Genomic DNA, 57,671 nt, shown 5'->3' with positions numbered 1-57,671 from the left:
TGCCACAGGCTGCTCATAGTGCTGCGGTTCATACTCAGGTTGCGGCGGCTGGTAAGGCTGCTGCCACGGTTCCTGCTGCACAGGAATATAGCTTTCAGGTTCAGGCGCGATAACGGGCTCCGGCGTATGAACACCGGGCGCGGTCTGCCACGCAACGTTTGGCTGCTGAATAACGGATTCTGGTGGTGGAACCGGCGCGGAGGGCATCACGGCTTCGACAGGCGCGGCATACGCCTGCGCGGCCGTCGTGGCGGCTGCGGCTGCCGCAACCGGTGCGGTGACCGTATGGCCGTTCAGCAGCGGATCGTATTCGTCAAATTCACCCGGGGTAGCACGGCTGCCGGAGAACAGCACATCATCAGGATCGACAGCGGCACCCGCGGCACGGTACTCAACCTGCTCGTCTTCATCCATACGTTTACCGGAGAAGAGCGCGGCATCCGTTTTGCGTCCAAGCGGGTTGGCAAATTTTTCCGCGACGCGCTGGCGACGCGCCAGGGCACCGCGCAGAATACGGGCACGACGAGATTCACGACGCGGTACCGGGGCCTCGTCTTCCTCTTCGTACTCCTCCTCTTCATAGTCGTCATCATCGACCCACGTATCGTCGCGACGGGTCCGGTTGCTGGCGAACGTCAGGATCGTGAGAATAAAGCTGCCGATTTTTTCGGCAATGCTCACCCATGACCAGCCGGTAAACAGCGTCAATCCTGCCGCCCAGATGCACAGCAGCGCCAGCGTGCCACCGCTGCTGTGCAGCATGGGCTGTAACGCAGAACTGAGCAGGCTACCAATGACCCCGCCGGAGGCGAAGTACCAGATGTCATCGGCGTTAATCGCCGCCAGCCCGCAGGAGGTGAGGATCAATGCCAGCGCGCCAATCAGGCGCAGGGAAACCGCAAAATAGTCGATGTAATCATCGTTCTGACGATGACGCCATGCAAACCAGCATCCGCCGATGATAATGACGGGAATGGTGTAGGCCATCACACCGAATATGAAAAAGAGCGTGTCCGCAAGCCAGGCACCGGGTACACCACCTAGATTATGGATAGGTTCATGCCATGCGGTTTGTGACCAGCTGGGATCGGAAGGGTTGAAACTGAGTAAGGCTGCCATCAGCCAGACGGCAAAAAGGGCAATAACAATCAGCAAAGCCTCGAGGAGACGACGTCCGCTGCTTAGCTTCGATAGTGTGACTTCTTTGTCTTCAGTGTATTCCTGGCTCAAGAAAGGCTCTCCAGGTATCAGGCATATCCTGCCTGTTTGCTAAAACGGACAACAGCGCCGGGACTCCCCGGCACTGTTGCTGTATGGATTAACAGGAGTGTAATCAAACTACGCTGATTTTGCACCTGTTCCGTGTTAGCGCGTCTTAATAACCAGACGATTGCTCTGTTTGACCTCTTCCATCACCACATAAGTACGGGTGTCGTTCACGCCTGGCAGACGCAGCAGGGTTTCCCCCAGCAGCTTACGGTAGGCGGACATATCAGGCACACGGGTTTTCAACAGGTAGTCGAAATCACCGGACACCAGGTGACACTCTTGAATTTCTTCAAGTTTTTGTACAGCGGCGTTAAATTGCTCAAACACATCCGGTGCACCACGATTCAGAGTAATCTCAACAAATACCAGAAGTGAGGCATCCAGATAATGCGGGTTCAGCAGAGCCGTATAGCCCTGAATAAAACCCTGTCTTTCCAGTCGGCGCACACGCTCAAGGCACGGCGTCGGGGAAAGACCCACACGTTTTGAAAGCTCGACGTTGGAAATACGCCCATCCTTTTGCAATTCATTAAGAATGTTACGATCGATACGGTCGAGATCTTTGCCAGGGCGCTTCTTGCTATCTACCATTATTATTGTCTCTCTGTATTCCTTCCCTACTCCTGCCTGGACCCTGTGCACATCACTGTTCAGAGCCTGTACCCGTTAGTCATCACATCGCCTGGTTATGTATTTGACGCGATGCGGATTCGGGTTCTATTGGTAAGAAGACCGTTGCCCGAAGGCCGTCACCGACATCACGTATGGCGTCTGTCCACGCCATGCGTAGATTTCACTGACACGGTAAAAATGGCATTTACGTGCATGCCTATGCGGCATACGGTTAACGCGGTTTTTTTTCTTCCTTGAATGTTTTCGCAAAAGCGCAGGGGATTGTCAAAGCAAAACATCGATTTTTAGTACAAGATGCCGGATATTCATTACGGAGGGGTATTAATCCTCATTTTACTGCCTTATAAACGCGCGATTTTCAGAAGCAGACGTGATAACACTGCGTCATATCCATCGAGCGTAGCTATTGCATATATCGAAAGCAAAACTCCAGTGCTCTTTTTTTACGGCAACAAATTCCCTACAATCCAGCCCATTGCCTGCCAACAACAATGGGGATCTCATGGGCACGACCAAACACAGTAAGTTGCTAATCCTTGGTTCCGGACCTGCGGGATATACCGCGGCGGTCTATGCTGCACGCGCTAACCTGCAACCGGTACTGATCACCGGTATGGAAAAAGGCGGTCAGCTGACCACCACCACAGAAGTGGAAAACTGGCCGGGCGACCCGAACGACCTGACCGGGCCGCTGCTGATGGAGCGCATGCACGAGCATGCCGCGAAATTCGAAACTGAAATCCTGTTCGACCATATAAACAAGGTCGATCTTCAGAACCGTCCGTTCCGCCTGACGGGTGACAGCGGCGAGTACACCTGTGACGCGCTGATTATCGCCACCGGCGCCTCTGCCCGCTACCTCGGCCTGCCGTCTGAAGAAGCGTTTAAAGGCCGCGGCGTCTCTGCCTGCGCAACCTGCGACGGTTTCTTCTATCGCAACCAGAAAGTCGCGGTTATCGGCGGCGGCAACACCGCGGTGGAAGAAGCGCTCTACCTGGCAAACATCGCCTCTGAAGTGCACCTGATCCACCGTCGTGACACTTTCCGCGCCGAGAAGATCCTGATCAAACGTCTGATGGATAAAGTGGCGAGCGGCAACATCGTGCTGCACACCAATCGCACCCTGGAAGAAGTAACGGGCGATCAGATGGGCGTTGCCGGACTGCGCATTCGTGACACCCAGAACACCGATAACGTCGAAACGCTGGACGTGGCTGGCCTGTTTGTGGCAATCGGTCACAGCCCGAATACCGCCATCTTCGAAGGTCAGCTGGAACTGGAAAACGGCTACATCAAGGTGCAGTCTGGTATTCACGGTAATGCAACTCAAACCAGCGTCCCTGGCGTGTTCGCTGCTGGTGACGTGATGGACCATATTTACCGTCAGGCGATCACCTCTGCGGGCACCGGCTGTATGGCCGCGCTGGACGCAGAACGCTATCTTGATGGACTGGCTGAACAAGGTAAATAATCTTTACAAGTCAGTAACAAACGTAAATAAAGGCGGCCACAGGTCGCCTTTATTTTTGCTCGCGTGTAACATGCAGATGTCTAATTTCTTATAACGTCACCTGCAAAATACGCAATGGAAAAAACCCGTCAACAAGAGTTAACACGCTGGCTGAAACAGCAAAGCGTTATTTCCCGCCGCTGGCTTACAATCTCCCGTGTTCTGGGGTTTGTCAGTGGTCTGTTGATTGTTGCCCAGGCATGGCTGCTGGCCCGCATTCTTAACCACATGATCATGGAGAACATTCCGCGCGAAGCGCTCCTGATGCCTTTTATCGTCCTGGTCCTGATTTTTATCCTGCGCGCATGGGTGGTGTGGCTGCGCGAGCGCGTCGGTTTCCATGCCGGACAGCATATCCGCTACGAGATCCGCCGTCAGGTGCTCGATCGTCTGCAGGAAGCCGGGCCCGCGTGGATCCAGGGTAAACCGGCCGGAAGCTGGGCGACGTTGATCCTTGAACAGATTGACGATATGCACGACTACTACGCACGCTATCTGCCACAGATGGCGCTCGCCGTCTTCGTTCCGCTGCTGATTGTGATCGCCATCTTCCCGGTGAACTGGATGGCTGCGCTGATCCTGATGGGCACCGCGCCGCTGATTCCCCTCTTTATGGCGCTGGTCGGAATGGGTGCTGCGGATGCCAACCGCCGTAACTTCCTGGCACTGGGGCGCTTAAGCGGCCATTTCCTGGACCGTCTTCGCGGCATGGAAACATTGCGCATTTTTGGTCGTGGTGAAGCGGAAACCGAAAACATTCGTCGGGCATCGCAGGACTTCCGTCAGCGCACCATGGAGGTGTTACGCCTGGCATTCCTGTCGTCCGGCGTACTGGAGTTCTTTACCTCGCTGTCTATTGCCCTCGTGGCGGTCTACTTTGGCTTCTCCTATCTGGGCGCGCTGGATTTCGGTCATTACGGCACGGCAGTGACCCTTTCCGCCGGTTTCCTGGCGCTGATCCTGGCCCCGGAATTTTTCCAGCCGCTTCGCGACCTGGGGACGTTCTATCACGCCAAAGCGCAGGCAGTTGGCGCAGCTGACAGCCTGAAAACATTCCTGGAGACGCCGCTGGCGCATCCGGATCGGGGTGACGTGACGCTGAACAGCAAAGAGCCGGTAACCCTCGACGCGAGCGATTTCTGCATCCTCTCGCCGGAAGGGAAAGTGCTGGCAGGCCCGCTGAACTTCACCCTGCCGGCCGGAAAGCGCGTGGTGCTGGTTGGCACCAGCGGTTCCGGGAAAAGTTCTCTGCTGAATGCGTTATCCGGTTTTATGGCCTACACCGGTTCACTGCGGATCAACAAAACCGAACTGCGTCATCTCGATCCTGACGCCTGGCGTCAACAGCTCAGTTGGGTGGGGCAAAACCCGCAACTGCCTGCCTCTACGCTGCGTGAAAACGTTCTGCTGGCGCGCCCGGATGCGCGTGAAGATGAACTGCAATCGGTTCTCGACCGCGCCTGGGTCAGCGAGTTTCTGCCGATGCTCCCGCAAGGTATAGATACCGTGGTCGGCGACCAGTCTGCCGGGCTGTCGGTTGGACAGGCGCAGCGCGTGGCCGTTGCCCGCGCTCTGCTTAACCCGTGCCAGCTGATGCTGCTGGATGAACCCGCAGCCAGTCTGGACGCACACAGTGAGCAGCGCGTCATGGCGGCGCTGAACGCCGCCTCCTTGCAACAAACCACGCTGATGGTTACCCATCAGCTGGAAGGGATTGCTGACTGGGACGAGATCTGGGTGATGGAAAACGGACGTATTGTTGAACAAGGCGATTACGCCTCACTCGTTGCCGCGCAGGGGCCGTTTGCCGCCCTGCTGGCAAACCGTCAGGAGGACATCTGATGCGTGCACTGCTGCCTTATCTTGCGCTCTATAAACGCCATAAATGGATGCTGACGCTGGGGATTGTGCTGGCCATTGTGACGCTGCTCGCCAGTATCGGCCTGCTCACGCTTTCCGGCTGGTTCCTGTCGGCCTCGGCCGTGGCGGGGTTTGCCGGATTGTACAGCTTCAACTATATGCTTCCGGCGGCAGGTGTTCGCGGCACCGCCATTACCCGCACGGCTGGACGCTATTTCGAGCGCTTAGTCAGCCACGACGCCACGTTCCGCGTCCTGCAGCATCTGCGTATTTACACCTTCAGCAAACTGCTGCCCCTCTCCCCTGCCGGGCTGGCGCGTTTTCGTCAGGGTGAATTACTGAACCGTGTCGTTGCGGATGTCGATACGCTGGATCACCTTTACCTGCGCGTGATCTCCCCGATCGTGGGCGCGTTTGTGGTGATTGTGGTGGTCACGCTGGGGCTGGCTGTTCTGGATGTTCCCGTTGCGCTAACGCTCGGCGGGATCATGCTGTTAACGCTCATTATTCTGCCGCCGCTGTTTTACCGCGCCGGAAAATCCACGGGGGAAAACCTGACGCGTCTGCGCGGCGATTACCGCCAGCAGCTGACCTCCTGGCTTCAGGGGCAGGCAGAGCTGACCATTTTTGGCGCCAGCAAGCGCTATCGCGCCCGGATGGAAAGTACGGAGCTGAACTGGCACGAAGCCCAGCGCCGTCAGTCGGAACTGACGGCCTTCTCTCAGGCGCTGATGATGTTGATCGGCGGCGTGGCGGTGATTGCCATGCTGTGGCTGGCTTCCGGCGGAGTTGGCGGTAATCCTCAGCCAGGTCCGCTTATTGCCCTCTTCGTTTTCTGCGCACTGGCCGCTTTTGAAGCGCTGGCACCGGTAACGGGCGCTTTCCAGCATCTTGGTCAGGTGATCGCCTCTGCCCTGCGCATCACCCAGATTGCCGAGCAGGAGCCTGAGGTAACGTTCAGCGCAGCGCAGACCGCGGTGCCTGAGCAGGTGACGCTGACGCTTGATGACGTGACCTTCGCCTATGACAAACAGGCGCAGAATGCGCTGGAAGGTATCACTCTGTCAGTTGATGCGGGGCAGCGGATTGCGATCCTTGGCCGCACCGGCTGCGGTAAATCGACGCTGCTACAGTTGTTGACCCGCGCCTGGGATCCGCAGCGCGGCCAGATTCGCTTCAATAATACGTTGCTGACAGATTTCAGCGAGCAGGCGCTACGTAAGACCGTCAGCGTCGTTCCACAGCGTGTGCATCTGTTTAGCGCCACCCTGCGCGATAACCTGTTACTGGCCGCGCCGGAGGCTTCGGACGACGCGCTTCGCGACACGCTGGAACAGGTCGGGCTGCAAAAACTGCTTGAGGACGACGGGCTGAACAGCTGGCTGGGTGAAGGTGGTCGTCAGCTCTCCGGTGGAGAACTGCGCCGTCTGGCGATTGCGCGTGCGCTGCTGCATGATGCACCGCTGATGCTGCTCGACGAACCGACTGAAGGACTGGATGCGACGACTGAGAGTCAAATCCTTGATTTACTGACGAATGTGATGGCAGGGAAAACCGTGCTGATGGTCACACACCGCCTGCGTGGACTGGCAAGTTTTGATCGGATAATTGTGATGGACAACGGACACATTATTGAGCAAGGTAGTCACGCAGAGCTGTTGACGAAACAGGGTCGCTACTACCAGTTTAAACAGCGTCTGTAGACTATATTTGTAGCGTCCTCACTCGCGTACTGGAGTTTTGCTGTCATGCGCCTGGTCCAGCTTTCTCGTCATAACATTGCGTTCCCGTCGCCGGAGGGAGCGCTACGTGAGCCCAATGGGCTGCTGGCCCTGGGTGGGGATCTCAGCCCTGCACGGCTCTTGATGGCTTACCAGCGCGGCATCTTCCCGTGGTTTTCGCCCGGCGACCCGATTTTATGGTGGTCGCCCGATCCGCGCGCCGTGCTGTGGCCAGCGCAGTTTCACCTCAGCCGCAGCATGAAGCGTTTCCATGCCAAATCTCCATACCGCGTCACCCTCAATCACGCGTTTGGTCAGGTCATTGAAGGCTGTGCGCAAGACCGCCATGAAGGGACGTGGATAACCCGCGATATTATTACCGCCTACCACCAGCTTCATGAGCTTGGCTACGCTCACTCCATCGAAGTATGGGAAGACGGCATACTCGTCGGCGGCATGTACGGCGTGGCGCAAGGAACGCTGTTTTGCGGCGAGTCGATGTTCTCTCGCGCGGTGAACGCCTCGAAAACCGCGCTGCTCATTTTCTGCCAGGAATTCGCGCAACGCGGCGGAAACCTGATCGATTGTCAGGTCCTCAATGAGCATACGGCCTCCCTCGGCGCCATTGAGATCCCGCGACGCCAGTACATCGAACATCTGGATGCCAGCCGCCAGCAGAAGCTCCCGCGCGACTTCTGGATACCGAGAACGCTCTTTATGCCCAATGCCTAAATGTTTTCCGCATATTTTTTGTGAGGGTGTTATAATTATGCCGCAGAGTAGCTTCTGCCTGTTGCCCCGCCGCCGTTTGGGACCTTCGCTTCAGATAACGTCCTGACGTTTATCCTGTTGTATCCCCTTTACGAATGCGCTTTCCGTTCGGTTGTACCGTGACGCTTGGGCAATGCGCCGAAACTGTTTTGCTGCGTTTTAAACGCGCAATTCTTTACTTAATTGATGAATTTCGGCATTATCTTGCCGGTTCAAAACTTGGTAGTGATACCCCAGAGGATTAGATGGCCAAAGAAGACAATATTGAAATGCAGGGTACCGTACTTGATACGTTGCCTAACACCATGTTTCGCGTAGAGCTGGAAAACGGTCACGTGGTAACTGCGCACATCTCCGGTAAAATGCGCAAAAACTATATCCGCATTTTAACGGGCGACAAAGTGACTGTTGAACTGACCCCGTACGACCTGAGCAAAGGCCGCATTGTCTTCCGTAGTCGCTAATTGTTTTCGCCTGTAATGGCAGATGAATATTTAAAAGGTCGGGATCATCCCGGCCTTTTTTATTTATGGCTCTAGTGTTGCTGTACCGGAAGATGTATTGTCATCCACGGCTGTACAGTAGTGATTAAATCCACCGCCATAGAATGAACCATATCATGCAGTAATCCCGTCAGGTGCGGCAACATATCGCGGTCAAAATGCGATACCAGCAGCACATGGTTTAATGCCCGGCAGTAGTCGCATTTCGTTTCTGTATCTTCCAGCAGCCACTCTTTTTGTCGCGGTTCTTCCGCTTCGTGCTCAAATTCCACCACCTGAAAGTCACGCATTGATTCTGTGAGGCCGGTTTTCATTTCTTCCAGGTATGCACCAAGGCAACGGCACACGGGCTGCGTCTGCGGGAGTGATTTGCAGTCGAGGAGGATTTCGGTGAGTAGTTTGCAGCGCTCAGCAAGGGTTGGAAGATCGGGATTGAGGGAGAGTTCGGTGTAGAGTTGGGTGAAGCCATTAATATCAGTCATATGTGATCCTTTATGCACGCAAGATTGTCTGTGCACACGCTTTCAGGACGCCAATCCCGACACCTGATTTTGCAGGTGCGCCGCCATTTTATTACTGTGGATTCATCCAGCAACAGACATCGAAAGAAACTGGAAAGCGCCTCGCAAAATTCCTCTGCTGCCTGTTGCCCTCACCCCGGCCCTCTCCCACAGGGAGAGGGAGAAAAGCGGGCATAAAAAAGCCGGGTTAAAAAACCCGGCTTTTAAACTCAAAAAACTCAGTGAGCCGCTTCCGGCTTGTGCTTCGCCGCACTCTGGAAGTCGTACGTCAGCTCGTTCTTCGCCTGATCCAGCGCCACGGTCACCTGACCGCCGTCCACCAGCGAGCCAAACAGCAGCTCGTTCGCCAGCGGTTTCTTCAGGTTGTCCTGAATCACACGCGCCATCGGACGGGCCCCCATCGCACGGTCGTAGCCTTTTTCAGCCAGCCAGTTGCGGGCCTCCTGGCTCACTTCCAGCGATACGCCTTTCTGGTCAAGCTGTACCTGCAACTCGACGATGAACTTATCCACCACCTGATGGATCACCTCGGTAGACAGGTGATCGAACCAGATAATGTTGTCCAGACGGTTACGGAACTCCGGCGTAAAGATCTTCTTGATCTCTTCCATCGCATCGGTGCTGTTGTCCTGATGGATCAGGCCGATGGATTTACGCTCGGTTTCACGCACACCGGCGTTGGTGGTCATCACCAGCACCACGTTGCGGAAGTCCGCCTTGCGCCCGTTGTTGTCGGTCAGCGTCCCGTTGTCCATCACCTGCAGCAGGATGTTGAACACATCCGGGTGCGCTTTCTCGATTTCATCGAGCAGCAGTACCGCGTGCGGATGCTTGATCACCGCGTCGGTGAGCAGGCCGCCCTGGTCAAAGCCGACGTAGCCCGGAGGCGCACCAATCAAACGGCTGACGGTGTGGCGCTCCATATACTCGGACATATCAAAGCGCAGCAGCTCAATGCCCAGCGCTTTGGAGAGCTGAACCGTCACCTCGGTTTTCCCGACGCCGGTTGGGCCAGCGAACAGGAAGGACCCGACAGGCTTGTGCTCATGCCCCAGCCCGGCGCGGGCCATCTTGATCGCTTCGGTTAAGGCCTCAATGGCTTTATCCTGACCAAAGACCAGCATTTTCAGGCGATTGCCGAGGGTGCGCAGCGTGTCGCGGTCACTCTGAGAGACGCTCTTCTCAGGAATACGCGCGATGCGGGCCACCACGGACTCAATGTCCGCCACGTTAACCGTTTTCTTACGCTTGCTGGCCGGCATCAGGCGCGCTCGCGCCCCTGCCTCATCAATCACGTCAATTGCCTTATCCGGCAGATGACGATCGTTGATGTATTTCACCGCCAGCTCCACCGCCGCACGGACCGCTTTCGCGGTGTAACGCACGTCGTGGTGCGCTTCATACTTCGGCTTCAGACCGTTGATAATCTGCACCGTTTCCTCAACGGACGGTTCGGTCACGTCAATTTTCTGGAAGCGGCGCGCCAGCGCACGGTCTTTTTCGAAGATGTTGCTGAACTCCTGGTAGGTCGTGGAGCCAATCACGCGGATCTTGCCGCTGGAGAGCAGCGGTTTGATCAGGTTAGCGGCATCCACCTGGCCACCGGACGCCGCACCTGCGCCGATGATGGTGTGGATCTCATCGATAAACAGAATGCTGTTGGTGTCCTGCTCCAGCTGTTTTAACAGCGCCTTGAAGCGTTTTTCAAAATCGCCGCGGTATTTGGTGCCCGCCAGCAGCGAGCCAATATCCAGCGAGTAGATGGTGCAATCGGCAATCACTTCCGGCACGTCGCCCTGCACAATGCGCCAGGCCAGACCTTCGGCAATCGCGGTTTTACCCACGCCTGACTCACCCACCAGCAGCGGGTTGTTTTTGCGGCGACGGCACAGCACCTGGATCGCGCGCTCCAGCTCTTTATCGCGACCAATCAGCGGGTCGATACCGCCAACGCGAGCAAGCTGGTTAAGATTGGTGGTGAAGTTTTCCATACGATCCTCCCCGCCTGCTTGCTCTTCATTGTTATTGACCTGATTGCTGGAATCCGATGCCTGGTTAGGCTCGTCTTTGCGCGTTCCGTGAGAAATAAAGTTCACCACGTCGAGTCGGCTGACTTCGTGTTTGCGCAGCAGGTAGGCCGCCTGTGACTCCTGCTCGCTGAAGATGGCGACCAGGACGTTTGCGCCAGTCACTTCGCTACGTCCGGAAGACTGGACGTGGAATACCGCGCGCTGCAGCACGCGCTGGAAGCTGAGCGTCGGCTGCGTGTCGCGCTCCTCTTCACTGGCTGGCAGCACCGGTGTGGTTTGTTCGATGAAGGCTTCGAGTTCCTGACGTAGCGCCACCAGATCCACGGAGCAGGCTTCCAGCGCTTCGCGGGCAGATGGGTTGCTAAGCAGTGCGAGCAGTAAATGCTCGACGGTCATAAACTCATGTCGGTGCTCACGCGCTCTGGCGAAAGCCATGTTTAAACTGAGTTCCAGTTCTTGATTGAGCATAGGCACCTCCCCCAATTTTATGCCTTATCAGGCCTTTTCCAGCGTACACAGCAACGGATGCTCGTTCTCCCTCGCATAGTCGTTCACCATCGCCACTTTGGTTTCCGCCACTTCTGCCGTAAAGATGCCGCAGATGGCTTTGCCTCGATAATGAACGGTAAGCATCAGTTGCGTTGCACGTTCTACATCATAAGAAAAGAACTTTTGTAGCACGTCAATAACAAATTCCATCGGCGTGTAATCATCGTTCATTAACATAACTTTATACATAGATGGCGGTTTTAGCGCGTCACGCACTTTATCTTCCGCCAGCTGGTCAAAATCCAGCCAGTCGTTGGTCTTACCCATTTTGCATAACCACTTTGAATCTACCTCAGATGTTAGATAACAATCATCTATTACTGTCATCCGCGATGTCTGTCACAAACCGTTGCAATAGCGTTAACTGCTTCAAACTTTGGTTGATTATTGTCCCATCTCCAGCGCCAAACGCTTGACGACGTCTTTCGTTTCTCTAAATTGTACAAGCGTGAGATGGCGAGGTTTTGAACAGCCCCCACTCCACCACCGGTTCATTCCATCTTAACTTATAAGATTTACGAAGGATGTCGAAGCATGGAAATGGGTACTGTTAAGTGGTTCAACAACGCCAAAGGGTTTGGCTTCATCTGCCCCGAAGGCGGCGGCGAGGATATCTTCGCTCACTATTCCACCATTCAGATGGATGGTTACAGAACGCTCAAAGCCGGGCAGTCCGTCCGGTTCGATGTACACCAGGGACCAAAAGGCAATCATGCAAGCCTTATCGTACCCATTGAAGCAGAGACGGTTGCATAGCGCTCTGTTTTATTGTGTACATCCCGCAGTCAAAATGCCAGCCCGATCGGCTGGCATTTTTATTTTCGGGTTATTCCCGAGCCAGCGCATCCACCGGATCCAGCCGCGCCGCGTTGCGGGCGGGGAGCCAGCCAAACAAAATGCCGGTAAAGGTCGAACATAAAAATGCGGTAATAATGGCGACCGGCGAGAAACCAATCTCCCACCCGGGTAAAAAGAGCTGGAGCGCGAACGCAATCATCATCGAGAGCGCAATCCCCATCGCCCCGCCGACCAGGCACACCAGCACAGCCTCAATCAGAAACTGTTGCAGCACGTCGCTGGCTCTGGCCCCGACCGCCATGCGGATGCCAATCTCCCGGGTACGTTCCGTGACCGACACCAGCATGATATTCATCACCCCGATGCCGCCGACGACCAGCGAGATCACCGCCACCAGCGTGAGGAACAGCTGAAGAGTACGTGTGGTCTTTTCCGCCGTTTTCAAGAGGCCGTCCATGTTCCAGGTGAAGAAATCCTTCTTCCCGTGGCGCAACGTGAGCAACCGCTCAAGCTGCTGTTCGGCCAGCGCGCTGTCGTAGCCCTCCTTCACGCGCACGGTGATGGAGTTGAGCCATGACTGCCCCATGATCCGCCCGGAAATCGTTGTGTAGGGCAACCAGACGCGCAGGATCTTGCTGCTACCAAACATCGACTGTTTCTCTTCCGCCACACCAATGACCGTGGCAGGCATGTTGCCGACCAGGATCACTTCACCGACGACACTGGCTTTATTAGGGAAGAGTTGCCTGCGCGAGTTCGCGTCCAGCACCACCACCTGCGCCCTGCCCGCCAGCTGTTCGGCATTAAAGGTCGCCCCTTCGCTGAAGGTCATGCCGTAGACGTTGAAGTAGTCCCCGCTGACGCCGTTGGCGCTGGCGGCAACGTCAACATTCCCTACCCGCAGACGCAGGTTTTGCGAAACGGCTGGCGTGGCGGAGTTTACCCACGGCTGCTTCTGAATCGCTGCCAGATCGTCATACTTTAGCGCCTGCTGATACTGCGGTTCGTCGTCGCCAAAGTCCTTGCCGGGATAGACATCAATGGTATTGGTACCAATGGCGCGAATATCGGCCAGCACCAGCTGCTTGGCGGCGTCGCCCACCACCACAATCGAGACCACCGAAGCAATACCGATGATAATCCCGAGCATGGTCAGCAGGGTGCGCATTTTGTTGGCCGCCATCGCCAGCCAGGCCATGTTCAGCGCTTCACGAAAGCCGCTGGAAAATTGTCCCCAGCCGGTTGAGGCTGGCAGCGCTTCTTTCGGGGCTGCCGCTCTGGACGCACGCGGCGGCGGGTTGCTGACCAGCTCGCCGTCGTGGATCTCAATAATGCGTTCCGCCTGCGCCGCCACCTGCGGATCGTGGGTAACGATGATCACCGTGTGCCCCTGATCGCGAAGCTGGTGGAGGATCGCCATCACCTCTTCACCGGAATGGCTGTCGAGCGCCCCGGTGGGTTCATCCGCGAGGATCACCTGCCCGCCATTCATCAGCGCGCGGGCAATACTCACGCGCTGCTGCTGGCCACCGGACAGCTGCGACGGCTGGTACTCCACGCGTTCAGCCAGCCCGAGACGCGTTAACAGCGTCTTCGCACGCTCAAGACGTTTCTTCCGCTCCACGCCTGCATAGACGGCGGGCACTTCGACGTTTTGCGCCGCGTTCAGGTGTGAGAGCAGGTGGTAACGCTGGAAGATAAAACCAAAATGTTCCCGGCGCAGCTTCGCCAGCGCGTCGCCGTCGAGCGTGGAGACATCCGTCCCGGCCACGCGATAGGTCCCGCTGGTGGGTTTATCCAGGCAGCCGAGAATGTTCATTAGCGTCGATTTACCGGAGCCTGACGCGCCGACAATCGCCACCATCTCGCCCGCTTCCACGCGCAGGGAGATGCCTTTCAGCACCTCCACCGGACCGTCGCCCGACGGATAGCTGCGACGGATATCCTTCAGCTCAAGCAGCGCGGTCATTTCGCGGCTCCGGGCAGGCTTTCACTGACAACCACCTCCTCACCCTCTTCCAGCCCTTTCACCACCACCACATCGGTATCATTACGCGCGCCAATCACCACTTCGCGATCGCGCGTCTCGCCGTTGCGCAGCACTTTCACTTTATAGCGATTGTCCCCGGCGGATTCGCCCAGCGCGGAGAGCGGAATGGTGAGCACGTTCTTCACGCCGGTCAGCTGGATATGCACCTGGGCAGTCATATCCAGACGCAGCACGCCCTGTGGGTTTGGCACCTCAAAACGGGCGTAGTAAAAGATAGCGTCGTTAACCTTTTCCGGCGTCGGCAGAATGTCTTTCAGCACGCCTTCATAGCGCGTCTGCGGGTCGCCAAGCACGGTAAACCAGGCGTTCTGCCCTGGTTTCAGATGGATCACATCCGCCTCGGAAACCTGCGCTTTGACCAGCATAGTGCTCATATCCGCCAGCGTCAGAATGTTAGGCGCCTGCTGGGCGGCAATTACCGTCTGCCCCTGCAGCGTGGTGATCTGGGTGACTTCACCGGCCATCGGCGCAACGATTTGCGTGTAGTCGAGGTTGGTTTTCGCCGTGTCCAGCGAGGCCTGATTACGTTTGATTTGTGCGTCGATGGTGCCAATCTGCGCCTGCTTGACCGCCAGCTCCGTCGTGGCAGTATCTAAATCCTGCTTCGAAATGGCCTGGGTTTTTGCCAGCGCCTGCTGACGGGTCAGCGTGACCTGGGCCAGATTACGTTCAGCCTGCGCCTGAGCACGCTGGGCGCGCAGCTCCATCAGCGTGGCTTCCACCTCGCGGATCTGGTTCTCGGCCTGTTCAGGATCGATAACACCCAGCAGCTGGCCTTTTTTTACCTTATCACCGATCTCTACCGACAGCGTTTTCAGCTGGCCGCTGACCTGAGCGCCGACGTCAACCTTGCGCAATGCATCAAGCTTGCCCGTCGCCAGGACGTTTTGCTGCAGTTCGCCGGGGCGAACGATCAGTGTCCGGTACTGCGGCACCGGTGCGTTAAGCACCTGCCATAACCAGAATCCACCGACTAAAATCACGACCGCCAGCAGCAGAAATAGCGTTCTGCGTTTTCCCTTGAGGTTCATAAATATTCCAAATAAATGTTCTGGCAATAATAAATGTTGATTCTATCTAAACGACTCCTTAACGAAACCCCTGTTCTCCGAAATCGTCCTAATTTGTTGACGAGATGTTGATATTCCTCTTGTTGAAATAGCGATATTCCAAAAGATTCAGGATTTATCATGTCTTCCATCGTCGATACGCCTTATTCCACCCTGACGCAGCCTGCCTCCGGCTGGCAGCTTTTCAAAAACCTGGCTTTGGGTAAGCTTACCCCAGGACTGGCATGGCAGAATCCGGCTTATCGGCGCAAGTTCGTATTACGGTCGCTTGCGGCTCCCGTCACCACCTCTCGCCTGTTGACGCGCCTGGCAAAGCAGCCGCGTCTGATGCAGATATTACAAGCTCAGCCGGGGCTGCCCTGCCGGATGCACCGCCCGTGGCTGACGGTGAATATGGAACGTCAGCACGCGCTGGAGTCTCTAAGCTGGCACTATCAGACCATGAGCCGCCAGCTTCCGGCGACGCTGCTGCAGGGCTATCTTTCGAAGCAGGGTGCCACGCTGCTGACCTTAACCGGTAAAGATGAACAGCACTTTACCGTTCGCCTGTGTGCTGATGCGTTTATGGATAAAGAGGGAGAAGCCACCCTCGTCTTCTGTGACGATCAAAATACAGTCCTGGCGGAGATAACCTTCACGCTCTGCCCGCTTGCCGGAAAATCGACGCTGTTCATTGGCGGTTTGCAGGGCGCAAAAGCGCATGTTCCCCATGAGCGGATCCAGAAAGCGACGAAGGCCTGCCATGGGCTGTTCCCGAAACGTCTGCTGGTTGAAACCGCCATGACGCTCGGCGCCGCTTTCCCGGTCGAACAGATTGTCGCTGTCAGTAACGACACCCATATTTATCGCAGCTGGCGTTACCGCAAGAAAAAAGAGGGAAAACTGCTGGCTGATTATGACAGCTTCTGGCTCTCCCTCGGCGGTGAAAAGCAGGATAGCGGTAACTTTATGCTGCCGCTTGTCATGCCGCGTAAACCGATGGAAGAGATCGCGAGCAAAAAACGTTCCGAATATCGCCGTCGCTACGAACTGCTGGACTGCCTGATTCAGCAGGTGAATCAGGCGACCCGGGATTAATCCGCCCTCCCGCGTGCCAGCCACAGCACGCGGGAGAACATCTTCCTCAGCAGAGTGGGCACCGCCTCCACGCCCCGCCTTCCCGCTTCCGTCGCCACTTCAATGGCGAGATCCGGTTTTGACGAACGGTGTATCGCTTTGGCGATCACGCGGCGCATGTTCATCGGAACATCGACCGGCACCATCGCAATGCGGTGGAACACATCGTCAAACCCCTGACGATACATAAAGTGCTCCATGTCCATCGCAGGGAGCATGGTTAAGTGGTCGCGCTCTTCTTCCCGTTCATTATTCAGCAGGCTACGCACGGTCGAGGCATACTTTTTACCCGCCTCGTCACCGTCCACCAGCACATGCCATTCAATACCCATCCGGCGGGCAAATTTTATCAGCGGTTTTAATCCCGACTGGGCAAACTCGATCACCTTAATGCCTTCCGCATCAAAATGGTGCCCACACTGACGCGCCAGTTCGTTGATGACCCAGGTCTCCGTTTCCCCTTCCACCAGCAGCCAACAGCGGGCAAAAAGTGACGACGCGCGATTAAAACGAATATGAAACGCGATGCGCCGCCCGTCTTCGGCATTTAAACCGCCAGGCCCGAGACGGTACGCGGAGACCCGCGAAGACTCGCGCACCAGACGGCAGATATGCTCAACCGGCGTCATGGATAATAGCTCACCAGAATTGGTGGTCGTAATACGCTGGAGCGGCAGCAAATTCAGCAGATGCCACGCCACCGAGAGCATGATGGGGTGAAGCCGCGTTTCAGGATCTTCCACCAGCAGCAACGGGCGGGCATCCCGGTCAAGACGCACGGTGCCTTTAGCCTGCAAAAGTGTTGAAAACAGCCCCAGCAGAATCACCCGATGGGTACGACCGCCGGGCCGGTCGATCATCCGGTTGATGATGTCGAGATAGCGCCAACTGCGTTGTTCATCATGAGAGCGACGGCGCATCAGCCGGTGGCGCGACTCCGATGTCCCCTGCTCGGAAAAATAGTGCTCCAGCAGTTGTACCATCGCGGACAACCCCTGGCGAATCTGGCCATCGGTCAGGTTTTGCGGACGCGACACCAGCTCACGCGCCAGAAAATCCAGCTCGCGGGCGGTGACTTCCACCTCCGGCATATTCGGTACCGTGCCGTTACGGATACGCCGCATAAAGCGCGCATCACGCAACCGCAATACCGGCGTAAGGCGGGTCAGGTGGCGAGCCAAATCGTCGATGTTGTCCAGTGGGATCGGGTTGGCTTTTTCATCAAGAAACTCGCGCAGGGTCAGGACCCCTTCGTTTTCCGCCATCTCGCCTTCCAGGCGATAGAAAATCCGGTGGAAATCATCGTCACAGGGCACCCAACAGGGTGACAGCGGGCGGAAGCGACGCACGCGGTGACGGCCTGGCTCGGATTCACGGAACGTCAGGATAATATGCAGGTGCTTCTCGCGTCCCGTCACGTCCCCGGGCGGGAACCAGAAATCGTCGTGGACAAAGTGATACAGATCGTCTTCGGGGGATAGCAGTAACGTCAGCGCATCGAGCAGGCTGGACTTACCCCACGCGTTCTCGCCGATCAGGACGTTGTTCTGCTCAAGCTGCAGCGACAGGCGGTTAATACCGCGAAACCCGACAATTTCCACACGTTCGAGAAGCATAAATCCCCCGCGAAATGAACACTTTTTCCTTTAAGTTATCAGCAGTATAGCGGGAGGAATCTTGTCACGACAGCATAACATTCACCCTGAGAAGAATTGGTCTATGCTCTATTTACCGCTCATTTGAACAAGGAATGACATCACATTGCCTTAAATCAAATTTATCGAATTTATTTAAGTGGCGAAGGGATGTTGTTGGTTTCTAAAATACGGGCTCTTTGAGTCGTCATCCCTTTATGGCGATATATCCCTCCCGCGGGAAAGCGCGCGGAAATTATTTGAGGTGGTTATGTTTAGAAAATTGGCTGCAGAATGTTTTGGTACATTCTGGCTGGTATTTGGTGGCTGCGGTAGCGCCGTTCTGGCAGCAGCGTTCCCGGAATTAGGCATTGGTTTTGTCGGCGTCGCGCTGGCGTTTGGCTTAAGGAAGGTGCGAATAAGTCACCAAACGCAAAAAAACGCCTATGTAAGTGATTGAATTTAATTGACTAAAAGTTTCATTTTCGTTGCGGAGGGTACTTATTCGCACCCTCCTTAACCGTATTAACCATGGCCTTCGCCGTGGGGCATATTTCCGGTGGTCATTTTAACCCGGCTGTGACGTTAGGTTTATGGGCGGGCGGTCGTTTCCCTGCTAAAGACGTCATTGGCTACATCGTGGCGCAGGTGGTGGGCGGTATTATTGCGGCTGGCGTTCTGTACGTTATTGCCAGCGGTAAGGCCGGCTTTGACGCGGCCGCCAGCGGCTTCGCCTCAAACGGCTTTGGCGAGCACTCGCCGGGCGGTTACTCCATGCTGTCTGCCATCGTGATTGAAATTGTGCTGACCGCGGGCTTCCTGCTGGTGATCCACGGCGCCACCGACAAACACGCGCCTGCTGGCTTTGCCCCTATTGCTATTGGTCTGGCGCTGACGCTTATCCACCTGATTTCAATTCCGGTCACCAACACCTCCGTTAACCCGGCACGCAGTACCGCCGTCGCCATCTTCCAGGGCGGCTGGGCGCTTGAGCAGCTGTGGCTGTTCTGGGTAATGCCAATTATCGGCGGTATTCTGGGCGGCGTGCTGTATCGCACCCTGCTGGAAAAACGCGATTAATCTTTCCCTCCCTCTCCCCGTGGGAGAGGGCCGGGGTGAGGGCAACAGGCCGCACATACAAGCCGGGTAAGGCGTAGCCGCCACCCGGCTTTCTTTTGCCGCTTTACTGAATAGCCTTAATTGGGTAGTGTCTCTGGCGCTCAACAGACACTCAAAAGGACCGGCTGTTCATGTTTTCAGGACTCCTCATTATTCTGCTGCCCCTGATTGCGGGCTACCTTATTCCGCTGCGTCAGGAATCCGCATTACGGCTTATCAACCGTTTTCTCAGCGGGATTGTTTACCTCATTCTTTTCTTTATGGGGATCAGCCTGGCCTTCCTAGATAACCTGTCCGCGAATTTACTCTCCATTTTGCATTATTCAGCCGTCACGGTTACGGTTATTTTGCTGTGTAATATTGCCGCACTGCAGTGGCTGGAACGCACCATTCCCTGGAAAAATCATCACCACCAGGAAAAGCTGCCCTCCCGTATTGCGATGGCACTTGAGTCATTAAAACTCTGCGGCGTCGTGGTGCTCGGTTTTCTTCTGGGTCTCACCGGATGGGCATTTTTACAGCACGCGACAGAAGCCAGTGAATATACCCTGATCTTCCTGCTGTTCCTGATTGGTATCCAGCTGCGAAATAACGGCATGACCCTGAAACAGATTGTCCTCAACCGTCGGGGAATGATTATTGCCGTAATGGTTGTCACCAGCTCAATGGTAGCGGGTGTGATTAATGCTTTTATTCTCGATCTGCCGCTGAAAACCGGCCTGGCAATGGCCTCCGGATTTGGCTGGTACTCCCTTTCCGGTATTCTGCTGACTGAATCATTCGGTCCGGTGATCGGCAGCGCCGCCTTCTTTAACGATCTGGCGCGTGAGCTGATTGCCATTATGCTGATCCCGGGGCTGGTTCGCCGCAGTCGCTCTACCGCACTGGGTCTGTGCGGCGCGACGTCGATGGACTTTACGCTACCGGTACTTCAGCGCTCAGGCGGGCTGGAAATGGTACCCGCGGCCATCGTGCACGGCTTTATTTTGAGTTTGCTGGTTCCCATTCTGATGGCGTTCTTCTCTGCCTGATACTTCTTTGGCGGTAGGGTGCCTGCCGCCAAAATTGCGCTAAATCAATCTCCCTCTATTTTGTAGCAGAAAGCGCTTTTCACCGTTCTGGCACAGGCATAACCTTAAACATGTATATCAAATATAACTTTAACAGGTGTGATTATGTTTTGTGTGCAATGTGAACAAACCATCCGTACCCCGGCAGGCAATGGCTGCTCTTACGCGCAGGGTATGTGCGGCAAAACCGCAGAAACATCAGACCTGCAGGACCTGCTGATTGCTGCCCTGCAAGGCCTTTCCGCATGGGCATTCAAAGCCCGCGAATACGGCATCGTCGACCACTACGTCGACAGCTTCGCGCCGCGCGCATTCTTCTCTACGCTGACCAACGTTAACTTTGATTCCCCTCGCATCGTCGGCTATGCCCGTGATGCTATCGCCCTGCGTGAAGCGCTGAAAGCGCAGTGCCTGAACGCTGATGCTAACGCTCGCGTGGACAACCCGATGTCAGAACTCCAGCTGGCGAGTGATGACCTGGGCGACCTCCAGCGTCAGGCGGCAGACTTTACCCCGAATAAAGACAAAGCGGCGATTGGCGAGAACATTCTCGGCCTGCGCCTGCTGTGCCTGTACGGTCTGAAAGGCGCAGCGGCGTATATGGAGCACGCGCACGTTCTCGGTCAGTACGACAACGATATCTACGCGCAGTACCACAAAATCATGGCGTGGCTGGGTACCTGGCCTGCCGATATGAACGCCCTGCTTGAGTGCTCAATGGAAATCGGCCAGATGAACTTCCGCGTGATGAGCATTCTGGATGCCGGTGAAACCAGTACCTACGGCCACCCGACGCCAACGCAGGTCAACGTGAAGGCGACCGAGGGCAAATGTATCCTGATCTCCGGTCATGACCTGAAAGATCTCTACAACCTGCTGAAGCAGACTGAAGGCACTGGCGTCAACGTTTATACTCACGGCGAAATGCTGCCTGCACACGGCTACCCGGAGCTGCGTAAATTCAAACATCTGATCGGTAACTACGGCAGCGGCTGGCAGAACCAGCAGTTGGAGTTCGCCCGCTTCCCTGGCCCTATCGTGATGACCTCTAACTGCATCATCGACCCTACCGTGGGCGCGTATGACGACCGCATCTGGACCCGCAGCATCGTCGGCTGGCCGGGCGTGAGCCACCTCGAAGGCGACGATTTCGGTCCGGTTATTGCCCAGGCGCAGCAAATGGCGGGCTTCCCGTACAGCGAAATTCCGCATCTGATCACCGTCGGCTTCGGCCGAGAAACCCTGCTCGGCGCCGCAGATTCGCTGATCGATCTCGTCAGCCGTGAAAAGCTGCGCCACATCTTCCTCGTCGGCGGCTGCGACGGCGCGCGCGGTGAGCGTAACTACTTCACCGATTTCGCCACCAGCGTACCGGACGATTGCCTGATCCTGACCCTGGCGTGCGGTAAATACCGTTTCAACAAGCTGGACTTCGGCAATATCGAAGGTCTGCCGCGCCTGATCGATGCGGGCCAGTGTAACGATGCTTACTCGGCCATTATTCTGGCGGTTACCCTGGCGGAGAAACTGGGCTGTGGCGTGAACGACCTGCCGCTGTCGCTAGTGCTTTCGTGGTTTGAGCAGAAAGCGATCGTCATCCTGCTGACCCTGCTCTCTCTGGGCGTGACCAACATCGTGACCGGCCCGACCGCGCCAGGCTTCCTGACGCCGGACCTGCTGGCCGTGCTGAACGAAAAATTCGGCCTGCGCTCCGTCACCAACGTTGAAGATGATATGAAGCAGCTGCTGAGCGCGTAAGGAGTTATTCATGACCATGCCAACCTCACAATGTCCGTGGCGGATGCAGGTTCATCACATCCACCAGGAGACGCCGGATGTGTGGACGCTCTCACTGATTTGCCACGATTACTATCCGTACCGTGCCGGTCAGTATGCGCTGGTCAGTGTCCGCCATTCGGCGGACACCCTGCGTGCCTACACGATCTCCTCAACGCCGGGCGTGAGCGAATACATCACGCTTACCATTCGCCGTATTGATGACGGTGCCGGCTCGCAGTGGCTGACCCGTGACGTGAAGCGCGGAGACTATATCTGGCTGTCAGACGCCCAGGGCGATTTCACCTGTGACGACAAGGCGGAAGATAAATTCCTCCTGCTGGCGGCGGGCTGTGGCGTCACGCCGATTATGTCCATGCGCCGCTGGCTGGCGAAAAACCGTCCGCATGCCGACGTGCAGGTGATCTTTAGCGTTCGCTCTCCGGAAGATGTCATTTTTGCCGAGGAGTGGCGTAATTATCCGGTAACACTGGTGGCAGAACACAATGCGGTCCACGGTTTTGTGCCCGGTCGTCTGAGCCGCGAGCTGCTGCAAAGCGTGCCGGATATTGCGCACCGTACCGTGATGACCTGCGGCCCGGCGCCTTACATGGATATCGTCGAGAAAGAAGTGAAGGCGCTTGGCGTGACCCGCTTCTTCAAGGAGCAATTCTTCACGCCGGTAGCGGAGGCGGCAACCAGCGGGATTCAGTTTACTAAGCTACAGCCTGCGCAGACCTTCTTTGGCCGCGTGGGAACGACTTTGCTGGAGGCACTCGAAAGCAATAAGGTGCCGGTAGTGGCCGCCTGCCGTGCGGGCGTATGCGGTTGCTGTAAGACGAAAGTGGTTTCAGGTGAATACACTGTCACCAGTACCATGACGCTCTCCGACGCGGAAATTGCCGAAGGTTACGTGCTGGCGTGCTCATGCCATCCGCAGGGGGATCTGGTCCTCGCATAATCTGACGCGGTGCCCCGTTTTTGCCGGGTGGCACTGCGTTTACCCGGCCTACCTTGTAGGGGCTGGATCGTCGTAGGCCCGGTAAGCGCTAGCGCCACCGGGCTTTTTTGTCGGGCGGCACATTGTTTACCCGATCGACAACAGCCTCAACGCCACGCAGGTGCTTTCCCCAGCGCAAACCGCCCTGCCCCTAAAAATGCCACCGCCAGCGAGCCAATAAAGAAGTACACCAGGCTTTCAATCGCCCATGCCCCAACCTTATCGAGGGCGAACGTTTCACCCATTCCTACCATCAGCCATGCCACAATCATCGTAAACGCCAGCATCAGCGCGGCCGGGCGCGTAAAGAGCCCGACAATAATCAACATCGGTGCCACCACTTCGCCAATCAACACGCCATAAGCGATAAACCCCGGCAACCCTTTTTCCACCAGCATGCCGCTGATAAAGCCCACGCCGCCGAATAACTTGTGCAAACCGTGAAAGAGCATCAACCCACCGACGGCAAGTCGTAACAAGAGTTTGCCAAGATCGTCGCACGATAGCTTTTCATTAACAGCAATTAACAATGATTTAACCATTTGAAATGATTCCTGTTTTCACCTGAGTCAGCACCAGATTATGCCGAATTATCGCGCAAGGAAACCCTGTTAATTGAGGGGTATTGAGCAGGCAATACAGCGACTTTCTTCTAAGCTTGTAAGCGATATCACAAAAAGGAGAAGGACACCCATGAAACAAACCGTGGCTGCATATATAGCGAAAACCCTGGAACAGGCTGGCGTGAAACGTATCTGGGGCGTAACCGGCGATTCCCTGAACGGACTGAGCGACAGCCTTAACAAAATGAAAACCATTGAATGGATGCCGACCCGCCATGAAGAGGTCGCCGCATTTGCCGCGGGAGCCGAAGCGCAGCTCACCGGTGAACTGGCCGTGTGTGCAGGCTCGTGCGGGCCAGGTAACCTGCATCTGATCAACGGTCTGTTTGACTGCCACCGTAACCACGTGCCGGTGCTGGCGATTGCCGCCCATATCCCCTCTTCCGAAATCGGTAGCGGCTATTTTCAGGAGACGCATCCGCAGGAGCTGTTCCGTGAATGCAGCCACTATTGCGAACTGGTTTCATCCCCGGAGCAGATCCCGCAGGTTCTGGCAATCGCCATGCGCAAGGCGGTGCTGAACCGCGGCGTGTCGGTGGTCGTTATCCCGGGTGATGTGGCCCTCAAGGCCGCACCAGAAGGGGCCAGCACCCACTGGTATCACGCCCCGCAGCCTGTGGTGACGCCTGCGGAAGAAGAACTGAAAAAGCTGGCGCAGCTGCTGCGTTACTCCAGCAATATTGCCCTGATGTGCGGTAGCGGCTGCGCGGGCGCGCACAAGGAGCTACTTGAATTCGCGGGTAAGCTAAAAGCCCCCATTGTTCACGCCCTGCGCGGCAAAGAGCACGTCGAGTACGACAACCCTTACGATGTGGGAATGACCGGGCTGATCGGTTTCTCCAGCGGGTTCCACACCATGATGAACGCCGACACGCTGATTTTACTCGGTACCCAGTTCCCTTACCGCGCGTTTTACCCGACGGATGCCAAAATCATTCAGATCGATATCAATCCGGCCAGCATCGGCGCGCACAGCAAGGTGGATATGGCGCTGGTGGGCGATATCAAATCCACGCTGGCCGCCCTGCTGCCGCTGCTCGAGGAGAAAACGGATCGCGCGTTTCTTGATAAAGCCTTCAGTGACTACCGCGATGCCCGTAAGGGGCTGGACGATCTCGCCAAACCAAGCGACAAAGCCATCCACCCGCAGTACCTGGCACAGCAGATCAGTCATTTCGCTGACGACGACGCCATTTTTACCTGCGACGTCGGCACGCCAACCGTCTGGGCAGCACGCTACCTGAAGATGAATGGCAAACGCCGCCTGCTGGGTTCGTTCAACCACGGCTCGATGGCCAACGCCATGCCGCAGGCGCTGGGCGCAAAAGCGACGGCACCGGAACGTCAGGTGGTGGCCATGTGCGGCGACGGCGGGTTTAGCATGCTCATGGGTGATTTCCTCTCCGTGGTACAGATGAAGCTGCCGCTCAAAATCGTGGTCTTCAACAACAGCGTACTGGGCTTTGTGGCGATGGAGATGAAGGCCGGTGGTTATCTGACGGACGGTACCGAACTGCATGACACCAACTTCGCGCGCATTGCCGAGGCGTGCGGCATCACCGGTATTCGCGTGGAAAAAGCGTCTGACGTGGATGAAGCCCTGCAGCGCGCCTTCTCTATCGACGGTCCGGTGCTGGTGGATGTGGTAGTCGCCAAAGAAGAGCTGGCTATTCCACCGCAAATCAAGCTGGAACAGGCGAAAGGTTTTAGCCTCTATATGCTGCGCGCCATCATCAGCGGCCGCGGTGATGAAGTGATCGAACTGGCAAAAACCAACTGGCTCAGGTAAAACATTTCACGTGACCTCTTAAAATAAAGGGATGTGAAATGATTGATTTGCGTAGTGATACCGTTACCCGCCCGAGCCGTGCCATGCTCGAAGAGATGATGGCCGCCCCGGTCGGGGACGACGTCTACGGCGATGACCCGACGGTCAACGCGTTACAGCGCTATGCGGCAGAGCTGAGTGGCAAGGAGGCCGCGCTGTTCCTGCCGACCGGCACGCAGGCGAACCTCGTGGCGCTGCTCAGCCACTGCGAGCGCGGCGAAGAGTATATTGTCGGCCAGGGCGCGCATAACTATCTCTACGAAGCCGGCGGTGCGGCGGTGCTCGGCAGCATCCAGCCGCAGCCGATTGACGCCGCGCCGGACGGTACACTCCCGCTCGATAAGGTCGCGGCAAAAATCAAAGCCGACGATATTCATTTCGCCCGCACGAAACTGCTCAGTCTGGAAAATACCCACAACGGTAAAGTGCTGCCGCGCGAGTACCTGAAAGCGGCATGGGACTTCACCCGCGAGCGCAAGCTCGGCCTGCACGTTGACGGTGCGCGCATTTTTAACGCCGTAGTGGCGTACGGCTGCGAGCTGAAAGAGATTACGCAATATTGCGACTCGTTCACCATTTGCCTCTCCAAAGGGCTGGGTACGCCGGTGGGTTCCCTGCTGGTCGGCAATGCGGATTACATCAAGCGCGCCAACCGCTGGCGTAAGATGACCGGCGGCGGCATGCGCCAGGCCGGTATTCTGGCGGCAGCGGGTCTGTATGCTCTCAAAAATAACGTGGCGCGCCTGAAAGACGATCACGATAACGCCGCATGGATGGCCACACAGCTGCGCGAGATCGGTGCGGACGTGATGCGCCACGACACCAACATGCTGTTCATTCGCGTGGGCGACGAACATGCCGCTGCGCTGGGCGAATTTATGAAAGCGCGCGGCGTGCTGATCAACGCCTCTCCAGTGGTGCGTCTGGTCATGCACCTCGACGTGAACCGCGAACAGCTGGCAGAGGTGGTGAAACACTGGCAGGCGTTTTTACAGCGCTAAGGAGCCTCACGTGCCGCAACGCATTCTGGTGCTGGGCGCCAGCGGGTATATCGGTCAGCATCTCACCACGGCATTGAGCCAGCGGGGACATCAGGTGCTGGCAGCGGCACGCAACACCGACCGCCTGCAAAAGCTGGCGTTGCCGGGCGTCACCTGCCACAACGTTGACCTCAACTGGCCGAAGGCGCTTCCCGCGCTGCTGGAAGAGGTCGACACGCTTTACTACCTGGTCCACAGCATGGGCGAAGGCGGCGATTTTATCGCCCACGAGCGACAGGTGGCGTTGAACGTCCGCGATGCCCTGCTGCAAACGCCGGTGAAGCAGGTGATTTTTTTAAGTTCGCTCCAGGCGCCTGAGAGCGAGCAGTCCGATCACCTGCGCGCGCGCCAGCTGACGGCGGACACCCTCCGCGGGGCGAATATCCCCGTCACCGAACTGCGCGCAGGGATCATCGTCGGCGCGGGCTCAGCCGCTTTTGAAGTGATGCGCGATATGGTCTACAACCTGCCGGTACTGACGCCGCCGCGCTGGGTCCGCTCGCGCACCACGCCGATTGCGCTGGAGAACTTGCTCCACTATCTGGTGGCATTGCTCGATCACCCGGCGGAGCAACACCGGGTGCTTGAAGCAGCAGGCCCTGAAGTGCTGAGCTATCAGCAGCAGTTCGAACATTTCATGCGCGTCAGCGGACGCCGCCGCTGGCTGATCCCCATCCCCTTCCCGACCCGCTGGATCTCAGTCTGGTTTTTAAATGTGATCACCTCCGTGCCGCCGACCACCGCCAAGGCGCTGATTCAGGGGCTAAAACACGATCTGCTGGCGGACGATCGCGAGCTGCGCGCCTTAATCCCTCAGGATCTGATCCGTTTTGACGACGCGGTACGCAATACGCTGAAAGAAGAAGAGCAGCTGGTGAACTCCAGCGACTGGGGTTATGACGCGCAGGCCTTTGCCCGCTGGCGGCCGGAGTACGGTTATTACCCGAAACAGGCGGGCTGCACGGTAAAAACCTCTGCCAGCCTTGAGGCGCTGTGGGAAGTGGTGAACCAAATTGGCGGCAAAGAACGTTATTTCTTCGGCAATCTCCTCTGGCAAACGCGGGGGACAATGGATCTGCTGGTGGGGCACAGGCTGGCGAAAGGTCGCCCGGCGCGACCGTATCTTGAGGTGGGCGACGCGGTGGACAGCTGGAAAGTGATCATTGTCGAGCCGGAAAAGCAGCTGGCGTTGTTGTTCGGTATGAAAGCGCCGGGGCTGGGGCGACTCTGCTTCACCCTCAAGGATAAAGGCGATCGCCGGGAACTGGACGTCCGCGCCTGGTGGCACCCGCACGGGATGCCGGGCCTTTTTTACTGGCTGTTCATGATCCCCGCCCATCTTTTTATCTTCCGGGGAATGGCGAAACGAATTGCGCAACTGGCAGAACAAAAAACGAAAATAACTCATTAAAACGCTTTTTCTTTCACCTTTCCCATTGCATAGCGCCGTAATTCACGAAAGAATGCGCACGAAATTCTTTTTCAACACAGTGGATTGATATGAAGGTACTGGTTACCGGGGCGACCAGCGGCTTAGGCCGAAATGCGGTCGAATTTCTGCGCAACAAGGGCATTAGCGTCAGGGCTACCGGTCGCAACGAGGCGATGGGAAAACTGCTGCAAAAAATGGGCGCAGAGTTCGTCCATGCCGACCTGACGGAGCTGGTCTCCTCGCAGGCGAAGGTGATGCTCGCCGGAATCGATACGCTGTGGCACTGCTCCAGTTTTACCTCTCCGTGGGGGACCCAGGAAGCCTTCGATCTCGCCAACGTGCGGGCCACCCGCCGTCTGGGCGAATGGGCCGTTGCCTGGGGGGTACGTAACTTTATTCATATCTCCTCCCCGTCGCTCTATTTCGACTATCACCACCATCGCGATGTGCAGGAAGATTTCCGTCCGGCACGCTTTGCCTGTGAATTTGCGCGCAGCAAGGCGGCCAGTGAAGAGGTGATCGACCTGCTGGCGCAGTCGAACCCGCACACCCGCTTTACGGTACTGCGTCCGCAGAGCCTGTTCGGACCGCACGACAAAGTGTTTATTCCGCGCCTGGCGCAGATGATGCATCACTACGGCAGCGTGCTGCTGCCGCGCGGTGGCGATGCGCTGGTGGATATGACCTATTACGAAAACGCCGTCCACGCCATGTGGCTGGCCAGCCAGCCGGACTGCGATAAGCTGATCTCTGGCCGCGCCTATAACATCACCAACGGCGAACCCTGTACGCTACGCAGCATTGTGCAGCGGCTGATTGATGAACTGCAGATCGACTGCCGCATCCGTTCTGTCCCCTACCCCATGCTTGACATGATTGCCCGCAGCATGGAGCGATTTGGCAGTAAAGCGGCCAAAGAACCTGCGCTGACGCATTACGGCGTCTCAAAACTCAACTTTGATTTCACGCTGGATATTTCACGCGCAGAGAACGAACTGGGGTATCGGCCGGTGGTGACGCTAGATGAAGGGATTGTGCGCACGGCGGCGTGGTTACGGGATCACGGGAAACTGCACCGCTAGCCTGTTGCCCGGTGGCGGCTTCGCCTTACCGGGCCTACAACTGCACCGTACCGCTGGAGAGGGTGCAAAAACTAAAACGGCAACCTTTCGGTTGCCGTTTGCTATTACAGAGCGGTCCAGGCATCAGACCATGCCAGGCCAGCGCCTGGTTCATAGTATGCCGGGGCGTTGTTACACCAGCCGCTGTACGGGAACGGTTTGCACTGGAACAGTTTACCGTGGTTGTTCACGATATCGCCTGCCTTGTACTTGCTGTTCGCGCTCCACGCCGCGTAATCGCCAGACGTACCTTCGTCCGGAGACGGTGCTGCTTTGGCTTTCACGTTCAGCAGATAAGAGGTGGTGCTGCTCAACTCACCGTCGCTCACGGTCAGGCTGATTTCAATCTGCTGAGCCGTTGCAGACTCTGGAGCAGTAAAGGTGACAACCGCTTTATCCTGACCGGTTACGGTCTGACCGTCCTGGGAACGCCAGGTGTAGGTCAGCGCGTTGCCGTCGGCATCGGTAGAACCTTCCGCGCTCAGAGAGACATGTGCACCCGCCTCAACGGCGCCGATTGGACCCGCGATATGCGCCACCGGCGCGTGGTTCACCACAGCAGGTTCAGCCGGGGTTTCATCCGGAACTGGCGCTGGCGCCGGCGTTTCGTCTTCTGACGGCGTAGGCGTTGGCGTTACCGGGGTTTCATCCGGCGTAACGGAACCGTCGTCGTTAACGATGTTCACGTTAAAGAACTTCTGCACGCACTTGCTGTAATCACCCTCTTTGAACGCGCTGAACGGCGTCTGGTAACCAACGAGCTGGCAAGAGTAGGTTTCGCCGCTTGGCGTATCCGCGCTCCATCCCCAGTCCTGCTCCCAGTAAATCTTCAGCGCGCCAGCACCGCCTTCGTCGAACTGCTTCATGTTCGCGCAGCCCAGCACTTCGTTCGCCGGAACAGGGACCTTCAGGTAGTTCGCGAACTCTTTGTAGTACTTGATACGGTTTTCAGACTGTGCAATTTCAGTTGGACCACCGCACTCAACGCCACCGTTGATGATCTGGGTGGTCACGCCGAAGCCAGGGACCAGACCGTTGGCTTTATCGTGATCGTTCGGCTGCCATGTACCGTCGATAACCTGCAGCATGCTTGGTTTAGGCGGCTGTGGATAGGCGAAGAAGAAGATCGCACTCGCCAGGTTCAGCCAGGTATCCGCCACCAGCTCAGGTTTGTCGAGCAGCGTACGCACGTCGCCGTACATCGCTTCAGAGAACGGGCCGTAGTTGTAGTTGTAGGACAACTGCTTCGCACCGCGACCGAAGTAGCTCAGGAAGTCGCCGTCTTTATCTTTACCGCACGGCCAGGTCTGACCCTGCCAGACGTCCGGGTTACATTCGCCGTTATAGCCGCCCTTCTGGCCTTCGCTCCAGCCCATCTCACGCACGTGAACCAGGGCCTGACGCCATTCGGCTTCCGGACGCCAGCTTTCGTGACCGCCCGTTTCCTGAGCAAAGTGCGCAAACATGGTTGCCAACTCTTTACGGCAGATAGCGTCACTGTCGCGACCGTCATTGTAGGTCTTACACAGCGCCGGGAATTTACCAACCGCTTTCAGGAAGTTGCTGTAGGTGTACGCCTGCGCGCGCAGCGGGAAGAGATATTCCCAGTCGCTGGCTTTCACGATCCCTTCCACGCGTTTGACGTTCTCCGGGTTCGCCGCACGACCAGGTTCAATCAGTTCAACCTGGGCGTTGTCCAGCGTCTTAATGGTTTCCTTTACGGCATCCATCAGCGGGAAGCTGGTCAGCTCTTTCTCTTTCTTCGCCAGATCGCTGGCGTTCATGGTGTATGGTTCACTGGTGGTCGCTTGCAGCGAGGCAGCCTGCGCCATAAACGGTGCTACGCATGCGCCGGCAACGAGAACACTCAGTAACGTCCTTTTGTTCATTTCACTATTCCTGTTTATTTAAGTTAAATAATAACAATCCAGGCTTATGTATTAATCCGTTAATAAATAAACCGCAGACAGCTGTTTTCTCTTTTCGAAGAACACCCTCAGGAATTCTTCAAAAATAAAAAACTCATTCGTTTGCTGTCGCTTTCAGTTCCTGATATTTTTTCCACACTTTGTGGGCGTATATCATGCGTTGCGGATAATTTTCTTTCTTTAATCCGGCGTTATAGGCGCCGACCGCCTCCCAGTTATAGCCATACACTTTAATCATGCTGGATAAAATCGATGCGCCAACCATAATCGAGGTACAGGGTTCGGTTATTAGCCGATATTCATCTATCCCCCTGCTCTCCAGTGCCGAAAAATGTGAGCTGTTAATTTGCATCAACCCCACGTCACGCGTACCGTCATGGTTTCTGCCGACCGCATACGGATTCATTCCCGACTCCACATTGGCAATGGCGTACAGTAAATAAGGATCGACGTGATAATAATGTGCCGCTTTATCCCAACAGTTTGCCAGCGCGCTTTGGCTGATAATTAATAATAAAAAAATTAACTTTTTCATTTTTACCTGCTGACCGTTTCGTTTATTTCTCCTTAACAACATCCTGTAAAATCATTTTTGATTTACTCCCCCCTTATACGGGGGGAGTCTTTATCAGCTCAGATTATTGGCAATCTGTCGCTGGGCCTTCTTTGACCCATACATCGCTGTTCGCTGGGTTGTCACCACGGGTCCACCATTTGGCACGGTAAACGTTGCCCTGGTAAGTAGTGGTTTCGCCGCCGTTGTACACCAGATCAGAACGCCAGTTCATCTTCACGTTGCTCGCAAGTTCCCATGCGTCCACGCCGAAGCCAGGCTGGTTGCCCTGAGTCCAGTACTTCGCTTTCCACACCAGATGGTCGAAGCTTACGTTATCGCCAGTGTTGTAGATTTTGCTGGAATCCCACGCGGCGTAGTTGCCGGCGTTAGCGTCAACCGGTGCGTCGCAGCTGCCGGTTGCAGTGCCTTCGTCAGATGGCGGAGTCACGTCATCAGCAGGTGGTGTAACTTCGTCAGACGGCGGAGTCACGTCATCAGCTGGCGGCGTCACGTCGGCTGGTTTCGGATTAACCGTTACCTGAACGTTAGACTGCACGCTGGTTTTACCATCGCCTACCACCACACTCAGGGTGTAGGAAGAGGTAGAAGCCACTTCTGGCGCAGTGATGGTCACGTTCGCGGTGTCAGTACCGGTCGCGTGCATATCTGCCGGAACGCTCCAGGTATAGGTCAGGTTGTCACCATCTGGATCCGCAGCCTGCGCATGCACAACATAGGTTTCACCCGCCTGCAGCGTCACCGCTTCCATTGGGTTCACAACCGGTGCCTGGTTAGCCTTCGGCGCCTTGTTAACAACCTGCACGTCAATCGCGTTGCTCAGGCCTTTGGCGTCGGTAACCGTCAGGCGGAACACCATGGTCTGATCGCTGGTCGCAGCCGCAACGTTGAAGGTCGCTTTCGCTTTGGTGCTGTTGGTCAGGGTGACCGATGGGCCAGAAACCTGAGTCCATTTGTAGGTAATTGCATCGCCGTCTGGATCGCTGGACGCGGAACCATCGAGCGTAACGGTTGCCGGGCCAGAAACGTTCTGGTCTGCAGAAGAGGCGATTGGCGCATGGTTGGTCACAACAGGATCAACCGGCGTAGAGCCGCCACCCAGCAGGCTTTCGTTCATGGCGTTCAGGATGTCGCCGGTATCGGAGTCAATAGACCATGCGAACAGACCACCCAGGTTTTTCTGAAGCACGTATTTGCCTTTTGCAGCAGTAGAACGCGCGTCTTCATAGGTGATCAGGTCACCCGTCGTTTTGTTGAACACGTATGGCGCTTCTGCATCCGCGTCGTAGCCGTATTCCCAGCCTGGTTTGCCTTTGTACTCGTTAACGATCTGACGATAGTCAACCACGCCCGGTTCCCAGGTACCTCTCACCATACCGGTCGCGGTACCGGTGAATGGATTGTTACCGGTGTAGCCGTGTACACCCGTCCAGCCGCGGCCATACATGCCCGCACCGACCACGATCTTGCCAGGCTGTACGCCTTGCTGAAGCAGGGCATCAACCCCGTTTTCCGTGGTGTAGTTGGTGTCTGGTCGCCATGCTGGCGCATGCAGCGCAGCCTGGTGGCCCAGCTCGGTGTTGCTCCAGCCGCCGTAGAAGTCGTAGCTCATCAGGAAGATGTGGTCGAGGTACTGCTGAGCAGTGGTGTAGTCCACGTCTTCAATCTTATCTTTACCGGCACCGATTGCGCTGGTCAGCTCATAGGTACGGCCAGTCTGGGCAGACAGCTCGTTCAGCATCGCGCGAAGATCGTGCATCAGCGCCGTATAGGTCGCTTTATCCTGCTGCGGGTTGCCTTTCGTCTCGGTCACACCGCCGCCGCCCGGGAATTCCCAGTCGATATCCACACCGTCGAAGAATTTCCAGGTCTGCAGGAAATCTTTAACAGAGGAGACAAAGCGTGCGCGGATAGCCGGATCGCCCATGTGGAAGAACGGATCGGACAGGGTCCAGCCACCGATAGATGGCAGTACTTTCAGGTCCGGATGCGCTTTTTTCAGCGCCATCAGCTGACCAAAGTTACCTTTGTACGGGTCGTCCCAGTTGGACACGCCAGCCTGCGGTTTTTGCAGGGCAGCCCACGGGTCGTGGATCGCCACGGTAAAGTCAGGACGTCCCTGGCAGTCGCGCTGCAGCACGCCGTAGCTGTTGCCGCCTTCTACGGTTTTCAGGCCGTCGTTGATGCCGTCACCGCCACAGATTGGAATGAAGCCATACAGAATGTGGTTGAGGTTCGCAGCAGGAATTTTGTCAACCGGGAAGTTACGGTCGTAAACGCCCCACTCAGGGAAGTAGGCCGCAACCACTTTATCGGTATGCTGCGCGAAGGATTTGTTGTTCTCGTGCATTGTCGTGTTCAGCGGCAGCAGGTGGCTACCGTCGGTATCCGCAACGATGATCAGCTTGCTGGCGCTTTTCGTACAGCCGCTGTTGTTACAGACTTCAACCTGCTCCTGATAACGTCCGCCTTTTTTCACTTTGAACGTTGCAGAGCCCGCCGCGCCGCCGGCACCGGTCCACACGGTTTTACCGTCCAATAGCACTTTGGCTGAAGTTGGCGCATCGCCGCTCCAGACGTTCCACTCGACTTTGACATCTACGCCGTCATTATGGACTTTAACCAGACTGTTATAATCCTGAGCGGCCTGATCCACTTCAACCAGCGCAAATTTGTCATTGCCGGAACCAATGGACGGTGCGCCTGGTGCCGCTGCGAATGCGGAGCTGGTTGCCGCCGCAATAAAGAGCGCCAGATATTTAGGCTTCATAAAATTCATTTTTATTTCCTGATAAATTTATTCGTAACGTTAATACCCATGCCTTCCTTGAGAACATGGCGTGTTTCGCGTAATGCGTATTTAACTAACCTGACAACCGAGACAAAAAACGTTTTGCTGCTTTGTATTCCTCCATAAAAAGATACAAGCCCAAATTCCGTGTAGCTTATATCCTTTACGATACACTGAGCGCAAAGAGACGTCCTTCTCTTCCACCGCCGAAAAAATTTATAAAAAAGCTTGATCTGTATATTTAAAATATGAAAGCAAACTGCTGCCCAATAAACACAACTATTCCAGCAAAAGAAAGGTAAGGTCCGAAAGAAATAGTGAGGTTATTTTTATTTGAATTATTTAAAGCAAAATACCCAACGATACCGCTCAGTGCGGCTGCGAGTTCAATCGTGGGCAGAGCCTGCCAGCCGCACCAGGCACCTAATGCCGCCAGCAGCTTGAAATCACCGTATCCCAGACCTTCCCGCCCGGTAGCCAGACGAAACGCCCAGTACAGCAACCAAAGAGACATATAGCCCGCCACCGCGCCGAGCAGCGCGTCGCGTAGCGGCAGTTGGTGATCGAACGCATGAAGCAACAGTCCCGCCCAGAGCAGCGGCTGGGTCAGACAATCCGGAAGCAATTGATGCCGCCAGTCAATCATCGTCAGCGGGAGTAAAAAGCCGGCCAGCAGCCACAGAGAAAACAGCGCCTGAACGTCGGGCATACACCACGCCGTCAGGCCAAAAAACAGGGCGGAAACCAGCTCAACCAGAAAGATTCGCAGCGGGATAGCGGTTTTGCACTGGCTGCATCGCCCGCGCAGAAGCAGCCAGCTCACCAGCGGAATATTCTCCCAGGCCGCCAGCGCGTGCTGGCACACCGGGCAGTGCGAGGACGGAAAGAGCAGGTTTCCGCATCCCTCCTCTTCCCTTACCATGGCCGGCACGCGTTCGGCGACAACGCCGAGAAAACTGCCCACCATGCCGCCTAACACCGCGCTCGCGATCGCGAACCCCACCGGGTAGACGTCCCGCATCAGCGCAACGCTGTTCATGCGGTTTTACCCCACGTGAGTTGCACTTCAGCCTTCACGTCGCTGAGATGATCCACCGGCGTAAGGTTCATTTTTTGCAGCCTGACGCCGGAGGTCTGGTTAATTTCCCGCAGCCAGTTCTTTAATTCATAAACGTTCACGCGGCTGACCACGAACGATAACGTTTGTCCATCCTGATGCACATCCGTCAGGGGAAGATGGATCTCCTGGGCGCTATTTTCCACCAGCGCACGCGGGTTATTTGTTTTGGTTACCTGAACCTGCAAATGGTTTTTATCTATTTCACTGCGCATCCAGTTCAGGGTTTCTTTTTGTCTGGCCAGGGTCGAAGCACTATTTTGAATCATATTATCCAGCGGCATAACCCCGGCGTAATAGACCGCGGCCCCCAGCAGGGCGGCGGCACATATTTTTAAAATGACTTTTTCCCTGGCGCTGTAATTCTGGTAACGAGACTTAAGCTGCGCAATTCGCTGTTTCATTTATATTTCCCTGCGATCATGGCGGTATAAGGTGCTGACGTGGACACGGGCTGCAGGGTGAAATCAAATTTCTCACTGGCCTGGTTCACAAACGTCTGTAATGCGGTCTGGTTTTGTGCGCTGACGCTCAGCGTCAACGTATTCTGCCGCGCATCGTATTCCAGCAGGTCGATTTCCATTGCCGGAACGGCCTGTCGGGCTTTCTCCAGATCGTCAAACTGAAGAAAGATCCCTTTGCCCTGCTTCTTCATGTTTTGACCAAAGTGGTACTTAATATTGGTCTTGTGACGCATGCTCGGGAAATGGTGTTCGTAGACCTGCTGGATCTCCTGCTGGATCTGATTTTCCTGCTGTACCAGCATCCAGGCCATCGCAATGCGCGGCCCCAGTAGCAGGCTAAGGGAGAGCAGCCCTACGGCGGCCATCGCCACGTTTAACCGTCTGGCGGCTTTGCCATTGCTGGCTTTGGCGCTGAACGCCCCGTGCAGAAGCGTGACGCGGCAGGCCTGCCACTGGGGCTGAATCAGCACCAGCGGATGCTGCCAGGGCAGCACAACATCGACATCCACACCGGCAGGTGCATCACCGTAGCAGCAGACCTCACCCTCTCCGGCTTTCTGCATCAGCAGCGGCAGCAGGTTGGCCTCCATTTCACCCGCGACGTGCGGGGATAACCGCAGCCACCAGGTTTCACCTTCGGCAACCAGCGTGCTGCCGCCCGCCGTCACGGGCAGCAGCCAGGCATCCGGTAGCGCCTGCACCACCGTCAGACCCGCCTCCTGACAGCGGGTTAACCACGCCTGAAGACTGTCGGCATCGATCGCCACCGCGTCGACCTCTGCGCCCTTTTTGCTAAGCACGGTCCAGTGAAGCGAGTCCACGTCACCAATCAGCGTCTCTTCGGCCATCCACGAGAACGCCGTCGCCAGAGAAGCGACCTTTTTCGGCAACGTAAAATGGCGGAAGATCATGCTGCTGGCCGGCAACAGCAGACATACGCGCGTCGCCAGCGGATGATCCGCCAGTGCCTCCAGGCTAGCCACGGTTTCCACCTGCTGAGTGCCGGAGACACACCACATTATTTTCCCGCCCTCGACGCTGTCGGGACGAACAAAAAGTACCTGTTTCATAGCGATCTACTTTTCTTATTCAATCATTCGGTAACGACGCTGCCACGTCACGATCTCACCGGCTTCGTTATTAACCTGAAGCTGGCTTACCACACGAAGCGTTAATTCATCGGTATTGCCGGTGTAGTTAACGCGGAAATACCGGCTATTTATTGAGAGAAGCTCTGCCACCTGCGGAAGGTCATCTTTCAGCTGCGGGAAGGTTTGCTCCAGCGCTTTGCTGAAGGTCTCCATGTTTTCCCAGCCGCTTTCCGGACGCGATTCAATCAGGCGAAGGGCGTCATCTTCAGTTAATTTCTCCGGGAACAGGGCGGCCAGTAAGGCGGCCTGCTCCGGTTTCAGGGTATTCACATCCACCTTGCTGGCGGTGTCCGGTAACGCGCACAGCAGTTTGCTTACCTTCGGATATGCCGCCGCCGGGAACGCAGGCAGCAGTTTGATCTCCGCAATGGTGCGCATCATCTGGTTAGCCGGCTGACGGGCAGGCACGACGCCTGCCCAGGCATCACTCTCTGCGCCTTCTTTGGCCGTCGTCGTGTCGCCATCGAGGTAGTCCACCAGCTGGAGGTAAACCTCTTCCGCCGTGGACTGGCTTAGCCCGCTCTGAGTCAGGATCTGCTCAACAATTCGCTCGTTGCGCGGCTTTTCCGGCACGGCAGTCTGCGCTTGCCCCTGGGCAGGCTTTTCTGCTGCCAGCAGGTTATTAACGTTGAAGCAGTCCTGGGCATCTTCGACCTGGCTTACCACCGTGTAATCTTCCCCCTGCGTTTCCAGCGGCTGCTGCCAGTCCCCTTCCGGTGACAGCGCGTTGCTCTCGCCGCTGGCGTCACTCTGCAGACGGTCTTTGACCACTTTTTCCTGGGCCTGCATCGCCCAGCGCAGCTGCTGCTGGCTGACCTGATAATGCGTTTTCTGCAGGTTGCGGCAGAACTGCTGGCTGATTTTGGCGGCCAGGGCCGACATCATCACCAGCAGGATCAACACCACCAGCAGCGCCACCCCTTTCTGTTTGCGTAAGGCACTCATGGTTTCGCCTCCGGAGCAGGTTGTGGCGCGGGTTGCGGCGCAGTCCCTGCCTCTGGCGCGGCGGCAGGCGCGGCTTCTGACCCGGTGGCAGGTGCCGGTGCAGCCACCGCAGGCAGATCGCCCGGGGTCGTGAAGACCCAGCGCCAGGTATCACCGTTTTCCATCGTCAGCGTCAGCTCAACCCCGTCCGGCAGATGCGCCGGGTCGCTCCAGCTTTTCTGCCAGCCCTGACGGTAAAAACGCCACGTCAGGGATTTCACCTCGCTGACGATCGGCACTTCGTCCGGTTTAACGTCCGCCGGGCTGTCAATGACCGGCCAGACATCGCGGTAAAGACGCCCCTCTTCCAGCCGCCAGCGCACGCGTTCGAGCTGCACCGTACCGCTCACGCCGTTGAGCGTGGTCAGTTCCAGCGCATCATCGACCTGACGGAACAGGTCCGGCTCGTTGCGCGGCGCGCGCGCCTGAAGCTGGTAAAAATCGCGCTCCATCAGGCTCCAGGCGCGCTGAAGCTGATTGAGCTTCGCCGCGCTGGCGTCGGTTGCCGAACTGGTGCGCATCGCGCCGTCCAGAATCTGCCAGGCCAGGGTGCTGATCACCGCAAAAATGGTCAGCGCAATCATGATCTCCAGCAGGGTAAATCCTCGCTGGCGTCGGGCTTTGTTCACTTGATCTCTCCCGGCGGCACAATCTGCAGCGATATCACGGGCTGGCTGTCGTCGCCTTCCGCATAAACGCTGATGGCGTTTGCCCAGCGGTTGTCCGCCGTTTTGATGCGCTGTTTACGCCACGTCCAGCCGCGCCCGCCCATGGTTTCGCTTCCCCGTTCTTCGGCATCGGGAAAGTCGCTTTTAGTCAGTTGCACTTCCGCCAGCTGGTTTTCCGCCACCCAGCTGGCCTGCAGCGTATCGGCCAGGCCGTGGGTGAAACGCACGTTCAGAGACACCGAGTTCATCAGCGCCAGCGCGGCGGTGGAGAAGATGACCAGCGCCACCATGACCTCCAGCAGCGTCATCCCCGTTTGCTTTTTCTTACCGTTAGCCATCGTTTTCTACCGATACGGGCGCCGCGCCTTGCGACACCACGCGGAAATGGTGCTCTTTGTCATAGCTTTGCAGCGTCAGCGTGAAGCGGCTGATTTCGCCGTCCGGCAAAAAAAGCACCTGCGGATCGGACGTCAGCGTCGCGGCCAGGCGCTGCGGCGAGAGCGATACGTGCATCTCCTCCGGGAAATCACCTTTGGTGGTGATACGGCCCGCGGATAACGGTACCCAGCGACGCTCGCCCTCTTTATCTTCGAGCGTCACCAGCTGATAGTTATCCGTGGTGATCACCAGCCCGACGATATTTCCGTCCATCACCGCACGGTCTGAACCATAATCAACGAGGGCTTTTAATTGCTGGCCAAATATATCCGCACCGCTGCGCGAAGGTATTGTTGACACCACCATCATGGCGCAGCTGGCAAATATCACCAGCGCCAGAATAATTTCCAGCAACGTAAAGCCGCGTTGATTTTTCATTATTTCTCTTTCTTATCCAGAGACCAGTTCGTAATATCATCGGCGGTATTGGCTTCACCGTCCGGGCCAGACGAGAAGACGTCAACCGCACCGTGCTCACCCGGGCTTACGAGGAGATAATCATTACCCCATGGGTCCTGCGGCAGACGGCGAATATAGCCATCCGCGCGGTAGCCGTTCGGGATTGGCGCGATTTCCGGCTTGGTCACCAGCGCCTGCAGGCCCTGTTCGGTTGTCGGATAACGGTGGTTATCCAGCTTATACATATCCAGCGAACCTTCGAGCGCGACAATATCGCTGGTCGCCTTTTGGGCATCCGCTTTTTCTTTATTACCCATTAAATTGGGCACCACCATACTCGCCAGTACGCCGAGAATAACAATGACCACCATTAATTCGAGCAATGTGAAGCCCGCCTGGCGAGCCAGGTTTTTACGTTTTAAAGCCATGATTTAACCTACCATATTATTAAGTTGCAGAAGCGGTTGTAATATTGACAGCACGATGAATAAAACAATCGTTGCCATGGATACCACCAGCGCCGGTTCAAATACCGACAGCGTTAACGTAATGCGATGCTGTAATCCCGATTCCTGGTTTTCCGCCGCGCGGTCCATTAAATTACCTAATTCGCCGCTCTCTTCCCCGGAGGCAATCATATACAGCATGGTCGGCGGGAAGAGTCTCGCCTGCTCCAGTGCGGCATACAGCGATGCCCCCTGGCGGACGGTATCCGCCGCCTGCTCCAGCACCTGCCGGGCGTAGAGGTTTTCGATACCGTCCATCGCGATATACATCCCCTCCAGCAGCGGCACGCTACTGGCCTGCAGAATACTCAGGGTGCGGATATAGCGGGCGCTGTTGATGGCGCAAACCAGTTTTTTTATCGGCGAACCGTTCACCAGCCAGCTGTGCCAGCGAAAGCGGTTTTTGACGTTTCTGACCCAGGCTTTGAAACCGACAATCCCCCCGCCGATGCCGCCCGCGATATAAATCCCGTAAGCCTGCAGGAAATCACTCACTGCAATCAGCGTGCGGGTGGTGATCGGCAGTTGCTGCTTCATGTGGGTGAACTGTTCGATCACCTGCGGCACCACCGCGACCAGCAGAATGCTGATGACCGCAATGGCCACTACCGTCAGGGTAATCGGGTAGACCATCGCCTGCGTCAGCTTGCTTTTCATCTTCTGACGCTGCTCGTTGTATTCGGCCAGCTTTTCCAGCACGTCGCCCAGGTGACCGGTCTTTTCGCCGGCCATCACCAGCGTGCAGTAGAGTTTGTCGAAGGTGCGCGGAAACTGGCTGAAGGCGTCAAACAGCGTATGCCCTTCCACCACCTTCTCGCGAATTTCAACCACCATCGCCGCCAGCTTTTTGTCTTCCGTCTGTTTGGAAATCGCTTTGAGCGCGCTCTCCAGCGGCAGCGCCGCGTTGACCAGCGTGGAAAGCTGGCGGGTAAACATCGACAGCACCGGCGTAGAGAGCTTTGCGCCGGTTTTCGCTTTTCCGGCAGACGCAGCCTCACGGGTTTCGTTGATGCTGACGGGCATCAGCTTTTGCTCGCGCAACATCTGGCGAACCTGCTTTTGCCCCTCAGCCTGCAGCGTGCCGCGCTGGGTTTTCCCCGCTGCATCCGTTGCCGTCCAGGCGTAGAAGGCCATTACGCATCTCCTCCACGCTCGGCGGTAACGCGCATCACCTCTTCGAGAGAGGTCACGCCGCTAATGACCTTCAGCAGGCCGTTCTCACGCAGGCTGTAGGCCTGCTTAAAGAGCTGCGTTTCAATGGACATTTCGCCTTTATCTTCATGAATGGCGCGGCGCATGGTGCTGTCCACCACCAGAAACTCATGAATACCGGCGCGCCCCTGGTAGCCGCTCTGGCGGCAGTGTTCACAGCCCACCGCGCGGTAGATGGCTTTTGGCGGCGTGTCCATAAAGCTGAACAGCGCTTTCTCATTGGCGTCCAGCGGACTGGTGGTCCGGCAGTGCGTACACAGCCGACGCACCAGACGCTGGGCAATGACACCGAGCAACGATGAACCAATTAAAAAGGATTCCAGCCCCATATCCCGCAGACGGGTGATCGCCCCCGCGGCGCTGTTGGTGTGCAGCGTAGACATGACCAGATGACCGGTGAGCGACGCCTGCACCGCAATTTGCGCGGTTTCACCGTCACGAATTTCCCCGATCATCACCACATCCGGATCCTGACGCAGAATGGCGCGCAGTCCGCGGGCAAAGGTCATGTCCACGCGCGGGTTAACCTGCGTCTGCCCCACCCCTTCCAGTTCGTATTCAATCGGGTCTTCTACGGTCAGAATGTTGCGTTCGTGACCGTTCAGCGCCGAAAGAATGGCGTACAGGGTGGTACTTTTACCGGAGCCAGTCGGCCCGGTGACCAGGATGATGCCGTGCGGGCGGTCAATCAGCCCTTTCAACTTTTCCAGCTCTTCATCAATCAGGCCAAGCTTGTTGATGTCGGGCTTCAGATTGCTTTTATCGAGCAGACGCATCACCACACGCTCGCCGTACTGCGAAGGAATGGTCGATACACGCACGTCGATTGCCTTACGGCCGATGCGCAGGGAGATACGTCCATCCTGCGGCAAACGCTTCTCGGCGATGTCGAGTTTTGAAATCACCTTGATGCGCGACACCAGCAGCGGCGCGAGCTTGCGCGCTGGCTGGAGCACCGGGCGCAGCACGCCGTCGACGCGAAAACGAATGCTCAGCGTGCGCTCAAAGGTTTCGATATGAATATCCGACGCGCCATCTTTGACCGCCTCGCCAAGAATGGCGTTTATCAGGCGGATCACCGGCGAGTTTTCGTCGTTGTCGAGCAGATCCTCGTTATCCGGGATCTCCTCGGTTAACGCCATCAGATCGATATCCGCGTCCATATCGTCCACCAGCTGCTGAGAGACGCCGCTGCTCTGCTGCCATATTTTCGCCAGCAGCTCGTCAAAGGCCTCTGGCGTCAGAGTCACCGGGACGAACGTGCGTCCCAGCACCCGGCGCACTTCCAGCAGCGCAAATGCCGGGGTGTCTTCACGGATAAAGACGTCATTGTTGTAAAATAAAACGCCGTTATCTTTTGCATAGCTGCTGCTACACAGGGTTTTACTCAGTTCGTCCACGTTGCCCCTCCGCCTTACTGTTTAAACGGGTTGCGCGTTGCGGCTGCGCTGGTTTTCACCGGCACCGCGTCTGCAGAAGGCGCGGACGGATATGCTGGCATCACCGGGTTATTGCTGTTCGTTACGATGCCCAGCTTTTTCTCCTCCATGCGCTGCTGCTGGCGAGCACGGATCTGGTCATATTTCTCTTTCGACGCCGCACTGTAGTTGTCGTCGTCGCGCAGCACCGTGGTGTGGATGAACACCATCAGGTTACGTTTAGAGGTATCCTCAGAGGTGTAGCGAAACAGCTGGCCCACCAGCGGAATATCGCCCAGCAGCGGCACCTTGGAGACGGTCTCTTTGGTGACGTTTTCCATCAGACCGCCCAACACCACGGTCTGGCCGCTGTGTACCATCACTTCGTTGTTGATGGTACGAGTGTTGAAGGTTGGGCCGAGGCTGGCGTCTTCAGTCGCGTTAGCGTCAACGCTGGAGACTTCCTGTTCAATCTTCAGATGAATCATGTCGCCGTCGTTAATCTGCGGCACGATTTTCAGCTTGGTCCCCACCGTCTTACGCTCAACAGAGTTAAAGACGTTGTCGCCACTGGTCGTTTGCGAACCGGACAGTACCGGCACATCCTGACCGACGTTAAACGACGCTTCTTTGTTATCCAGCGTCACCACGCTTGGCGTAGAAAGAATGTCGTTCTTGGACCCGGTGGAGAGCGCAGTCATCAGCGCACCAAAATCACCGTTAAAGAAGCCGGTTGCCAGACCGGTATACGACAACCCTTTCATCGTGCCATTTTTGACCTGCCCGATTGGCAGGCCGGTGGATCCGAACTGGACGCCGCCGTGCTTGCTGGTCCACTGCACGCCCAGATCCATGCCGTTACCGTCCTGTACTTCCGCAATGATGGCTTCCACCAGCACCTGCGGACGGCGGATATCGAGCTTGTCGATCACCTTCTCCAGGGAGTTCATCACGTTAGGCTGCGCGGTGATCACCAGAGAGTTGGTTGACTCGTCGGCGGTAATATTCAGATCGCTGGACGCGGCGGCGGTTTTCGCCTTTGGCGCGCCCGCTTTGTCTTTCAGCTGTTCGCCAATCCCGGTCAGCACCGGCACCACCTTGGTGGCGCTGGCGTATTTGAGATAGAACACGCGGGTATTCCCTTCGTTGTTCTGCTCGCGATCCAGCTCATGAATCAGAGAGCGGGTGCGGGTGCGCGCCGCTTCCGAGCCGCTGATCACCAGGCTGTTGGTCTCGTCATCCGCAACCACTTTCGTGGCCAGCTGCGGGGCGTTCTGCCCTTTCTGCTCTTCGTTGTTGAGGTTGTTCAACATGTCTGAGAGCTCTTTGGCAGAGGCAAAGCGCAGCGGCACAATTTCACGGCGCTGAACACCGTCTTTATCCACGCGCTGAACCAGATCCACCAGGCGGTTCACCACCGAGGCTTTGCCGGTTAACAGCAGCACGTTGGACGGCTCAAAGTGAACCACGTTACCGATGCCGGTTGCGTCGTTGAGCTGGCGCAACAGCGGAGCAAGCTCGCGTACTGGCACATTTTCCATGCGCACGACGCGGGTGATGATTTCATCCCCTTTGCCCGGGTTGCTGCTGTCCGCCAGCGGCGCCCCGGCGGTGCGGGCGACGCTTGAACGCACCACTTTGACCATGCCGTTGTCCATCGGGATCACCGACAGGCCGTACAGGTCCAGCACGCTCAGGAAGAACTGGTAATACTCATCTTCCGTCAGCACGTTATAGGTTCTTACGGATACCGTGCCCTGAACGGACGGATCGACAAGAATGGTTTTATTAAGATTGCGGCCTACCGTATCGATAAACTCCCGAATATCGGTATTTTTAAAGCTCGCGCTAAAGTTCGCCGCGAACAGCGAACCTGAATATAACGACAATGCGGTCAGCGCCACGCACGCCCAAGGAAATTTCTTCATGGCTGTACACTTGTTAATTGTTTAGAACATTAATCCGAATATTTTCAAGGTGAGCGTGACGTCTGACGACGACCTCCGCTTCTTTCATTTTCGACCAGTTGGCAATAATATTTTTTGCCTTTGCTTCATCGGTCATATCGACAGAGTTTACTTTTACCGCCACATCCCCCTTTTCCAGTCCTGAATGACTGAAGAAGGCGGAGGCGTTCCTTGGATTAATGTTGTAGCCTTCCAGCTGGCCTTTTTCGATCAGAGGCTTTAACACCAGATAATCATCCAGATGCACGCTTTCCGCGCCTGCATCCTTCGTCGATTTCGTCACCGGGCCGCTGTCAACGCCGCCCTTAAAATAATCCGGCTTATTTAATGCGAGTACCTGCGTAGCACCTTCATAATTAACCACCACATTATCTTTATTAATTTCCTGAACAAACGCGTCGGTAAAACCGGTCAACGGCTCGCCCTCCCGGTAGCTTCTCGCCCCTCCGGGGGTTTTAATGACGGCGAAGGAGAGCCAGGCATCATCACTGCGCACGATACCTTCGATCTCCGCTGCCAGCGGCGCTTTTGCCGCTATCTCGACGTTATCCTGGCGAACAGCAGCCGTGAAAAGCGTGAAGGATTTTTCTTCGCGACGTTTTTTCAGCGGCTGCACATCAGAATTAGCCAACTTATTTGTAACTTTTTTATAATCTTTAAACGTCAGATACCCTTGTTGGCCGCAAAATAGCAACAGCGCAAACATAATACAGGGGGTTATCCACCGTGACAGAAATGAGAACCTCATTTTTCATCTGGCCTATAGCAAAGCGAAAATAAGCAGCGTCGTGCTGCGCTAACATGTGAGAAAATAGTAATGAGCTGCTGTAAATTCGACCACTGACTTTGCCGCTAACTTTCATAAAGAAAAATATTGACCGTATAAAATCCAGATGTTAGGCATCGTCCAGTGGATATTTTTACCCTGTGTGTAAATTGACCACACCCTGGCGTTGCTTTACTTTCTCGTCCTGTTGCTATTCCCAATCAGAGACGGTAAGTCGTTATGTATCAGAAGCACTTTAATTTTAAAAATCCGCCCTTTCGGAAGATCGTCCGCTCAAACGGCGATTTTCTGGTGCCTTATCATCAGGATGTTTTCAACCTGCTGAAGGAGAAAACCCAACAGGCGGGAATTATCGGGCTCTTTTCCGACGATGCCCCTCTGCTGGGGCAGTTCAGTGACGCCCTCAAATCTGCCCACCCCGACGTGCTTGCTATTAATGCGTTTCCAAAACTGAGTGCCAGTAGCCTGCTGTACAAGCTCAGCCCGGGAACCAAAGAGAACAAGAACCGGATTCAGGCGGTGGATGCCGTACTGCACCAGTGGCAGGCGGATAAAAACCGGGCGAAGGTACTGATCGTTAGCCATTGCGAGGCGATGAAAGAGAGCTGTCACGAGGTGCTGGCGATGTTACTCACCCGTGCCCAGGAGCTGGCGTTTCGCCTGTCGGTGGTGCTGACGGGCGCGGTGGATCGGGACGTTGTTCTGATGCAGCAATCTGAGCTGCGTGAATATGCGCACACCCGCCACACTTTGCGTCCCCTTACCTGCCGGGAATATCTCAGCTATGTACAGGCGCAGTGTGAAGAACACGGGTGCGAGAACGCACCGTTATCCCCGGCACGCGTGCGTAAAATGCATGCGCTGACCAAGGGGAATATCAGCAAACTGAATGAACTGTCGCATCTGTCGATGCTGGCTGCCTGGACCGAACGTGCAGCCGAGGTCAGCCCGCGTCATTTACGGCTGGCGGCAGGTGAGATCCTCCCGGCGAAAAAACACGGTAAGCGCCTGGCAACCGTGGGGCTTTTTGCCTCAGTGCTGTTCGCCGCCTGCGGCTGGTATTTAACGTCGTCGATCGCCGGAAAACTTCCGGTTCAACTCCCGGTACCCGTCAGCTGGAAACAGCAGGCGCCAAAAGTTGAAGCACCGGTGGTGCCGGTTATCGACAACGAAATGGTTAATCAGCCGGATGCCATGCACCAGCTCTACCTGATGTGGGGGTATGACGCCTCGGCGGATGATGCCCTGTGCCAGAACGCCGCGAAGGTGAACCTGATGTGTAAACAGGGGAATGCTTCACCCGATGCGCTGGCCCAGGAGGGGTATCCGTGGGTGAGCGAGCTGAAAACCGGCGATCATCTTAACTATGCCGTGGTCGCCCGCGTCGGAGATACGTCACTCGACCTGCTGATGAATAACCGTACCTGGCAGGTAAGCCGCCGCTGGTTTAACCAGCATGCGACCGGCAACTTTACCCAGTTGCACCGCCTGACGCCGGAAGGTAAAGACGCTATCAGTGCTGCCAGCGACACGAAAGACATGGGCTGGCTTGACCAGCAGTTGAGCCTGGCGCTTGGCCAGCCAGAAACCCATTCGCAGACCTGGACGGCGGAGATGATGAAACGCACCCGCGAATTCCAGCAAAAAATGCATCTGCATGTGGATGGCATTCCTGGCGAAGATACGTTGATGCAGTTGATGCGTGAAACCCATACCGCGCCGAGCGTACTGCTCCAGACCACGCATGCCACACCCGACGCCAACACGCAGGAGAAGCATTCCTAATGTCTACCATCTGTCTTGCGGCTCAGCGCAGTTACACCACCGGCGAGGCGGTCTGGTTTTCATACCGCCTCCCCCGTCTGAGAAACATCGTTAGCCATGCCTTTTTAGGGATGGTGGCTCTGTGCGCCATGATCATGGCAGGGCTGTACGCGCATGTTTACTGGAACCTGCGCCATCCGGCGCCGGAACCGGTCAAAGCAAGCGCCGCGAAACCGGAAACGCAGCTTTCAGATATGCACTATGTGTATGTGAGCAAACCGTTCCCGCATCCCCATCCGCAGCCAAAACCGGCTCCGGTGCAAGCGGATGTTCCTGCCATGCAGGATCTGCCCATCAACAGCGATGATGCCGACTGGCAGCAGGCACCTGATGGTGACGTGCCCCATGATACTTCCCGGGATACGTTACCCGGAACCGAAGCACACGAAGCCGCCTCCGCCAGCACAGGCAGTGATGACGCTTCTATAAGCGAGTTACTTAAGCAGGCGTTAAAAGAACAAGAGCAAGATTATTCGCAAGGCAAAATTCCCGCGCCGCCGGTTGACGAAACGCAGGATAATTCGCAGAGGGATGTGAATCATAAAGTGGATGCCCGGTCCCCTTTGAGTGAGAAAGGAGACCGGCTGGAGTAGTTAATATTTTTCAGGCAAGGCTGTCAGGTTAAGGAGTCTTCCCTTTTCCACAACAATATATTGACCTTTTTTCAGATCGGAAAGAATTTTAATGATGGTGCTACGAGCCAGGTTGGTGTACTCCTGAATATAATCATAAACGTTAATATCGCGTTGCTGATGAACAATCAGGTCATTGATCTCGTATAAAAACTCACGTACGACTGAATAGGCACTGCGGGCAACCAGAACATCGTCACGTTTGCTCAACATACAAATATACCAGGAGAGAACTTTGGTCAGTTGAGGCCACAAATTGTTATCCGTCATGAGCTGCGCGAAGGTCTCTTTTTTAATTGAGCGCACCACGGTATTGGCCCGAACGAGGCCGTACATATGGGTCGCGTCGTAGTACATCGAAGAGAGACCAAAAATGCACTGGCCGGTAACCGTGAACATACACAGTTCGTCGGATTCACGTCGGAATTCAACTTCGCCGCTGACGATAATATGAATATATTGTGAATCAGAGGTGGATATTTTCTGCCATTTCTTTAAGGTTTTCTCTTCAAAACCTGAGGTTGCAGAAATAATACTATTCATTTCGTCCTGTGGACGTAACTTTTTACCGTAAATACTTAACATTGTTATACCCGATTTAAGATGTTAATTTTTAGTATGCAGACCAAAGCAAAAAAACCTTGGCCTTAGAATATTTTCCTGATGATACGCTCAAGGAGAAAAATAAAAGATGAATGAGATATATTTATTTGCCGCATTAATTAGCAAGCTATGTGTCTATCTTAAATGCGGATAATTTTAAGTCAATTAACTAAAAATGAATTGAGTTTGTACCTAAGATTAATCTCAAGTAAATCAGGAGTAATTGGCGCTTTCGGGGGTATCCGAAGGATTACCCCTGCCCGTATTTCTCTAAAAGCGCCTCAGCAATGGCCATCGTTTCGACATCTGCGACGCCGTTCCACAGGTCAGGCCTGAAGTGCATCTGGAATACCATGATGATACGTTTTTGCTGCGCTGGGGTGCTGTTGGCCGGTACGTCATAGCCGTAGCGCGCAAGCAAATCGAGTAACGCTGCGGTATCCACCGCCTGAAAGCGTGGTCGTCCGTTGATATAAAATGCGACGCGCGCGGGATCGGGCCATGCGCCTATCCCCTGCTGAGCCAGCTGTCGCCACGGGAACAACGGACCGGGATCGTCTTTGCGCTGCGGCGCAATGTCCGAATGGGCCACCACGTTCTCAGGTCTGATGTTGTAGCGGGCAATGATGTCTTTGGCGAGTGGCACCAGCGCCGCAATCTGCGCGGGTTCGAAAGGCGTAAAACGCTTTACGCCAGCAGACGTTTGCCAGCCACGATTTTCAAGTTCAATGCCCACAGACGTATCATTAATTCGGTTGGTACCGCGCCAGAAGCTGATACCAGCATGCCAGGCCAGTTCGCTCTCGGGTACCAGTTGCCAGATACGCGGCTTGCCGTCTGGTGCTGGCGGGTTTGCGGGGATCAAATAATGAGAGCTGACGTTTTTATCGGTTAGGGTCGCCAGCGACGTGTCAAAATCATCGGCGGTGTAGTGGATCACCAGCACCTTTATTCGCGGGTAGGCCGCCTGCGCCTGATGGCGGGTATCCAGCTCGTACGCGCCTTTATCAACAATGCCCTTTTCCGAGGTACATCCTGCCAGCAACAGCGCCAGCAGGAGAGTGGAGAGCGAACGCTTCATCGACGGGTTTTCACCGCCGTTCCACTGACGCTCACCATCAGCATGCTGGCATCTTTCCCGACCGTTTCGTAGTCGATATCAATGCCGACTACCGCATCCGCACCCAGCGCCTTGGCCTGCTCGCCCAGCTCCTTAAAGGCAATTTCTCGCGCTTTACGCAGCTCTTTTTCGTAGGCACCGGATCGTCCACCCACGATGTCACGGATGCCAGCAAAAAAGTCGCGGAAGATATTGGCACCGAGAATTGCTTCCCCGGTCACCACGCCGCAATACTCGGTTATTGTTTGCCCTTCCAGGGTTGGCGTTGTTGAAAACTGCATAGTTTCTCTCCTTCTTTAGCGTTCAATGCCTTAGGCACAGCATTATCGGTTCGTTACGCTATGATTGAAAGGATAGTTAATAAATAAGGAAATCAACATGCGCTACTCTGCTTTAACACTTTTGGTGCCCTGCGCGCTGGTGCTCAGCGCCTGTACCACCACGGTCACGCCAGCCTTTAAGGATATTGGTACCCGCAGCGGCCCCTGCATTGACGGCGGCCCGGACACCGTGGCGCAGCAGTTCTATGATTACCGCATTCAGCACCGCAGCAACGATCTCACCGGCCTGCGCCCTTACCTGAGCGACGGTCTGGCAAAACTGCTCAACGACGCCACCCGCGATCCGCAGCATAATACCCTGCTTAAATCCGATCCGTTCTCCAGCCGTACCACGCTGCCGGACAGTGCGGAAGTGGCCAGCGCTTCTACCATTCCCAACACCGATGCGCGAAACATTCCGCTGCGCGTCAAGCTGACCCAGGGGACCCAGTCCTGGCAGGATGAGGTACTGATGATCCGTGAAGGTCAGTGCTGGGCTGTCGACGACGTACGCTACATTGGCGGCAGCGTTCATGCCCCGGCAGGCACGCTGCGCCAGTCGATTGAGAACCGCTAAATCATCAGTTATAAAAATGTTACCCCCGTAAAATGTCCGGCATTTCTCGCGGAATGCCGACATTTATACTCGCCGCCTTTGCCCTTCGCTATTTTGTGCTATGTTTAAGAGGAAATACGGGTTATATTTAACTTTTAACGCAGAAATATTGCATAACTATTCTGTCAACGGTACTATCTGCGGCCTCAATTGCTATAGATTGCCTGGATGAGTAAAGACTGCCCCGATGAGTATTAAACTAAACGGCATTAACTGCTTCTACGGCGCACACCAGGCGCTGTTTGACATCACGCTGAACTGCCCGGAAGGCGAAACGCTGGTTTTGCTTGGCCCAAGCGGTGCAGGTAAAAGCTCCCTTCTGCGTGTCCTTAATCTGCTTGAAATGCCCCGTTCAGGTACGCTGGCGATTGCCGGTAACCATTTTGATTTCGCGAAAACGCCGTCTGATAAAGCGATTCGCGAGCTGCGTCAAAACGTCGGCATGGTCTTCCAGCAATATAATCTCTGGCCGCATCTGACGGTGCTGCAAAACCTGATTGAAGCCCCGTGCCGCGTGCTGGGGTTAAGTAAGGATCAGGCCATCGGCCGTGCCGAAAAGCTGCTGGAGCGTCTGCGCCTTAAGCCTTACAGTGACCGTTATCCGCTGCATCTTTCGGGTGGTCAGCAGCAGCGTGTGGCGATTGCCCGTGCGTTGATGATGGAACCGGCGGTTTTGCTGTTTGATGAACCGACCGCGGCGCTGGACCCGGAAATCACCGCTCAGATCGTCAGCATTATTCGTGAGTTGGCGGAAACCAATATCACGCAAGTCATCGTTACCCACGAAGTGGAAGTGGCGCGTAAAACCGCCAGCCGTGTGGTCTACATGGAAAATGGGTATATCGTTGAGCAAGGTGATGCGAGCTGCTTCGCTAACCCGCAAACCGATGCCTTCAAAAACTATTTATCTCATTGATTGTGTCAGGGGAAATATAATGAAAAAAGTATTACTTGCCGTGCTGCTTGCTGGCGTTACCCTTTCCGCTACCGCAGCCCAGACCATTCGTTTTGCCACGGAAGCGTCTTACCCTCCGTTTGAGTCCATTGATGCAAACAACAAAATTGTTGGCTTTGACGTAGACCTGGCAAACGCCCTGTGTAAAGAGATCGATGCGACCTGCACTTTCAGCAACCAGGCGTTTGACAGCCTGATCCCAAGCCTGAAGTTCCGCCGTATCGATGCCGTCATGGCCGGTATGGACATCACCCCTGAGCGTGAAAAGCAGGTGCTGTTTACGACCCCTTACTACGACAACTCGGCGCTGTTCATTGGTCAGAAAGGGAAATTCACCTCTGTTGATCAGCTGAAAGGCAAAAAAGTGGGCGTGCAGAACGGCACCACGCACCAGAAATTCATCATGGATAAGCATCCGGAAATCACCACCGTTCCGTATGACAGCTACCAGAACGCGAAGCTGGATCTGCAAAATGGTCGTATTGACGGCGTCTTTGGCGACACCGCGGTCGTGACCGAGTGGCTGAAAGCGAACGATAAACTGGCGCCAGTAGGCGACAAAGTGACCGATAAGGACTACTTCGGTACCGGTCTGGGGATTGCCGTTCGTCAGGGCAACACTGAGCTGCAGCAGAAGTTCAACGCTGCGCTGGAAAAAGTGAAGAAAGACGGCACCTACGAAACCATCTACAAAAAATGGTTCCAGAAGTAATTCCTGATGAATGAAATTTTTCCTTTAGCAAGCGCCGCCGGGATGACCGTCGGCCTTGCCGTTTGCGCACTGATTATCGGCCTGGTGCTGGCGATGTTCTTTGCGGTGTGGGAGTCCGCGAAATGGTTCCCCGTCGCCTGGACAGGCTCCGCGCTGGTCACTGTGCTGCGTGGACTACCGGAAATTCTGGTGGTCCTGTTTATCTATTTCGGCTCCTCGCAGCTGCTGCTTACTCTGTCGGATGGCTTCACTGTCAATCTTGGCTTTGCGCAGATCCCGGTGCAGATGCAGATTGAAAACTTCGACGTCAGCCCGTTCCTGTGCGGCGTGATAGCCCTCTCCCTGCTCTACTCGGCGTACGCGTCGCAAACCCTGCGCGGTGCGCTGAAAGCCGTGCCGCAGGGGCAGTGGGAGTCGGGTCAGGCGTTGGGTATGTCGAAATCAGCGATCTTCTTCCGTCTGGTCATGCCGCAGATGTGGCGCCATGCCCTGCCGGGCCTTGGTAACCAGTGGCTGGTGCTGCTGAAAGATACCGCGCTGGTGAGCCTGATCAGCGTTAACGATTTGATGCTGCAAACCAAAAGCATCGCCACCCGTACTCAGGAGCCCTTTACCTGGTACATTGTGGCGGCGGCGATCTACCTGGTGATCACGTTGCTCAGTCAGTACATCCTCAAGCGTATTGACCTGCGGGCGACGCGCTTTGAACGGAGACCAGGCTGATGCTTGAATATTTCCCGGAGCTCATGAAAGGGCTGCACACCAGCCTGACGCTGACCGTGGCGTCCATTATCGTGGCGCTGATCCTGGCGCTCATCTTCACCATCGTCCTGACGCTGAAAACGCCGGTACTGGTATGGATTGTGCGCGGCTACATCACCCTGTTTACCGGTACGCCGCTGCTGGTGCAGATCTTCCTGATTTACTACGGCCCGGGACAGTTCCCGTCGCTGCAGGAATATCCGGTTATCTGGCATCTGCTCTCTGAGCCGTGGCTGTGCGCCCTGATAGCCCTTTCCCTGAACAGTGCGGCCTATACCACCCAGCTGTTCTACGGCGCGATTCGTGCCATCCCGGAAGGGCAATGGCAGTCCTGTGGGGCGCTCGGCATGAGCAAGAAAGACACGCTGGCGATCCTGCTGCCGTACGCCTTTAAGCGTGCGCTCTCCTCTTACTCCAACGAAGTGGTGCTGGTGTTCAAGAGTACCTCTCTGGCCTATACCATCACCCTGATGGAAGTGATGGGCCACGGACAGCTGCTGTATGGACGCACCTATGACGTGATGGTCTTCGGCGCGGCGGGCGTGGTGTATCTGGTCGTGAACGGCCTGTTAACGCTGATGATGCGCCTGATTGAGCGTAAAGCTTTAGCGTTTGAGCGCAGATCGTAGGCCAGGTAAGCGCAGCGCCACCCGGCAAGAAGTGCATAAATGTGATTAATCAATGCGGATAACTTTCTGGTTATCCGCTTTTTTTTGCCATAAAAACAATATTTAATCATTTTTATTGCATATAAATTCATTAACTGGCATTGTACATCCAGGCCGCAGACACGGCGCATAAATAAGACAGACGGGAGCATTACCATGAAAAAGTTAGTTCTGGCCGCATTACTGGCAACGTTCGCAGCAGGCGCATCCGCAGCGGATAAAATCAATTTTGGCGTGTCCGCCACCTATCCGCCGTTTGAATCGCTGGATGCCAGCAACCAGATCGTCGGTTTCGATATCGACCTGGCGAAAGCGCTGTGCAAACAGATGCAGGCCGACTGCACCTTTACCAACCACGCCTTTGACAGCCTGATCCCGTCGCTGAAGTTCAAAAAATACGATGCGGTAATCTCCGGAATGGACATCACCCCAGAGCGCAGCAAGCAGGTAGCGTTCACCGACCCGTACTACGCCAACTCGGCGGTAGTGATTGCGAAGAAAGGGGCGTATAAGTCCTTCGACGAGCTGAAAGGCAAACGCATCGGGATGGAAAACGGCACCACGCACCAGAAATACCTGCAGGACAAACATCCTGAAGTGAAAACCGTGGCCTATGACAGCTATCAGAATGCGATTATCGACCTGAAAAATGGCCGTATTGATGGCGTCTTCGGCGATACCGCCGTGGTCAACGAGTGGCTGAAAACCAACCCACAGCTGGGCACGGCGACCGAGAAAGTGACCGATCCACAGTACTTCGGTACCGGCCTCGGCATCGCGGTACGTCCGGATAACAAAGCCTTGCTTGCAAAACTGAACGGCGCACTGAAAGCGATTAAAGCTGACGGTACGTACCAGAAAATCAGCGAGCAGTGGTTCCCGCAGTAAGGTGTTTTGCCGGGTGACGGCTTCGCCTTACCCGGCCTACGAGGGGGGTTTTGTAGGCCGGATAAGCACAGCGCCACCCGGCAATTCTCACAACGGCACAAAGAACCTGAATCGTGCCCCACTCACCGACTCCATGAGCCGTATTCCACCGCCGTGCAGCTCCAGCATCCGTTTGACGATTAACAGCCCTAACCCGCCGCGGTTCTCCCGCGAGGCCTGAGTGTTCAACGCTGAAGGCCGCTGGAACAGATCGTCGCGCAGCGACGCATCCACGCCCGTACCGCTGTCAGCCACTTCGACCTGAAGCTGTTCATTCTCCTGCCAGACCGCCAGACGAATTTCCCCGCCGGTCGGCGTATGACGCATTGCGTTATCCAGCAAATTGGTCACCACGCGCTCGATCATTGATACATCGGCATTGACCAGCGGCAACGGCCCAGGCACGTCAATATGCAGATTGACCTCTCGCGTGCGGGCAGTGAGCTCAAACTTCTGCGCCACGTCGGAAATCAGCTCCGCCATCGCGAAACGCTCGCGCTGCGGTTTAATACCGCCGTGCTCAAGACGCGCCAGCTCAAACAACTGCTGGGAAAGATGGCGTACCTTTTGCCCCTGACGCAGGGCGGTGGCGAGATATTGCTGGTGCTCCTGAGGCGTCAGCGTGGTGGATTTCAGCGACAGCGTTTCCAGATAACCCAGCAGAGAGGTCAGCGGCGTGCGGAGATCGTGCGAAATATTGGCGATAAACTCCCGGCGCTGGCGATCGCTGTCGGCCAGTTGATCCCACTGGCGGGTGATTTTGCGCGCCAGCTCGATAAAACTGTTGCGCAGGCGTGCCACTTCGTCATTGGCCGCGACGTCCGGCGGCTCTGCTGCCAGCAGCCTGATTGCGCTAATGCTGTCCTGCTCAAGCCCGGTGACCTCTTCCGTCAGGCGTTTAACCGGACGCGTCACCCAGTACCAGACCAGTAATCCCGCCAGCAGGCCGAACAGTGCAACCCACAGCAATGACCAGAGCACCGTGCTCCACAGCGCCTTATGCCAGGCCATGTCCGCCAGCGCATTCGACTCCTCGCCCTGCAAAATAATGTACAGGTAGCCCTTAAGCTCGCCGTCCTGACGCAGCGGCGTGGCGCTGAAGACTTTTTTGTTCTGGCTGCGCGGATCGTCGCCCAGTACCGGGATGGCGGTGCCGCTCAGGAAGGTCTGAACCGGTGCCAGATCGATTTTTTGCCGCTGAATATGCCCCGGCGGGGCGGCATCGGCCAGGATATCGCCGTCGGGTGAGACAACATAGAGCTCCACGCTCGGATTAAAGGTCATCAGACGGTCAAAGAGCGGTTTCAGCGAACTGCGGTCAACCCTGCCCTGCGCGTCGAGAATCGGTTCCCGCTGGACGATCTGCTGCGCCAGTCCGCCCGACAACCGCTGCACCATCGCGTTGCCGTATTGCGTACTGGTGTAGAGCTGTACCGCGCAGGCGACGGTGGCGCAGAGCATCATCAGCAGAATGAACAGCAGCGTCAGGCGCTGGCTGAGGCTAAAGCGACGCATCAGGCGTTGGCTCCGCAAATTTGTATCCCTTACCCCAGACGGTGCGAACGATTTCCGGCTCGGCAGCGTCCTTCTCAATCTTGATGCGCAGGCGGTTGATATGGGTGTTGACGGTATGCTCATAGCCTTCGTGCTGATAACCCCAGACCTGCTCCAGCAGCGCCAGACGGGAAAACACCTCGCCAGGGTGGCGGGCAAAGAAGTAAAGCAGTTCGAATTCGCGCGGGGTGAGATCCACCACCTGTCCGTGGAGCAGGACGCTGCGCGCCAGCGGGTCGATCGTCAAACCGTGCGCCTGAATTTGCCCGTCCGTTTGTGCCTGCCCCATCGCCTGCTGACGGCGGAACAGCGCTTTGATGCGGGCAATCAGCTCCTGCACCGAAAACGGCTTAGCCAGATAGTCATCGGCACCGGTTTCCAGCCCGGTAATGCGGTCGGTTTCGCTGCTGCGGGCGCTGATGATGATGACCGGCAGGTAGCGCGTCATCTGACGGATGCGTCGGCAAATCTCCAGCCCGTCAACGTTCGGGAGCATCAGGTCGAGGATCACCGCATCCCACGGCTGTTTTTCCAGGCGCTGCAGGGCGCTGCCCCCGTCGGGCTCGTGGGTGATGGCGTAGCCTTCGTCTTCTAAATTGAGTCGCAGAAGCGCCGCGATATCGTGGTCGTCTTCCACCAGCAGGATGTGCTTCATGGGTCAGCCTTCAATCATTTCTTATGACGTAAGCTTACCTGATTTCGAGCGGGGGAAGAGTTCACATTTTGTTGAACATTGTGCGGGGTTCATGCCGGGTGGCGGCTACGCCTTACCCGGCCTACGGGTTAACAACGTCAACACTTCGTAATGCGCGGTATGCGGGAACATATCGAAAAGCTGAACGCGTTCAATGCGGTAGCCCGGCAGGCTGGCGATATCTTTTGCCATGGTCTGCGCATTGCAGCTGGAGTAGACGATGTAATCCGGTGCCATCTGGCTCAGGTAATCGCAGAGTGCGTTTCCGATGCCCCGTCGCGGCGGGTTGACCAGCACCAGTTCCGGCACATTGCCCTGGCCGGTGGCGAACTGGGTAGAGTCAAGCGCCTGGAAGTGGAGATTCGTTAACCCCAGCCCGGCGGCGGACTGTTTCGCGCAGGCAATCGCTTCAGCAGAGATCTCAATCCCGGTCAGCTGCATTTCAGACGTGGCGCAGTGCAGGCCGAAACCACCCACGCCGCAGAACAGATCCCACATATGATGAATGTTTAACGCCCGAACCCAGTCACGGGCGGTGGCATACAACGCACTCGCGACGGTCGGGTTGGTCTGGAAGAAGCTTTGCGGGCGGATCCACAGCGGTACGCCGTTGAAATTTTCGGCCAGCGCAGGCTGTTCGGTGAAGAAGATCTCTTTCTCCCCTTCCATAATCGCCATGTGCACCGGCTGTATGTTTGCCGTAATGACCTTAAGCTGCGGCAGTTGCGCCTGCAGCCACGGCAGCGCCGCGCGAAGCTGCGCCAGCTTCGCTTCCGAGCGCAGCACAAAACGCAGCATCATGCCGCCGTCTAGCTGGCTTTCCGTCAGCAGGAGAT

General features: G+C 56.1%; 52 protein-coding genes and 1 pseudogene (2 of these 53 cut by a window edge). 23 read left to right on the top strand and 30 right to left on the bottom strand.

The features are described from left to right. Both ACOTXR_RS01670 and lrp read right to left on the bottom strand, forming a co-directional pair. Positions 1-1,230: the 5' portion of a DNA translocase FtsK 4TM domain-containing protein gene (locus tag ACOTXR_RS01670; protein ID WP_078309756.1), read on the bottom strand. 2,463 nt of this gene lie to the left of the window's left edge; 1,230 of the gene's 3,693 nt are visible here — the first part of the coding sequence; it begins with the start codon at positions 1,228-1,230; the stop codon falls past the left edge of the window. A gap of 135 nt (positions 1,231-1,365) precedes the next feature. Beyond that, positions 1,366-1,860 (bottom strand): leucine-responsive transcriptional regulator Lrp, encoded by a 495-nt coding sequence (lrp, locus tag ACOTXR_RS01665; RefSeq protein ID WP_000228469.1) that lies wholly within the window; start codon positions 1,858-1,860, stop codon positions 1,366-1,368. Positions 1,861-2,404: 544 nt separating this feature from the next. Here lrp and trxB point away from each other — a divergent pair. The 5 genes from trxB to infA all read left to right on the top strand — a co-directional run bounded on the left by trxB (position 2,405) and on the right by infA (position 8,228). Continuing rightward, positions 2,405-3,373, top strand: coding sequence for a thioredoxin-disulfide reductase (gene trxB / locus ACOTXR_RS01660; RefSeq protein WP_023332535.1), 969 nt, complete (start codon positions 2,405-2,407; stop codon positions 3,371-3,373). 114 nt (positions 3,374-3,487) lie between these two features. Next, positions 3,488-5,254, top strand: a complete 1,767-nt coding sequence (cydD, locus tag ACOTXR_RS01655) for a heme ABC transporter permease/ATP-binding protein CydD (protein WP_023332534.1) — start codon at positions 3,488-3,490, stop codon at positions 5,252-5,254. Continuing rightward, a complete protein-coding gene (cydC, locus tag ACOTXR_RS01650) occupies positions 5,254-6,975 on the top strand; it encodes a heme ABC transporter ATP-binding protein/permease CydC (RefSeq protein ID WP_058691170.1) in 1,722 nt (573 codons plus the stop codon). The genes cydD and cydC overlap by 1 nt, the downstream gene beginning before the upstream one ends. A 45-nt stretch (positions 6,976-7,020) precedes the next feature. After that, positions 7,021-7,725, top strand: coding sequence for a leucyl/phenylalanyl-tRNA--protein transferase (gene aat / locus ACOTXR_RS01645; RefSeq protein ID WP_058691171.1), 705 nt, complete (start codon positions 7,021-7,023; stop codon positions 7,723-7,725). 284 nt (positions 7,726-8,009) lie between these two features. After that, on the top strand, positions 8,010-8,228 hold the full coding sequence (gene infA, locus ACOTXR_RS01640; protein ID WP_002211347.1) for a translation initiation factor IF-1: 219 nt from the start codon (positions 8,010-8,012) through the stop codon (positions 8,226-8,228). Positions 8,229-8,299: 71 nt separating this feature from the next. Here infA and ACOTXR_RS01635 read toward each other — a convergent pair whose 3' ends face one another. The 3 genes from ACOTXR_RS01635 to clpS form a co-directional block, all read right to left on the bottom strand. Next, a complete protein-coding gene (locus ACOTXR_RS01635) occupies positions 8,300-8,749 on the bottom strand; it encodes a hypothetical protein (protein WP_023332531.1) in 450 nt (149 codons plus the stop codon). Between the two features lie 257 nt (positions 8,750-9,006). Beyond that, positions 9,007-11,286, bottom strand: coding sequence for an ATP-dependent Clp protease ATP-binding subunit ClpA (clpA, locus tag ACOTXR_RS01630; protein WP_014831269.1), 2,280 nt, complete (start codon positions 11,284-11,286; stop codon positions 9,007-9,009). 27 nt (positions 11,287-11,313) lie between these two features. After that, the gene (gene clpS, locus ACOTXR_RS01625) at positions 11,314-11,634 is read right to left on the bottom strand and encodes an ATP-dependent Clp protease adapter ClpS (protein ID WP_006174393.1); all 321 of its coding nucleotides are present in this window, start codon (positions 11,632-11,634) and stop codon (positions 11,314-11,316) included. Positions 11,635-11,901: 267 nt separating this feature from the next. On the opposite strand from clpS, the gene cspD reads away from it, so the two are divergent. Continuing rightward, on the top strand, positions 11,902-12,123 hold the full coding sequence (gene cspD, locus ACOTXR_RS01620) for a cold shock-like protein CspD (protein WP_008499993.1): 222 nt from the start codon (positions 11,902-11,904) through the stop codon (positions 12,121-12,123). 70 nt (positions 12,124-12,193) lie between these two features. Here the strand turns inward: cspD and macB are convergent, their stop codons facing one another. Both macB and macA read right to left on the bottom strand, forming a co-directional pair. Further along, entirely contained in the window at positions 12,194-14,134 is a 1,941-nt protein-coding gene (macB, locus tag ACOTXR_RS01615; RefSeq protein WP_023332529.1) for a macrolide ABC transporter ATP-binding protein/permease MacB, read from the bottom strand. Then, positions 14,131-15,246 (bottom strand): macrolide transporter subunit MacA, encoded by a 1,116-nt coding sequence (gene macA, locus ACOTXR_RS01610; protein ID WP_032637082.1) that lies wholly within the window; start codon positions 15,244-15,246, stop codon positions 14,131-14,133. Before macA ends, macB begins: the two co-directional genes overlap by 4 nt. A 159-nt stretch (positions 15,247-15,405) precedes the next feature. Here macA and ACOTXR_RS01605 point away from each other — a divergent pair, with 159 nt between their 5' ends. After that, on the top strand, positions 15,406-16,362 hold the full coding sequence (locus ACOTXR_RS01605) for a VirK/YbjX family protein (RefSeq protein WP_058691173.1): 957 nt from the start codon (positions 15,406-15,408) through the stop codon (positions 16,360-16,362). On the opposite strand, the gene ACOTXR_RS01600 is transcribed toward ACOTXR_RS01605, so the two are convergent. After that, positions 16,359-18,017 (bottom strand): ATP-dependent endonuclease, encoded by a 1,659-nt coding sequence (locus ACOTXR_RS01600; RefSeq protein WP_014883194.1) that lies wholly within the window; start codon positions 18,015-18,017, stop codon positions 16,359-16,361. The two genes, ACOTXR_RS01605 and ACOTXR_RS01600, sit on opposite strands and share 4 nt — an antisense overlap. A 289-nt stretch (positions 18,018-18,306) precedes the next feature. Between ACOTXR_RS01600 and aqpZ the strand changes: the two are divergent. The 4 genes and pseudogenes from aqpZ to hcr all read left to right on the top strand — a co-directional run bounded on the left by aqpZ (position 18,307) and on the right by hcr (position 22,961). Beyond that, positions 18,307-19,115, top strand: a pseudogene (gene aqpZ / locus ACOTXR_RS01595) (aquaporin Z). A 170-nt stretch (positions 19,116-19,285) separates the two neighbouring features. Continuing rightward, complete coding sequence (locus tag ACOTXR_RS01590) at positions 19,286-20,185, top strand: lysine exporter LysO family protein (RefSeq protein WP_058691174.1); 900 nt, start codon at positions 19,286-19,288, stop codon at positions 20,183-20,185. 144 nt (positions 20,186-20,329) lie between these two features. Continuing rightward, complete coding sequence (hcp, locus tag ACOTXR_RS01585; RefSeq protein WP_058691175.1) at positions 20,330-21,982, top strand: hydroxylamine reductase; 1,653 nt, start codon at positions 20,330-20,332, stop codon at positions 21,980-21,982. A gap of 10 nt (positions 21,983-21,992) precedes the next feature. Then, entirely contained in the window at positions 21,993-22,961 is a 969-nt protein-coding gene (gene hcr / locus ACOTXR_RS01580) for an NADH oxidoreductase (RefSeq protein WP_058691176.1), read from the top strand. 146 nt (positions 22,962-23,107) lie between these two features. Here the strand turns inward: hcr and ACOTXR_RS01575 are convergent, their stop codons facing one another. Further along, complete coding sequence (locus ACOTXR_RS01575; RefSeq protein WP_023338201.1) at positions 23,108-23,542, bottom strand: DoxX family protein; 435 nt, start codon at positions 23,540-23,542, stop codon at positions 23,108-23,110. A 151-nt stretch (positions 23,543-23,693) separates the two neighbouring features. On the opposite strand from ACOTXR_RS01575, the gene poxB reads away from it, so the two are divergent. The 4 genes from poxB (at position 23,694) to ACOTXR_RS01555 (ending at position 29,005) form a co-directional block, all read left to right on the top strand. Next, positions 23,694-25,412, top strand: a complete 1,719-nt coding sequence (gene poxB / locus ACOTXR_RS01570) for a ubiquinone-dependent pyruvate dehydrogenase (RefSeq protein ID WP_200923856.1) — start codon at positions 23,694-23,696, stop codon at positions 25,410-25,412. Positions 25,413-25,450: 38 nt separating this feature from the next. Continuing rightward, positions 25,451-26,452 carry a low-specificity L-threonine aldolase gene (gene ltaE / locus ACOTXR_RS01565; RefSeq protein ID WP_045268543.1) on the top strand — a complete coding sequence of 334 codons (1,002 nt, stop codon included), beginning with the start codon at positions 25,451-25,453 and terminating at the stop codon, positions 26,450-26,452. A gap of 10 nt (positions 26,453-26,462) precedes the next feature. Then, positions 26,463-27,902: an SDR family oxidoreductase gene (locus ACOTXR_RS01560; RefSeq protein WP_023332521.1), complete on the top strand. Its 1,440-nt coding sequence runs from the start codon at positions 26,463-26,465 to the stop codon at positions 27,900-27,902. Between the two features lie 89 nt (positions 27,903-27,991). Further along, a complete protein-coding gene (locus tag ACOTXR_RS01555; protein ID WP_014883185.1) occupies positions 27,992-29,005 on the top strand; it encodes an NAD-dependent epimerase/dehydratase family protein in 1,014 nt (337 codons plus the stop codon). A gap of 104 nt (positions 29,006-29,109) precedes the next feature. Here ACOTXR_RS01555 and ACOTXR_RS01550 read toward each other — a convergent pair whose 3' ends face one another. The 15 genes from ACOTXR_RS01550 to gspC all read right to left on the bottom strand — a co-directional run bounded on the left by ACOTXR_RS01550 (position 29,110) and on the right by gspC (position 45,367). Beyond that, positions 29,110-30,933 carry a glycoside hydrolase family 19 protein gene (locus ACOTXR_RS01550; RefSeq protein WP_058691177.1) on the bottom strand — a complete coding sequence of 608 codons (1,824 nt, stop codon included), beginning with the start codon at positions 30,931-30,933 and terminating at the stop codon, positions 29,110-29,112. A 133-nt stretch (positions 30,934-31,066) separates the two neighbouring features. Further along, positions 31,067-31,507, bottom strand: a complete 441-nt coding sequence (gene iagB / locus ACOTXR_RS01545) for a type III secretion system invasion protein IagB (RefSeq protein ID WP_014883183.1) — start codon at positions 31,505-31,507, stop codon at positions 31,067-31,069. Positions 31,508-31,610: 103 nt separating this feature from the next. Beyond that, positions 31,611-34,325 (bottom strand): glycosyl hydrolase family 18 protein, encoded by a 2,715-nt coding sequence (locus ACOTXR_RS01540; RefSeq protein ID WP_421766972.1) that lies wholly within the window; start codon positions 34,323-34,325, stop codon positions 31,611-31,613. 253 nt (positions 34,326-34,578) lie between these two features. After that, the gene (locus ACOTXR_RS01535) at positions 34,579-35,376 is read right to left on the bottom strand and encodes a prepilin peptidase (protein WP_023336994.1); all 798 of its coding nucleotides are present in this window, start codon (positions 35,374-35,376) and stop codon (positions 34,579-34,581) included. Continuing rightward, a complete protein-coding gene (gene gspM, locus ACOTXR_RS01530; protein WP_014883180.1) occupies positions 35,373-35,858 on the bottom strand; it encodes a type II secretion system protein GspM in 486 nt (161 codons plus the stop codon). The genes ACOTXR_RS01535 and gspM overlap by 4 nt, the downstream gene beginning before the upstream one ends. Continuing rightward, positions 35,855-36,988, bottom strand: coding sequence for a type II secretion system protein GspL (gene gspL, locus ACOTXR_RS01525; RefSeq protein WP_058691178.1), 1,134 nt, complete (start codon positions 36,986-36,988; stop codon positions 35,855-35,857). The genes gspM and gspL overlap by 4 nt, the downstream gene beginning before the upstream one ends. A 15-nt stretch (positions 36,989-37,003) precedes the next feature. Then, a complete protein-coding gene (gene gspK, locus ACOTXR_RS01520) occupies positions 37,004-38,014 on the bottom strand; it encodes a type II secretion system minor pseudopilin GspK (RefSeq protein WP_023338196.1) in 1,011 nt (336 codons plus the stop codon). Further along, positions 38,011-38,682: a type II secretion system minor pseudopilin GspJ gene (gene gspJ / locus ACOTXR_RS01515; RefSeq protein ID WP_149410263.1), complete on the bottom strand. Its 672-nt coding sequence runs from the start codon at positions 38,680-38,682 to the stop codon at positions 38,011-38,013. The genes gspK and gspJ overlap by 4 nt, the downstream gene beginning before the upstream one ends. Then, positions 38,679-39,059, bottom strand: coding sequence for a type II secretion system minor pseudopilin GspI (gspI, locus tag ACOTXR_RS01510; RefSeq protein ID WP_023332514.1), 381 nt, complete (start codon positions 39,057-39,059; stop codon positions 38,679-38,681). The genes gspJ and gspI overlap by 4 nt, the downstream gene beginning before the upstream one ends. After that, positions 39,052-39,537: a type II secretion system minor pseudopilin GspH gene (gspH, locus tag ACOTXR_RS01505; RefSeq protein ID WP_014883175.1), complete on the bottom strand. Its 486-nt coding sequence runs from the start codon at positions 39,535-39,537 to the stop codon at positions 39,052-39,054. The genes gspI and gspH overlap by 8 nt, the downstream gene beginning before the upstream one ends. Further along, the gene (gspG, locus tag ACOTXR_RS01500) at positions 39,537-39,986 is read right to left on the bottom strand and encodes a type II secretion system major pseudopilin GspG (RefSeq protein WP_014883174.1); all 450 of its coding nucleotides are present in this window, start codon (positions 39,984-39,986) and stop codon (positions 39,537-39,539) included. The genes gspH and gspG overlap by 1 nt, the downstream gene beginning before the upstream one ends. A 3-nt stretch (positions 39,987-39,989) precedes the next feature. Further along, on the bottom strand, positions 39,990-41,198 hold the full coding sequence (gene gspF / locus ACOTXR_RS01495; protein ID WP_014883173.1) for a type II secretion system inner membrane protein GspF: 1,209 nt from the start codon (positions 41,196-41,198) through the stop codon (positions 39,990-39,992). Then, a complete protein-coding gene (gene gspE, locus ACOTXR_RS01490; protein WP_421766971.1) occupies positions 41,198-42,676 on the bottom strand; it encodes a type II secretion system ATPase GspE in 1,479 nt (492 codons plus the stop codon). Before gspE ends, gspF begins: the two co-directional genes overlap by 1 nt. 14 nt (positions 42,677-42,690) lie before the next feature. Then, positions 42,691-44,622: a type II secretion system secretin GspD gene (gene gspD, locus ACOTXR_RS01485; RefSeq protein WP_014883171.1), complete on the bottom strand. Its 1,932-nt coding sequence runs from the start codon at positions 44,620-44,622 to the stop codon at positions 42,691-42,693. 13 nt (positions 44,623-44,635) lie between these two features. Further along, positions 44,636-45,367 (bottom strand): type II secretion system protein GspC, encoded by a 732-nt coding sequence (gene gspC, locus ACOTXR_RS01480; protein ID WP_014883170.1) that lies wholly within the window; start codon positions 45,365-45,367, stop codon positions 44,636-44,638. A 300-nt stretch (positions 45,368-45,667) separates the two neighbouring features. Between gspC and ACOTXR_RS01475 the strand changes: the two genes are divergently transcribed. Beyond that, positions 45,668-47,233, top strand: a complete 1,566-nt coding sequence (locus tag ACOTXR_RS01475; protein ID WP_078309763.1) for an ExeA family protein — start codon at positions 45,668-45,670, stop codon at positions 47,231-47,233. Next, positions 47,233-47,865 (top strand): hypothetical protein, encoded by a 633-nt coding sequence (locus tag ACOTXR_RS01470; protein ID WP_078309764.1) that lies wholly within the window; start codon positions 47,233-47,235, stop codon positions 47,863-47,865. Before ACOTXR_RS01475 ends, ACOTXR_RS01470 begins: the two co-directional genes overlap by 1 nt. On the opposite strand, the gene ACOTXR_RS01465 is transcribed toward ACOTXR_RS01470, so the two are convergent. From ACOTXR_RS01465 to ACOTXR_RS01455, 3 genes are all read right to left on the bottom strand, one after another. Beyond that, a complete protein-coding gene (locus tag ACOTXR_RS01465) occupies positions 47,866-48,489 on the bottom strand; it encodes a helix-turn-helix domain-containing protein (protein ID WP_014883167.1) in 624 nt (207 codons plus the stop codon). A 268-nt stretch (positions 48,490-48,757) separates the two neighbouring features. After that, positions 48,758-49,588: an N-acetylmuramoyl-L-alanine amidase gene (locus ACOTXR_RS01460; RefSeq protein ID WP_045281078.1), complete on the bottom strand. Its 831-nt coding sequence runs from the start codon at positions 49,586-49,588 to the stop codon at positions 48,758-48,760. Then, positions 49,585-49,908: a heavy metal-binding domain-containing protein gene (locus ACOTXR_RS01455; RefSeq protein WP_023332507.1), complete on the bottom strand. Its 324-nt coding sequence runs from the start codon at positions 49,906-49,908 to the stop codon at positions 49,585-49,587. The genes ACOTXR_RS01460 and ACOTXR_RS01455 overlap by 4 nt, the downstream gene beginning before the upstream one ends. Before the next feature lie 97 nt (positions 49,909-50,005). Between ACOTXR_RS01455 and ACOTXR_RS01450 the strand changes: the two genes are divergently transcribed. The 6 genes from ACOTXR_RS01450 (at position 50,006) to artJ (ending at position 54,548) form a co-directional block, all read left to right on the top strand. Beyond that, positions 50,006-50,524 carry a lipoprotein gene (locus tag ACOTXR_RS01450; protein ID WP_014883164.1) on the top strand — a complete coding sequence of 173 codons (519 nt, stop codon included), beginning with the start codon at positions 50,006-50,008 and terminating at the stop codon, positions 50,522-50,524. Positions 50,525-50,750: 226 nt separating this feature from the next. Then, positions 50,751-51,479, top strand: a complete 729-nt coding sequence (gene artP, locus ACOTXR_RS01445) for an arginine ABC transporter ATP-binding protein ArtP (RefSeq protein ID WP_014883163.1) — start codon at positions 50,751-50,753, stop codon at positions 51,477-51,479. A gap of 19 nt (positions 51,480-51,498) precedes the next feature. Further along, a complete protein-coding gene (gene artI / locus ACOTXR_RS01440) occupies positions 51,499-52,230 on the top strand; it encodes an arginine ABC transporter substrate-binding protein ArtI (protein WP_008500032.1) in 732 nt (243 codons plus the stop codon). A gap of 6 nt (positions 52,231-52,236) precedes the next feature. Next, positions 52,237-52,953, top strand: coding sequence for an arginine ABC transporter permease ArtQ (gene artQ, locus ACOTXR_RS01435; RefSeq protein WP_014883162.1), 717 nt, complete (start codon positions 52,237-52,239; stop codon positions 52,951-52,953). Beyond that, positions 52,953-53,621 (top strand): arginine ABC transporter permease ArtM, encoded by a 669-nt coding sequence (artM, locus tag ACOTXR_RS01430; RefSeq protein WP_014883161.1) that lies wholly within the window; start codon positions 52,953-52,955, stop codon positions 53,619-53,621. Before artQ ends, artM begins: the two co-directional genes overlap by 1 nt. A gap of 195 nt (positions 53,622-53,816) precedes the next feature. Next, positions 53,817-54,548: an arginine ABC transporter substrate-binding protein ArtJ gene (gene artJ / locus ACOTXR_RS01425; RefSeq protein ID WP_014883160.1), complete on the top strand. Its 732-nt coding sequence runs from the start codon at positions 53,817-53,819 to the stop codon at positions 54,546-54,548. A gap of 87 nt (positions 54,549-54,635) precedes the next feature. On the opposite strand, the gene ACOTXR_RS01420 is transcribed toward artJ, so the two are convergent. The 3 genes from ACOTXR_RS01420 to rlmC all read right to left on the bottom strand — a co-directional run. Continuing rightward, positions 54,636-56,105, bottom strand: a complete 1,470-nt coding sequence (locus ACOTXR_RS01420) for a sensor histidine kinase (protein WP_045281115.1) — start codon at positions 56,103-56,105, stop codon at positions 54,636-54,638. After that, complete coding sequence (locus ACOTXR_RS01415; RefSeq protein ID WP_014883158.1) at positions 56,089-56,796, bottom strand: response regulator transcription factor; 708 nt, start codon at positions 56,794-56,796, stop codon at positions 56,089-56,091. Before ACOTXR_RS01415 ends, ACOTXR_RS01420 begins: the two co-directional genes overlap by 17 nt. A gap of 105 nt (positions 56,797-56,901) precedes the next feature. Then, positions 56,902-57,671, bottom strand: the 3' portion of a protein-coding gene (rlmC, locus tag ACOTXR_RS01410) for a 23S rRNA (uracil(747)-C(5))-methyltransferase RlmC (RefSeq protein WP_058690434.1). The gene runs 370 nt beyond the window's last position; only the last 770 of its 1,140 coding nucleotides appear in the window; its start codon lies beyond the right edge, outside the window; it ends in the stop codon at positions 56,902-56,904.

Origin of the sequence: Enterobacter cloacae complex sp. IR53030 (assembly GCF_049238365.1) — a bacterium.
Taxonomy (GTDB): Bacteria; Pseudomonadota; Gammaproteobacteria; order Enterobacterales; family Enterobacteriaceae; genus Enterobacter; species Enterobacter kobei.
This window is presented reverse-complemented; position numbering and strand designations above follow the sequence as displayed.

Coding starts and splice junctions, on each gene's coding strand:
- lrp (WP_000228469.1), bottom strand. CDS start 1,860: ATGGTAGATAGCAAGAAGCGCCCTGGCAAAGATCTCGACCGTATCGAT.
- trxB (WP_023332535.1), top strand. CDS start 2,405: ATGGGCACGACCAAACACAGTAAGTTGCTAATCCTTGGTTCCGGACCT.
- cydD (WP_023332534.1), top strand. CDS start 3,488: ATGGAAAAAACCCGTCAACAAGAGTTAACACGCTGGCTGAAACAGCAA.
- cydC (WP_058691170.1), top strand. CDS start 5,254: ATGCGTGCACTGCTGCCTTATCTTGCGCTCTATAAACGCCATAAATGG.
- aat (WP_058691171.1), top strand. CDS start 7,021: ATGCGCCTGGTCCAGCTTTCTCGTCATAACATTGCGTTCCCGTCGCCG.
- infA (WP_002211347.1), top strand. CDS start 8,010: ATGGCCAAAGAAGACAATATTGAAATGCAGGGTACCGTACTTGATACG.
- ACOTXR_RS01635 (WP_023332531.1), bottom strand. CDS start 8,749: ATGACTGATATTAATGGCTTCACCCAACTCTACACCGAACTCTCCCTC.
- clpA (WP_014831269.1), bottom strand. CDS start 11,286: ATGCTCAATCAAGAACTGGAACTCAGTTTAAACATGGCTTTCGCCAGA.
- clpS (WP_006174393.1), bottom strand. CDS start 11,634: ATGGGTAAGACCAACGACTGGCTGGATTTTGACCAGCTGGCGGAAGAT.
- cspD (WP_008499993.1), top strand. CDS start 11,902: ATGGAAATGGGTACTGTTAAGTGGTTCAACAACGCCAAAGGGTTTGGC.
- macB (WP_023332529.1), bottom strand. CDS start 14,134: ATGACCGCGCTGCTTGAGCTGAAGGATATCCGTCGCAGCTATCCGTCG.
- macA (WP_032637082.1), bottom strand. CDS start 15,246: ATGAACCTCAAGGGAAAACGCAGAACGCTATTTCTGCTGCTGGCGGTC.
- ACOTXR_RS01605 (WP_058691173.1), top strand. CDS start 15,406: ATGTCTTCCATCGTCGATACGCCTTATTCCACCCTGACGCAGCCTGCC.
- ACOTXR_RS01600 (WP_014883194.1), bottom strand. CDS start 18,017: ATGCTTCTCGAACGTGTGGAAATTGTCGGGTTTCGCGGTATTAACCGC.
- ACOTXR_RS01590 (WP_058691174.1), top strand. CDS start 19,286: ATGTTTTCAGGACTCCTCATTATTCTGCTGCCCCTGATTGCGGGCTAC.
- hcp (WP_058691175.1), top strand. CDS start 20,330: ATGTTTTGTGTGCAATGTGAACAAACCATCCGTACCCCGGCAGGCAAT.
- hcr (WP_058691176.1), top strand. CDS start 21,993: ATGACCATGCCAACCTCACAATGTCCGTGGCGGATGCAGGTTCATCAC.
- ACOTXR_RS01575 (WP_023338201.1), bottom strand. CDS start 23,542: ATGGTTAAATCATTGTTAATTGCTGTTAATGAAAAGCTATCGTGCGAC.
- poxB (WP_200923856.1), top strand. CDS start 23,694: ATGAAACAAACCGTGGCTGCATATATAGCGAAAACCCTGGAACAGGCT.
- ltaE (WP_045268543.1), top strand. CDS start 25,451: ATGATTGATTTGCGTAGTGATACCGTTACCCGCCCGAGCCGTGCCATG.
- ACOTXR_RS01555 (WP_014883185.1), top strand. CDS start 27,992: ATGAAGGTACTGGTTACCGGGGCGACCAGCGGCTTAGGCCGAAATGCG.
- ACOTXR_RS01550 (WP_058691177.1), bottom strand. CDS start 30,933: ATGAACAAAAGGACGTTACTGAGTGTTCTCGTTGCCGGCGCATGCGTA.
- iagB (WP_014883183.1), bottom strand. CDS start 31,507: ATGAAAAAGTTAATTTTTTTATTATTAATTATCAGCCAAAGCGCGCTG.
- ACOTXR_RS01540 (WP_421766972.1), bottom strand. CDS start 34,325: ATGAATTTTATGAAGCCTAAATATCTGGCGCTCTTTATTGCGGCGGCA.
- ACOTXR_RS01535 (WP_023336994.1), bottom strand. CDS start 35,376: ATGAACAGCGTTGCGCTGATGCGGGACGTCTACCCGGTGGGGTTCGCG.
- gspM (WP_014883180.1), bottom strand. CDS start 35,858: ATGAAACAGCGAATTGCGCAGCTTAAGTCTCGTTACCAGAATTACAGC.
- gspL (WP_058691178.1), bottom strand. CDS start 36,988: ATGAAACAGGTACTTTTTGTTCGTCCCGACAGCGTCGAGGGCGGGAAA.
- gspK (WP_023338196.1), bottom strand. CDS start 38,014: ATGAGTGCCTTACGCAAACAGAAAGGGGTGGCGCTGCTGGTGGTGTTG.
- gspI (WP_023332514.1), bottom strand. CDS start 39,059: ATGGCTAACGGTAAGAAAAAGCAAACGGGGATGACGCTGCTGGAGGTC.
- gspH (WP_014883175.1), bottom strand. CDS start 39,537: ATGAAAAATCAACGCGGCTTTACGTTGCTGGAAATTATTCTGGCGCTG.
- gspG (WP_014883174.1), bottom strand. CDS start 39,986: ATGGCTTTAAAACGTAAAAACCTGGCTCGCCAGGCGGGCTTCACATTG.
- gspF (WP_014883173.1), bottom strand. CDS start 41,198: ATGGCCTTCTACGCCTGGACGGCAACGGATGCAGCGGGGAAAACCCAG.
- gspD (WP_014883171.1), bottom strand. CDS start 44,622: ATGAAGAAATTTCCTTGGGCGTGCGTGGCGCTGACCGCATTGTCGTTA.
- gspC (WP_014883170.1), bottom strand. CDS start 45,367: ATGTTTGCGCTGTTGCTATTTTGCGGCCAACAAGGGTATCTGACGTTT.
- ACOTXR_RS01475 (WP_078309763.1), top strand. CDS start 45,668: ATGTATCAGAAGCACTTTAATTTTAAAAATCCGCCCTTTCGGAAGATC.
- ACOTXR_RS01470 (WP_078309764.1), top strand. CDS start 47,233: ATGTCTACCATCTGTCTTGCGGCTCAGCGCAGTTACACCACCGGCGAG.
- ACOTXR_RS01465 (WP_014883167.1), bottom strand. CDS start 48,489: ATGTTAAGTATTTACGGTAAAAAGTTACGTCCACAGGACGAAATGAAT.
- ACOTXR_RS01460 (WP_045281078.1), bottom strand. CDS start 49,588: ATGAAGCGTTCGCTCTCCACTCTCCTGCTGGCGCTGTTGCTGGCAGGA.
- ACOTXR_RS01455 (WP_023332507.1), bottom strand. CDS start 49,908: ATGCAGTTTTCAACAACGCCAACCCTGGAAGGGCAAACAATAACCGAG.
- ACOTXR_RS01450 (WP_014883164.1), top strand. CDS start 50,006: ATGCGCTACTCTGCTTTAACACTTTTGGTGCCCTGCGCGCTGGTGCTC.
- artP (WP_014883163.1), top strand. CDS start 50,751: ATGAGTATTAAACTAAACGGCATTAACTGCTTCTACGGCGCACACCAG.
- artI (WP_008500032.1), top strand. CDS start 51,499: ATGAAAAAAGTATTACTTGCCGTGCTGCTTGCTGGCGTTACCCTTTCC.
- artQ (WP_014883162.1), top strand. CDS start 52,237: ATGAATGAAATTTTTCCTTTAGCAAGCGCCGCCGGGATGACCGTCGGC.
- artM (WP_014883161.1), top strand. CDS start 52,953: ATGCTTGAATATTTCCCGGAGCTCATGAAAGGGCTGCACACCAGCCTG.
- artJ (WP_014883160.1), top strand. CDS start 53,817: ATGAAAAAGTTAGTTCTGGCCGCATTACTGGCAACGTTCGCAGCAGGC.
- ACOTXR_RS01415 (WP_014883158.1), bottom strand. CDS start 56,796: ATGAAGCACATCCTGCTGGTGGAAGACGACCACGATATCGCGGCGCTT.